Raw genomic sequence first — 57,671 nt, 5'->3', positions numbered from 1 at the left:
TGACCATCTTGATTTCACCGGCAACGGCTGTGGGGGTATTTGGGATTACGGTGGTCATGTGTGTATCTTCTGCAATTTTTGCCATTCAGAAAATCAATCGAGTCGATCCAGCGATTGTTTTTAAAGCGTAGGTTGCAATTATGGGGAAGATTGGGCATAATTACTCAGACCGATTGGGGGATGCCGATTTTAAAAGTGGCACAGACAATGAGAGTAGAGGGACGGACAACTGCCAGAATGCGATCGGGCATCCTGTTAACTTCTAAATCTGGATTGTTTTGTTCTCACAGCCTACCGTCTATAGCATATTCACTAAACATTGAGACGAATGACTGCTTCACTAAACTTTAATGAATCTATGGGAAATCTCTCCACTCAGGTGATTGCGCCCTCGGTCGTCGCATCCACAGCGGCAGCACCGACAACAATGGGTGCGATTAAAGCTAGAGGCGTCAAGATGGTCTTCGAGTCTGGTTCCGAAGAGTTTCATGCCCTCAAAGGGATTGATTTAGAAGTCCGTCCTGGAGATATTCAACTGTTGATGGGACCATCGGGCTCGGGCAAAACGACCTTGCTCTCAATTTTGGCTGGGATGCTCACCCCAACCTCGGGAACGGTGAAATTACTCGGGGAAGAAATTACCTGGATGTCCCGGGCTGAATTGTCCCGGTTTCGCCGAGATAATATTGGCTTTATTTTTCAAGGTTTTAATTTATTTCCGGCACTTACTGCAACAGAAAATGTGGAAGTTGCGCTAAATTTGAAAGGAATTCGGGGCCGAAATGCTCACCTGGAAGCGCAGCATCTTTTAGAACAAGTCGGGTTGGGAGCGAAGGTTCATCAGTTACCTCGGGATTTATCCGGGGGACAAAAACAACGGGTGGCGATCGCCCGCGCTTTAGCGGGTCATCCTCAGTTGATTATGGCGGATGAACCTACGGCAGCTTTAGATTCTCATAGTGGTCATGCCGTGATCGAACTGCTTCGCCGATTGGCAAAAGAGGGAGGCAGTACCGTCCTCATGGTTACTCACGATCCGCGTATTCTGGATGTGGCCGATCGCATTCTCTATCTGGAAGATGGAGAATTGCAAAAGCCTACGTCCGCCTAGCTTGAGGTAATATAGAGCCCATCTTAATCCGGTATCTCTATAGAAGAATTGAGAATTCAGCAAAGGGAGCAAAATGCTCCCTTTGCTTTGGCTTGATTTTAGCCCCAATTCACCAAATCTTTGAAAAATTATTAACCCCCCAATAGATGAACAAACCCAACCCAACTATCCAGACTGGAATCAAGGCTAACAAAGTCTCTGGAGAGAACCATTGATTCAAGAAGTTACCCTGAATGTGATCTGCCGAAACAGTGAGTTCGGGACCGACTTGAATCTGGGTTCCAGTTCCTGAAAATCCAATTTGAATGCCTGTTTTAGGATTTTCTTCGGGACTAGAGGGGACAAATGCAAGACTATCAAGTTTTTGAATCTCTAAGTCCGTTGCTGTTTCTCCCTTCAAAAAATCGTCTTGTGATATTTGAAGTGATTGCCTTGCCATCCGTATCTGACCAGCGATCGCAGTAGACTGGTGGATTATTGGTGTATCTGTATTTGTATCTGTATCTGTATCTGTTGGTCTTCTTCGGGTGCGGTAAAATCGCACATCTTCAACATTCAGATTACCTGGTATCCACTGAGGCGAGGGTTGTGGAACGATCGCCGCGATCGCCGCCCGATCTCTCAAGGTTAAGGTTAGTTCTTTGTTCTCGGGAATCCAAGTAAATTCTAAAGGAGTATCGGAGTTGAGGCGACTCCTCCCCGACTGAAGTTCGGTAATTTGATATCCTCGTAAACTCACTTGCAACGGCTGATTACCCCAGTCAAGTTCTAGCACATTGGGGCGAATTGCCGGTTGTAAGACAAGTTGGAGACGATCGCGATCGTAACTGAACTGTTCGACTAAGGTATGTTGTCGTACCCACAAGCGTTTGAGGGTCAGTTCACTCGGAAAGTCGCCTTCAACTGGCGTGATTTCCCATGCACTCTCGGCAGCGGTTAGATCAACTGTGAGACTGGATAAGCGATTTAAGCGCGGATCGGTGGCATTTTCAAACCGTCCGGTTAACGTGAAGCTTTGTTTCCCAGCGATCGCCATCTGATCCAATCCAGTGATTTCTTCAAATAAAACAAAACTTTGGGGTGATTCTCCATATCTAAAGCTCAGTTCTTCTACCAAAATACTGCCTTCAAAGGGATGGGGAAAGGGGATGAATGTTACCAAAGGAAGAACCGCTAGGCCAATGGCAATTACCGCGATCGCGCGATATAAATCTTGGGGTACTCTCCCTTGTTGCTTCCTCGGTGGATTCTCCGGGGGAATTGACTGTATCCTGGGTTTAGAAACGCCCGACTTACCCATAGAATTTCCCAAGGGTGGAACGGTTCGGGCTAATGTTGGCAAATGGGTCATATACCAGACCATCAATTCAATCAAATGGAGCAACACCCAGAAGCTTTGAACGGCGAATTGCCAAATCCCCAGCAGTAGCCATTTGAAGGGAGAAAGTAAAATCAGGAAATCTCTCTGGGCGATCGCTTGCTTGACTTCCCTGAGCGATCGCTGTATCCACATCTGGAGTTCTGAAAATACCCACAGCAACAATTCAATCAACTGAATCCCCAGCCAAAACAGGTTAACCAGCAGGCTCCAGATTTTCACCAGAACCCACCGCCCCAATTCCTGCACCGCCTTAAAAATTAGTCCAATGGTTGGTTTCACAGATGATTCAAGGCTTTGATTGATTTAAGACAAGAGCATCATACCATTTTAGATTTTTTAACCGGACTTGAGGCGATCGCCTAGGGTTGGCTAAGTCCAAGGGCGGTTTACGGGAACTCCAAAGCCTAAAATCTTCCATCCCGTGACCCACAAAGCACGGCCCCTGATGGTTCGGGACTAGATCCCCTCGCAAAGGTCTAAAGTCTAGTGAATTAGTGCCCTTTTTGATCCCCTATCGTATGGGTTCTCGGGATAACACGACCTAAAACTGGCTTAAGAACCGCAACCTAGTCATAATAGAGGATCCAGGAACTAGACCATCCAGTTAGTAATGCCTGTCAAAAGAAGCTAGGACAGATTTCTGCATTGGGATTGATATCTGCCTGAGAAACCCTAGGGAACTTACCCTACTACCCTCTATACCGACAGGGGAGAGAAAGGACTAGGTATCTCATCGGTCGTTTTGGGGAGTAGTGGAAAGTTAAATCTCAAGTTTACAAGGGTTGTTTTAGGAAAATCTATGCCAATAGATAGAGGTTATTTTCTGCTTTTTCCTCTTGTTTTCCTTTTTCAAGCGGGATTGATAAATTTTTCTTTTGATTCACAAGTATTTTAGATGAATTATATCATTTTAGTTGATGGCGATCGGTGTAGTTTTTTCGGGAGAACCTGGGTAAACTCATGTATAGAGAGTTTCTCACGCGATCAACTCTCTAGCAGGACGTTTTATCCAAAGGAATGCAGGTGTTTACAAGCTGATGTAAGAAGTTTAAGCCTGAAGCTCGCCAGCAGAAATCAGGGATTCTACCATTGAGACTGATCCTTCTGTTCAGAGGCTTTGGCTGTAAAAATCAATCGGCGATCGCTGTATGCGTAGGTTTCTGTCTACCCTTCTAAGTGTTTTTGCTGATTGCCAAACTTGTATTATTGTTGTAACATGAAGATAGGGGCTTGCCCCTAACGAAGGAACATCACTCTGTAGAGAGGGACAGATGCTCTTTGAGTGAACCCTACACCTTCAAACCCAGTCCAAAAGGAAAGGAGACTCATACACTCACAGCGGTATGCATTTGCGAAGAAGCTAGACTTAAAGTTTTTCTAAAATTTATACCCTTGCCTACTCCCACAGCAGGATTCAGGTCAAGAAAAGTAGATGGTAAACTCAGTCTACCAAGTAGCAAGCTCTCTCATTCAGTGGGGGAAACCCCCCGGTTACCCGGGTTTAAAAGTACGGAGATTGCCCTGCTTAACACGCTGTCAAAAGCGAGTGAAAGGGTGCACGATCTGTAAATAGAGGAGAATATCGTGGAAGTAGATTGGCACAAAAGACCTAAAACTAGAAACGCGATCCTAGAGGGTTTCAGGGTTAAAGCCTATCCCTTAGTTTCTCAGTTGAAATCTTTAATCCCTCGTCTTTCACTTCCCTTAGATTGGACCGCTCAAATCCTCGTTGACCCGGGAAACGGGAATATTAAGGAAACTTTAATGTGACCAGGACTGACTTTCATCTCAATAACCCTTTACTCAATTGTAGATCTGACATAAGATAGAAGAAGTCAAAATCATAACGACTTTGAGTTGACTAGGCATCACCCCGGTCTGGTGCAGCGAAGAAGCCCCCCCGAACAGGCATCTGTAAGGCGCTGACCCCAATCCCGAGGAGGATGTAACCCAGTCAGTGAGACCAAACCGCGAAATGCTACCCGTTGAGTGGGGCGAGTGCTTGCTACGCATAAGAATGTATTTCGTTTGGAGAACTGCAAAATGCCCACAATCAAATCTCGGCCAACGACTGTTAAGCAAACTTATATGGGCGCACGACAAAGCGATTCTACGGATACCATTCGTTCGTATTTACATGAAATTGGTCGTGTGCCACTGCTGACCCATGAGCAAGAAATTGTCTTTGGGAAGCAAGTGCAGCAAATGATGGCGTTTTTAGAAGCCAAAGAAGCGCTAGAAAAGAAGCTCAAACGCGAACCTACGGAAGAAGAATGGGCCGAGGCGGTTGGACAAAGCGTCGCAGAGCTCAAGAACTTGGTCAAAATCGGTCGGCGATCCAAGCAAAAAATGATTGAGGCGAACCTGCGCCTGGTGGTGGCGATCGCCAAGAAATACCAGAAGCGCAACCTCGAATTCTTGGACTTGATCCAAGAAGGAACCCTCGGATTAGAGCGCGGTGTAGAGAAATTCGACCCGATGCGGGGATATAAATTCTCCACTTATGCCTACTGGTGGATTCGTCAGGCGATTACTCGGGCGATCGCCCAGCAAGCGCGCACCATCCGCCTGCCCATTCACATCACCGAGAAACTCAACAAAATCAAGAAAGTGCAACGGGAACTCACCCAGAATTTAGGGCGGAGTCCTTCTCCTTCCGAGATTGGCGAAGCACTGGAGTTAGAACCGGCACAGATTCGGGAATATCTGTTAATGGCACGTCAGCCAGTTTCCCTGGATCTGCGAGTGGGAGATAACCAGGACACCGAACTGCAAGACCTCTTAGAGGATGCAGAAGCTTCTCCAGAAAATTACATCACTCAAGAATTGCTGCGGGAAGACTTAGAGAGCCTTTTGGCCGAACTCACCACTCAGCAGCGCGATGTGATTATTTTGCGATTTGGGCTGAAAGATGGCCGGGAATTGTCCTTAGCTAAAGTCGGCGAAAAGCTTAATCTCAGTCGCGAACGAGTGCGCCAACTAGAACATCAAGCTCTCGCGCACCTGCGGCGCAGACGAGCGAATGTCCAAGAGTATTTAGCCAGTTAATCTATGGCTAATAGCACTGGGCTATTGGCGTTGAAGATGCGGAAGGGGATCGATTGAAGGTCCCCTTCTGTGTTTTTTTGGGGAGAATTGGGGGATGGGGGATGGGGAAGATGGGGGAGAATTGGGAGAATTGGGGGATGGGGGAGAATTGGGAGAATTGGGGGACTTACAAGAGGAGGGTTTTTACGCTCATGGTGATTTGCCTTATTATTAAGTACACTTCCGGTCCCCTCCCCTTGGCAAGGGGAGGGTTAGGGTGGGGTTCCCTCCGCTTAAAATGTAACCCGATCGCGTAAGCGTTCTGATAGAGTGGGACCAATGCCGGAGACTCGTTGCAAATCCTCCACTGAAGTGAACGGTTGCTGCTGTCTGGTGGCAATAATCCGAGCAGCTAAAGCAGGGCCAATTCCGGGTAACTCTTCTAACTCCTGCTGAGTCGCTCGATTCACATTGATTCGCGCTGATGGAGATAATGCGGGAACCGGACTGGGGGAGCCACATTGCTGAATCTGCTGTTGGATTTTGGCCTCTTGGTGGGTGGGTAACCCTAAATAAGCGGTACTATACAGTCGTTCAAACTCTCGTTTGAAATGGGCAGCAACGAGGGGAGAATCAATGACCAAGAGGGTCTCATCATTGCGAGAATTAGCGGCGGCGGACCAGTTATGAGACCCGGTGATTACGATGCGATCGTCCAAGAGGCCAAATTTATGATGGAGGCGATCGCCTGGAGGTAACTGGGGAACCCCCACCGTATCCAGAGGAGTAGACCAAGGTTGGTTGCCCTGATCATACTGACAATTTTGATTGGGTAAAGCCACCCCCATCATGTCCAACCCTTCGCTATAACTGCGATAGGCAAAACTCGAATCAATCAGAGCACGGACCCGGACCCCAGTGCGATGACGCGCGTACAGTGTATCGCTTAACTGCTGTTTTGAGAATACAAACAGGGCGAGATCCACGGATTGAGTAGCTCGGTTCAATGTATTGGCGATCGCCCCATTGACACTCTGCGCCCAAGGAACTCGCGCCCCCGTCGGGGCAAATTGCACCCCCACGGAACTGGCCCCCAAATTTACTGACTGCTTGGGGCGAAAGGGTTTTTGCACTCCAAAGAGACTATCCGGGTTACCGCCTGGGCCATCCCCCCACATGAGGTTAAACTCTTTTTGGAATAAACCGGCTAATTCGGGACTGTCAATTTTGAGTAAATTATTAGGATTGCCCCGACTGGTATCTGAGAGAAAATCTCCGTGGATGTCACTGGTGGTAAAATTAGCCGAAGTAACAATCACCGTGCGACCATCGGCGATCGCAAATTTGTGGTGCATTAACCCGCTGCCCTTGGAACCATCTGCCGTATCATCAATTCTCGGCACTCCAGCATTTTTTAACAGGACTAACGCATCGCCTTGGGCGATTTCCTCTGGACTGAGGGAACCATCCTCGTTGCGATCAATTAGGTGACGCCACTCTTCATACCGAGCTTTGCTGCGTTCATCCAAACGGGCAACTTCCTGCGTTGTCAACTCACTCAGGGGTTGGTTATAGGTATTTTCCAAAATCACCCGGACCTTAACACCTGCCTGATGCTTAAGCGCGAGGGCCTGGGCAATGTGGGGTAACTGCAATTCCTGAACTGCCACATCCACCGTAGATGTCGCGCCCGTGATTGTATCTACAATTAACTGTTCTAAATTATCCCCCGGTCGAGTGATCCCTCGGTAAGGCTCTGGGTACTCCAGGACCTGATTCTGGTTAAAATAAACCGCTACAAAGGGATCTTGCGGCAGGGGTGGAAGTCGATGGAGGATGGGTTGAATTTCTTTGCAACCGCTTCCGCTCAGGCCCAGGGTCAGCAGAAGCAGCGCCCGAAGAAGGGCTAAGAATCTAGGGGATTGTGGGGTTTTTAGTAGGATCAGCCGTAGGAGCATAAGACCCGACAAAGGAGATGGGGGAGAATTGGGAGATGGGGGAGAATTGGGAGATGGGGGAGACTTTAGGAAAAAGTATTGGGGGAGAGTAGGGAGGGTTAACGCATGGTAGAATTGCAATCTGTTGAAAAAGATTTGTCCATCGTCTTCGCCCTCCTTGTCCGGCATCATAGCATTCAGGATTGGTTATTCAACCCTTTCGAGGGGAGGATCCATGTCAACAAATTTTTAAAGGTTCAATTCATCCGTTGAACGTGCAGGGATTTGGTTGACTTAACGGATGTCTGGTGATGGCATAGAAATATGGCCGAAATTAGGTTTCGACTCGGGGATGAGGGTAACATCCGAATCTATGGCTTACTGAAGAAGTTCGTGCAACGGGAAACAGTTGGCATGGACCAGAGGCTATGGGTGGAGGATAAGCTCTCATCGCGAGTTGAAGTTGGAGGTTTGGGCCAGACAAACCAACACCAGTGTTTTATGCCGAGAAGAAAAAAAATCTTTCCATGCGGTCACAAGGGTTATGGTCAAGTTTGTCACCGTTGCGCCCAAGATCAAGAGGCCGAGGAGCAAGCGGTACGTTCGCTGGCGGAAAAACGACAGCAAAAAATGGAATGGGAAGCGTCTTTTGACCATGACCCGATTGATTTGAGAGAGTTACCCGATTACGTGGTTCACAAAGCCCGAAATATTATTGAGGGACTCAATGAACGGCGAAATTATCGAGAGTTTGGCGGAAAGCGCCTCCGTCACAATCGCTGCATTATCAGCATCCCAGTTACCCGAAACTATCGGATGATCTGCCGAGAGGAGGGGAATGTTACGATTCCCGAATCGGTATTGTCACATGAAGATTACAATGTGTGCAAGCCAGGGAGTTAAGGGTGCTGAGGGAATGGAGCGTGAATTCTCGATCGCACCTTATGAAAAGATTGATAAACTGCTTAGGTGACGATCGCCAGTTCTACCGGGTTATGGAGTCAGGCTCTTAGACCGATGAAGAGGCGATCGCTCCCTCAGTCGCTGCTGGATCAAGGCTCACGAGAGATTAGCCCTGTAGCGGCTTATCCTCAAGCTCAGTAACTCATGCAAATCTATTTAGATTACAGCGCCACCACCCCGACGCGACCCGAGGCGATCGCCGCCATGCAAGACGCCCTCACCCAAAATTGGGGCAATCCTTCGAGCATTCATGAATGGGGACAAAGAGCGGCAACGGTGGTGGAAAAGGCTAGAATGCAGGTCGGAAGTCTCATCAATGCACCCGCAGAGGGGATCAGTTTTACGGCGGGAGGAACGGAAGCGGACAACCTGGCTATCATTGGGGTGACTCGTCACTATCAAACCCCCCAGCATTTGATTATTTCTAATGTGGAACATTCGGCGGTGAGTAAAACCGCAGAGTTGCTAGAGCAATGGGGATGGCAGGTGACGCGGTTGCCGGTCGATCGCCTGGGACGGGTGAATCCCGAGGACCTGAAATCTGCCCTACGCTCAAATACGGTGTTAGTGTCGGTGATTTATGGACAAAGTGAAGTAGGAACGGTGCAACCCATTCAAGAATTGGGGGCGATCGCTCGCGCTGCTGGGGTATTATTTCATGTGGATGGGGTGCAGGCTGTCGGGCGATTGCCGGTGAATGTGCAAGAATTGCCGGTGGATTTTCTCTCCCTCTCTAGTCATAAAATTTATGGTCCTCAAGGGGCGGGGGCGCTGTATGTCCGGGAAGGGTTAGAACTGGTTCCTTTGCTGACGGGAGGGGGACAAGAATCGAATCGGCGATCGGGGACTCAGGCAGTACCTGCGATCGCCGGATTTGGGGTGGCAGCAGAATTAGCAATGGAAGAAATGCCAACGGAGACCCCGAGATTAATTCAATTGCGCGATCGCCTGTTTGATTTATTGGCAGATACCCCGGAACTCATCCCAACGGGCGATCGGCTACACCGCTTACCGCACCATGTTAGTTTCTGCCTACGGGAGGATGCTCATAGTCGAGGGAGTCACCCCATCTCCGGCAGGGCGATCGTCCGTCAAATGAACCTCGCAGGAATCGCCATCAGTTCCGGATCCGCCTGTAGTAGCGGGAAACTCAACCCCAGTCCCGTCTTATTAGCAATGGGATACAGTCCCACGGAAGCCACCGCTGCTGTGCGCCTCACCCTAGGACGACACACCACCGCAGCCGATATTGACTGGACTGCAATAGTCCTCAAGCAAGTTTTAGCCCGACTAATGCCCGAATTAGCCTTAGCTAGACTTTAATTTCTCGGGGTGATTTTTTCTGCCTTTTTAAACGGAGAAAACTAGGATTTTGTACAACCCTAAACCTTAGAATTTTGGTAAAATTCTCGATTGATCCCCGCAAGTCCTCTTTTTAAGAAGGGCTTTTTAAAAATTGATAAAAAGTCTATAATCAAGCCAGGTAAAAATCATGTTTATAGGGTCGATTGTTCACCTTAAAACTTTGAGTTGTGATACCCAATCCGCTAAAAAAAAGTCATTGGTATAGACTAGCCCGCCTGCACAGGCTTCATCGGGAATACCCGAACCTTGAAGGGGTAGGGGTGTTCTGTATAAACGCTTTTAAAGACCTCTGGCGTTGATTGCATAGAGATTTTCCTCGAATGAGGGATAGTGAAAAATGCGGGATAGTTTTTATTTTTTAGACTTGGGATTAGTTTTAATTTTAGAGTGTTGCTCCGTCACATAAGCCAAGGTTTTTTGGGCATCAGAGGCCAGGGTTTTCTCGGGGATATCTGTAATATGCCACCAGGCATAGATGAATCCTGCGGCTACACCCCCAACCACTCCAAATAAAATACTCAAAGGAGTGGAATACCCCAAAAAACCAAACATCACCATAAAAAATATCCACATTTTAACCCCAAAAGATATTCCTTTTTCTTTGGGTGATTTGGGCGGTTTTTTGAAAGTTGCTGTTGCTTTTTTATCTTGCAAGTTTGTCATACAATTGCTCCGAATTGGGAGAGGTGGAAAGGTGTAAAATTAGGAATTGATGTGGGTGATAAGTGGGTTTAATTGAGCCTCGATATCGCCGGTAGTGTCGAGGGATGTAACGTAGGGAAGTTCGTCCTCACAAAACGGTTCGGCAGTTTGTTGCTGAGTGTCGAGGAGATCCGCAGTGGCATCGGCGATATCGTCTTGGCGGTGATTGAGCCGATCGCGCAAAACAGCGATCGGGGCGGTACAATGCAAAATCGCCAAGGGCAATTTACCGTCTCTCGCAGCAGCGATCGCCGTTCTGCGCAACCCTTGCCGGTCATATTTGGCATCCAAAATCACCGTCCATCCCTCACTTGCTACCCTTATCCCCAACTCCAACAATCTTGCATAAGTCTGGGCGGTCATTTCTGGTTTGTATATCTCACTACTCCCCGGAGATTGGAGGGGAATCCCCGCCAAATGCTTTCGGACTGCATCTGAGCGGATATGAATCGCCCCAGTTGCTCTAGCCAATTGTCGGGCGATCGTGCTTTTTCCCGAACCGGATAAACCAGACATTAAAATCAATCGCCCTTGGCGAGGTTGGGTGTACTGCCATGCTAATTGATAATAATCGGCGGCTGTTTGCCATGCTTTTTGCTTCTCATCCTCCGCAATGTTGGCATCATCTAACATCAACGAGGTCACTTTAGCGCGGACATACGCCTGACGACTTAAGTATAATGATAGCACTTGCAACCCTTCCCAGTCGCCGGTTTGTTCCAAATAAGTATTTAAAAACCCATTGGCGAGGTCCTGCCGTCCCCGGGCTTCCATATCCATGACGGCAAAGCCGATATCATACATCACATCCACAAATCGAAAGGCTTCGTTAAATTCAATGCGATCAAAGAGCAGAATCTGATCATCCCATCGGGCAATATTTTTTAAATGTAAATCCCCGTGACATTCACGAATTTTATCCGTTTGCATTCGCTGCTCAAAGTCAGAGTACCGTTCAGCAAAAAAGCGATCGCTGTAAGCTTTAGTATCTTCAAATTGCTGACGGGTTTGGGGTCCATCGATATAGGCTTGAGATTGCTGATAATTATTTTCGATCGCCTCCCGGATTTTAGCGACAGTTCCAAAACGTTTAATATAATCACTCGTCGGCGTTTGCTGATGGAACTCAGCCACAATTTTGCCTAATTGTTCCATTTGTTCTTGGGTGATTTGATCCTGTTCAAATTGATTAATTAATAAAGCTTCTTGAGGGAACTGCCGCATTTTTAATGCATATTCAATCGGTTCCCCTTTGCCATTCAGTTCTAGGTGACTGCCGTTTTGAGTTACTGCCACAACTTCCAAATAGAGCTGAGGGGCAATCTGTTGGTTTAATCGCAACTCTTCTAAGCAAAAATGATGGCGTTTTTCCAGAGTGGAGTAATCTAAAAAGCCAAAATTAACCGATTTTTTGACTTTATAAACATAGTACCCCGTCAGCAACAGAAATGAAGCGTGGGTTTGTATCAAGATGATGGGTTTTTGCACCGGATGGGGGTAAAAGTCTCCCTGCATCATTTCGGCGATCGCCTGGGGAAGTTTAACCTGACTCATGTTGTCCTCCATTGGGCTCAATTCTGCGCCGGGAAAGCGGAAGGACAAATGCTTTCAGTTCATCCTTCCTGCTTTTGCGATTATCCTTCTAGGAGCGATCGCGTTTCTTCTTTCGATAACCGAGGTCCGTAGGTGGTGACAATCCGCGCCGCTGCTTTAGCCGCTAATTGTCCCGCTTCGGCATCACTCATGCCATGAGTAATCCCATATAAAAAGGCTCCAGCATACATATCTCCCGCACCAACAGTATCGATCGCCTGGACAGAAATCGCCGGAATTTCAATGAGTTTTTCTCCATCAAAAATGATAGAGCCTTTTGCACCCAGGGTAATTGCAAAGCGTTTGGCGAGGGTTTTTAAATGGGTGACTGCCCCATCAATGGTATCCGTTTCCGCCATTGTTAAAGCTTCACTTTCATTGGCAAAGATAAAATCAAGGCCGGGTCCAATCATATCCAACAAACCCGATTTAAAGAACTTCACCATATTTATATCTGAGAGTGATAGGGCAGTTTTCACTCCCGCTTGACTGGCAATTTCTCGGGCTTGAATCGCCGCCGTTTGTCCTGTGGGGGAACTGACGAGATAACCTTCAATGTAGAGATATTCCGAGGAAGCAATCGCCTCGGGAACCAGTTCCGTGGTTCCAAAACTGCCCGTAATCCCTAAATAAGTATTCATGGTGCGATCGGCATCCGGGGTGACGAACACCAGACATTTTCCCGTTACTCCTTCCGGGCGAGTTTGATGTTGTAAGTTGGTCTCTACCCCGTTGCGCAGGAGGTCTTCCAGATAAAACGTACCCGTTTCATCATGGGCAACTTTACAGGAATAAAAGCCTTTACCCCCAAATTGACTGACCGCGATAATGGTATTAGCTGCTGAACCGCCACAGCTTTTTTTACAAGGGCGATCGCTGAATTGTTCCAGAAGGGAATGATGCCGATCTTCCTCGATTAAGGTCATCACTCCTTTTTCGATTTGCATCTGGGCCATGCGTTCGGGGGATATTTCATATTCCATATCCACCAGGGCATTCCCAATACCATAAACGTGATAATTGCTCATGAATTTGTTAGTTTTTACGACGATTAGGGAGAATAAATTTTGGCTTAAACCCTACGATACAAAGCAAAAAGGAAAAAGGCAACAGGGAGTAACCTGCCTGCCTTTTTCCTTTTATAAAATCAGAGGTTGGATTGTCGAAACCCCTAGAAAGGATGCGATCGCCCCGGATCTGCCTGCCGCCACGGATAAAACCGTTGCCTTGGGCGAAGAATATCTAGTTCCAGGGACTCGCCAAAGAGCACAGACTAAAATAGAACTACGCAGTGGCTCCTTGTTCAGCACCTTCTTCGTCGGTGGATTTATCGGTATTTCTGGTTTGGAGAATCGTCAAAACAATGCGATCGCCTTCCACATGAGCCGTTACCCCTTCCGATAAGGGAAGTTCGCTCACGTGCAACGCATCCCCTAGTTTAAGGTGGGTAATGTCAATTTCAATAGAATCAGGGATATTGTCCCGGGTGCATTGAATGGGGAGTTCGGTCATCACCACATCTAAGACGCCCCCTTCCTGGGTGACCCCATAAGGTTCTCCCACCAAATGGAGAGGCACCACCAAATCCAAGCTGGTTCCTGCCGACACGGCAAAAAAGCTGATGTGGTAAACCGAGGTTGATTTCCAAGGATGAGTCTGAACTTCTCTGAGGATGGTTTTGCCTTTCCAGGAAAGGTCAGGGATATTGAGATCCACCAAGGTATTGTTGACTGAGGCTTCTTTGAGCAATTTCTCAGCAACTTTGGCAGGAATCGTCAGGCTAATGGATTCGGTGCCTTGATGACCATACAGGGAAGCCGGAATCAATCCTTCCCGTCGCAGGGCCTTGGGTTTGCTTCCTTCGTGGCGTTTTTGGCATTCAACGATGACTGTCATGTTAGGTGTTACTCGTTAGGGGTTAGCGATCAATGATGGATCGGACGTTGTTCACAGTTTAACCCGAGGGTCCGGGAAAAACGCTGCAACCTCCTATTTTATCAACAGCGGGGACAGATATTCAAGCCCGCTGGAGATATTGGTAGGTTTCGTTTTCTACACAGCGGCGTAATTCATGCAGTTTTTTCAAGGGATAGGTCAGTTTTTGATAGTCCTCTTTAGATGGGGTCTCTCCCAGGTTTTCAATGATTTTTTCACTTTCTAGGATAATCGCATCCCGCAGAAAATACTTGAGAAGCTGGGAATTTTCTGGATCGAGTTTAATCAACAACAGTTCTTCTTTTTCTTCTATTTCAATCACCGTTGGGTCAGATTTGCCTATCCTGGAAAAGTTCGTATGAGCCAACTACTCAAAAAAGTCTTCTTTCATCTCTATCGTATGCGATTCTTGACCTTCTGGGTAAAAGCTGATATCTAACATTAGCTTTCCTCTTGAGATGTAGATTCCATAAACTCTGTTTCTGGAACATTTTCAGCCCAAGCTATCTGCACTTTATCCAATAATTGTTTGATATTGGGTGAAATAGTTAAGGAATTAGAATCGTGAGAATTGCCCTTAACAGAAAAAGGGGGCTATCCCCCTTTTTCTGTATTTTAGATAGTCAGGATTGAGGATGTCAAACTGGAATTTAGACCGGAGTGCCGTTGGCATCCAAAAGACCGCGTTTGGGTCCGTGGATGGGGTCCTCAACGATGATGGTTTGGTCGCGACTGGCCCCAATGGAGACCACAGCGATCGGGGCCGCCATCAATTCGGCTAAATATTTGAGATAGTCTAACGCTTGCTTGGGTAAGTCTTCCAAGGTCCGACAGTTAACGGTAGATTGCTGCCAACCCGGAAGAGTTTCATAAATGGGTTTACACCGCGCAAACAGACGAGAACTGCTGGGGAAATTATCGCAGCGAGTGCCATCAATTTCATAGGCAACGCAGACTTTAATTTCGTCGAGTTCGTCTAAAACATCGAGTTTGGTAATGGCGAGACAGTCGATGCCGTTAATGCGGACTGCATAGCGACCGATGACCGCATCAAACCAGCCACAGCGGCGTTTTCGGCCTGTTGTTGTTCCGAATTCTGCACCGCGATCGCACAGGACATCTCCGATTCCCTCGGTCATTTCTGTGGGGAAAGGCCCTTCACCCACCCGGGTTGTGTAAGCTTTCGCGACACCAATCACGCGATCAATCATTGTTGGGCCGACTCCGGCTCCCACACAGGCCCCACCCGCTACGGGGTTGGACGAGGTAACATAAGGGTAAGTCCCATGATCGAGATCGAGTAGGGTCCCTTGCGCTCCTTCAAATAAAATATTACGCCGTTCCTGAACCGCGTCATAAATTTTTAGGGAGGCATCGACCACATGAGGGCGCAGGCGTTGAGCGTATTGCTCATACTCGTCGATCACTTCTTCCGGGTCAAGCGGAGGCAGATCGTACAATTTTTCCAAAATCACGTTTTTATAATTAATCGTCCAATTGAGTTGCTTGCGCAGCCCCTCGGGATCGATTAAATCTAAAACCCGAATCCCAATCCGTTCGGATTTATCGGCATAAGTCGGGCCAATTCCGCGCCCGGTTGTCCCGATTTTGTGGTTTCCCCGACGCTCTTCCGATGCCTGATCGATGAGGCGATGGTACGGCATGGTGACATGAGCCGTCTGGGAAATCATTAGGTTCTGGGTAGAAATGTTGAGCGCTTCGAGGCGATCGAGTTCTTCAATTAAAGTTTTTGGATCGATTACCGTTCCCGAACCAATGATACATTCGGTTTCTGGATAAAGGATACCAGAGGGAATCAGGTGCAGTTTGAAGGTTTGGTCCTTGACTACTACCGTGTGACCGGCGTTGACCCCCCCTTGGTAACGGACTACAACATCTGCCGATTTGCTCAACAGATCGGTAACTTTGCCTTTTCCTTCATCGCCCCACTGGGCACCGATTACAACGACGTTAGCCAAGGGTCTTTTTTGCTAAAGTTTACACAATCGACAATTATCACCAGATACTGTATCTCTTGTCAAATTAATTTTTGTTAAATTTCCGTTTCCAAAAAACCACACTAAAATATAACGTAATGGGCTTGACTCGGAGTGCATCTGTTCGATAGGCTAGATCTAATTAGCTCTCCGAATTCATTGACCCCTCACCTATCCACAAGAGGAGAAGCTGCTGTGGCTTTATATGCTGAACTGCACCGACATCTAGGAGGTTCGGTGGTGCCTCGTGTTCTGTGGCGATACTTTCAGCGTCACGATCGCGAACTGGCGTTACGCTTTCCCGAATATCCTGTGTTTGAAGCGTTTTACACCAAACCCCGGGATACTCTCGATGAGTATTTAGAACTCCACACCCTCGTTGAAAGTGTCCAAAGCGTCGAAACCCTCCCCTATTTTATCTATCGGTTGATTCGGGGGGCCTATATTTTTGAAAATCTGGCCTATTTAGAACTCCGTTATACCCCGTACTTGCGGACTCCCCATGATTTGAGTCAATCTCAGCGGATCGATCGCATGGCAGAGATTGTGGAAGTTGTCGGCAAGGCGTCTCAGTTACCCGAATATCCCATCGTCACCCGCCAAATTCTCTGTATGCATTCGCGATTACCCGAGGAGGTGAATCGGGCGATCGTGGATTTAGCGAGTCAGATGCCTTGTTATGTCTGTGCGATCGATGTAGCGGGAGGGGACAATCATTATGGCGATCGCCTGGATGAATTTGTCAAACTCTACGCCTATGCCCGTAACCTGGGTATAAATACCACCGGCCACCTCTACGAAACCCCCGACGGATGCCATCCGGAACTCCTCCCCTACTTAATGAGAATCGGACATGGAATTCAAATTCCCTTAAAACATCCGGAATTATTACCGGAAGTCGCCCGTCGGGGACAATGTTTAGAAGTCTGTCCCACCACTTATTTTAAAACCGGAACTCTCAAGGAGATCCAGGACCTCAAAATCATCTTTGACCGCTGTTTTGATGCCGGGGTTGATATTGCGATTTGTACGGATAATGCTGGCTTACATGATATGCGCTTACCCTTTGAGTACGAAAGTCTATTAACTCAGGATATTATTGATTTTCACCAGATGCAAGCCTGTCAGGAAGCGGCGTTTCGTCATGCTTTTGCATGGCCTTATCAGCACCCTCCAGCCGAAATGTTAACGGATTTGTTGAAACCGGAATCTATCCCCGTCATGCCCGTAGTTTAAAGTCAAGAATTTCCTTCTAATTCAGGGTGGACTCTTCATCAATTAGGCCCCAATCGGGGCTTTTTTGTGAGTCAATGAGTAGATTGACGGGGGTGGGTGAGTTGCGTAATTGGCTAAGGTCTAAGTCTATCTTGACAAAGGAGCGATCGGCCTCTTATCATTAAAAATAGGGGAGTTAGGGAAAAATTCCGTCAAATTCTTTCTTGTTAATTACCAAACCTTATAAAATCAGCCCCTTTAAAACTCAATCAATTCACTCGAACCTAACGGGTTAAGAGATCATGGCTCGCGAAAAGAAACAACCCAGTGGATGTGGATGTGCAAGCATTCCGTTTTCGGTAATTCTCCTAATTTTAGGGGGTGGTTATTTTTTATTCACCCAGCGGGAATATTTGATTAGTCGATTGATACCTGATGATATCAGAGAACAGATTTCCGTAGAAATCAGTCGATTTATTCCCCAGGATTTACAACAAAAAATTCCTTTTCTGAATGCCTCTAAGCCATCGGATGAAGTGACTCAGAATTTGCCCGAGGCTACCCCAATTTTAGAAACCTTACCACCACAATCCCAGTTACCGACAGCCCCAATTTCTAATCCATCTCCTCCAACGTCAACTGCTGCCCTTAAACCGCCAGCCAATTTACCCGAAAATCCCATAACCCCCTCCACTCCTAAAAGTCCTTGGGAAAAAAAAGCGATTCGAGGCATTTATTTTAGTCGCTATCAAGTTACCAATAATGCGACGGAAGAAACAATTAGAGCCAGGGTGCGGTATTATCGCGATCGGGGAATTAACACCCTAATTCATGGGGTTTGGGGAAATGCCTGCACCATGTACAAAAGTGCAGTTATGCAGGCCAAATTTGGCTATGAGAGTTGTCCCAATGAGTTTGAGGATAAATGGCTGGATTGGCTAATTGACGAAGCGCATAAACATGACATGGAAGTTCATGCGTATTTTGAGAAAGGCATTAAAATAGACGAAAATAGTCCGGCCTTCAATTTAGCCGTTCAGCGGGGGTGGATTGTTCCGGGAGTGGACCGCACCCATCCCGGCGTTGACCATTATGTTTTGAATGTTGGCATTCCCGAAGTTGCGGAATTTTTTACCAATATTTTGGTCGAGTTTGTCACGAAATATCCCCAAATTGATGCGGTGCAGTTGGATGATTATTTAGGGTATCATGCTGAGTTACCCGGTCAAGTCGATCGCACCCTGGAATTAACTAACTTTGTCAAAAGTGCGATCGCCGCAACAAAAGCCGCCAATTCTTCCGTGAGTTTTGATATTTGTCATCATAATCCCTATTGGGCCAAACGCTACTTTGCAGCAGATTGGGAAAACTGGGGAGTTGATCGGGTGTTTATTCAAGTCTATGCCGATGAAAATTTCGCACAGGAACTCCCCTATGTAGAAGCTTATGATGGCATTTCCATTACCGAACGGCAATTTAATCGCTTAGAAGAATTAGTCAGAAATCCGAAAGTTGACAATATTTTGTTATTTCCCCTTTCAGGGCAACCGGAAAAAATGGCCGATGAGGTCAACCGTTTGACGGGTAAGATTAAGTAGGCAAGAACAGAAGGTAGTGTTTCCACTTCAGCGAGATTCACAGCGTACAAAAATATTCGCCCCATTTCAGTTGAACACCCGGTCCCGAATCAATGCATTCAAAGGTTTGAACGCGCCCATTAATCAAACCAAAAACATGATGCCATCCGGAGTTATTAGAGGCTAGTTTGACAGCACTTACGGTTTCACAATTTTGAATTAATTGGTCACTGATATTTTGCATGAACTCGACTGAAGACAGAATTGTACGCTGTCCGGGCCCACCCACTAACACAACCAGTTCATTCGGTCTGGTTGCGAGAGGAGATAGAGCGTTATTTTCGAGAATTATTCGCGATATAAAAGTGTTTGGGACATTGTTTAGGGTATTTTTGACTTCGGATAAACTTTGATGGCAAGCATTACTCACCGAGTCGGTGGTTTGAATGAGAAAATCCCCTCGGACCCAACCGACTGCGCCGGATTCAACAAAGCGAATTTGATGCCAGCGATACTTGTAAATATCTGAATAATTTTCGGCTTGTGAGTCTAAAAGTTCCACGCGATCGCCGACCACCCCATAGTGCAGCGCACTATATTCTATCCCCGGACCACTCCGAATATTAATTTGAGTTCCTGGGTTTGTCGTCAATAGCCCCATTTCAGGCAATTGAGCCAGGTAAGAGGGCAAATTAGATGACGAAAGAGGGGAAGAAAGGTTTTTAGCCCAACCTAAGTCAGCAACTGTGCTAAATATCAATCCGATAAAAATTGGGATTCCATATTTTAATTTTCTGGTTATCATTCGTTTCATTCCTTTTGGTTAATGAATCGGCTGTAAATTCTCAGAATTTGATACGGAATTCGGTTGTAACGGCTTCTGCCTGCCCCAATCGCCAGGGTTGGGTACAGCCTAGGGTAATCCCAACGGCGATCACCAAGGTGATGACTCGGTGGATTTGGGCAATATTTCCCTGGCGGTAGGGACTGTGGGAACTGAGTTTTTGAGACTTTAAATTCCTCTTCACTCTCTCTACTTTAAATGATTCTTATCATAATTCACCTCTTAATTCAGGGCAAGGGTAACTTGGCTCATGCTTCTCATCCCCTTGTCCGGATCTCTCAACTGGGGAGAGTCGGACCGAGAGGAAATAGGGAAAATTCATAGGATATAGAGTGCCAAATTTTATGGGTTTATTCGGGATGAATGGGGAGGGAAATCGAAAATTCTGTTCCCTTTCCGGGGATAGAAACGCATTCGAGTTTTCCCCGATGTTTTTCTACGATGATTTGATAGCTGATGGATAAGCCTAAGCCGGTTCCGGCCCCGACAGGTTTGGTCGTAAAAAATGGGTCAAATATTCTTTGTCTAATTTGCTCAGTCATGCCGGTGCCGTTGTCGCAAATTTTGATTTCAATTTGGTTTATCCCCTTGCGGGTTGTTTGAATTAGGATGTAAGGAGCAGAATAGGTGGTGGCGATGGTTGCATCGGATTCTGGCTGAGTGGCACTTGGTAAAAAGGCTGGATTTGGTTTCAGGTTATTGTTTTTTAAGGGGCGTTCTAAGGCATCGATCGCATTACTAATCAAGTTCATAAATACTTGATTGAGTTCGCCGCCATAGCATTCGATTAGAGGTAAGCTATCGTAGTCTTTAATAATTTTAATCTCCTCCCGTCCCGGTTTAGCTTTGAGGCGATTTTGGAGAATTAACAGGGTGCTGTCGATGCCTTCATGAAGGTTAACGGCTTTCATTTGCGATTCATCTAACCGGGAGAAGTTTCTTAAAGATAGGACGATTTCGCGGATGCGGTTGGCTCCGACTTTCATGGAGGATAAAAGTTTGGGAAGGTCATCAATGATAAATTCTAAATCGATTTCTTCTATGACGTCTTGAATTTCGGGGACGGGTTCTGCATAGTGGGTTTGATATAATGCTAATAAATGGAGTAGGTTGTGGATATATTCGTTGGCGGGTTCAATATTCCCATAGATGAAGCTAACGGGATTATTGATTTCGTGGGCGACTCCTGCGACCATTTGACCGAGGCTGGACATTTTTTCGGTTTGAATAAGTTGGGTTTGAGTTTTTTGCAGTTCTCGTAAGGTGTGTTGGAGTTCTTGAGCTTTTTCTCGGGCATGGCGGGCGGAGTCGGTGGCGCGGGTGTAGAGTTCGGCTTGGGAAATGGCGATCGCCACTTGATTGGCGATCGCTTTGAGGAGTAACAGTTCGCGATCGCTCCATCGCCGAGGTCCCTGACAGTGACCACAACTGACTAAGCCAATTTCCCCATTCAGGGTTTGAATGGGTAATGCCACAAATGCCTCATAACCCCAGGTTGTTTGTAATTTTTGGTAGTCGGGATTCTGGGATTGCCTCACGTCGTCTACCTGAATGGTTTCCCGGTTCAACAGTTGAGCCATTAGGGAACTGTCTCGATCGGTAGGATAGTATCCTAAGAGGCTGGTTAAGTCCGGGGTGTGAGATTCTTTGACGACTTCCCAGCAAGGGGACAGGGTAGGAGTTGCACCATTGTGAGAAGCCGGGGAGGTTCCTAACCCTTGAGGACGATACCAGATAAATAAACAGCGATCGACCTGCAATAAGGACCGGATTTCGCTCACGGCAGTTTCCAGAATGGTATCGATTTCTAGGGAGTTCCGGATTTGGTCTGTGAGTCGGTTAATTAAGGCTTCTTGTTTGGCGAGTTTCCGATAGCGTAATTCCGATTTCCGTAATTTAGCGTCTGCTTGTTTGCGATCGGTTATATCGCTGGCGATGCCATCGATCCGTAGGGGATTGCCGTCGCGATCGCGGACTACCCGGGTGCGTTGCCGTAACCAGCGGATTTCTCCTGATGGTCTCACAATGCGATATTCTAAATCGGTAGTGCCGGTTTCCAGGCTTACTTTAAAAGCTAAATCTACCACGGACCGATCCTTGGGATAAATTACTTCTTGCCAAAGATTGATGTTTTCAAAAAAGGCTGAAGAAGGTCGGTGGTATATCGTTTCTACTGCGGGACTCAAATAAAGCACTTCTGAGGTGATTCCGGAAACGGACCAGACGACATCATCGATGGACTGTAAAATGCCATTGAGTCGTTCTTGGCTTTGATGCAGCGCCTCTGCAACTAACTTACGTTCTAGGGATTCCCGTTGCAATTGTTCTAATGCTTGCCTTAACTCAAAGGTCCGATTTTGGACCCGCGTTTCTAGTTCGTCATTGGCTTGTTGTAAAGCCTCCTCCATGCGCTTGCGTTCGGTGATGTCGGTAATGGTTCCCACATAATCCCTGCCGTTGCAATCTTTATCACCTTGGCAGACCGCTTGGCCCCAAACCCATCGTTCAGTACCATTTTCATGCAAAAACCGAAACTCTGATTGGAAGGGTAATTGCTGTTTTACAGACTGATTCCATTCCTGGATCACCCGATCGCGATCGCCCGGATGAATCGCCTCAAACCAATCCCCGATTTTAGCTTGGGTTTCCGTGAGTCCAGTAATTTGAGATAACCGCTCATTTAAGTACAAAAACTGACCCGTTTCACTCATGCGGAAGATGCCCACAGGAGAAATAGAGGCTAACATATGATAGCGATATTCGCTCTCTCGTAAGGCAGCTTCGGCTCGTTTTCGCTCCCGAATATCTTGGGCTAAACAGACGATCGCCTGAATTGCCCCGCCTTCTTCTCGCATCACTGATGCAGAGAAATAGACGGGGATAATCTGTCCATCTTTACTCAATAATTCTACTTCTTTTCGACCAATTAAACTATTGGCTACTCCGGCTTGAGTCGCCAATTCATCATAGGTGATCCGGTCTTTCAAAAGAGTGCTGATAGACCGTCCTAATAGGTCACTGTCATCTTCGTAACCCAGCAAAAATAAAGTTGCAAAATTAAAATCTCGAATCGTTCCATCTGGGTTTAAAATAATTAAAGCATCAATCAGAGATTTGAAAATATTATCAACATAGTGCTTAGATACTGTTTTTTTGATGATTTCATCGGCCATGTGATTAAACGCATTGGCTAAAACACCGATTTCACTGCTACTGTTGATATGAACGCGGACATCTAATTTACCTTGTCCAATGGCAATGGCGGCATTTTTGAGCTTAATAATCGGTTTGGCAATATTTTCGGCTAATAGCAATCCCAAGCTAATCGCTAAAAGTGCAATTAAAATAATTAAAGTTAAATTAACAAAATTTGCTTGAAGAGTTTGAGTTTTTATTGATTGTTTTTCTTGTCGAAGTTGCTCAATAGATTGAGTAATTTCATAATTAATTTTTTCAGTAAAAATATCTTCTAAGTTTTCTAGTTTTTCATAGTTTTCCAAAATTAACGGGGTAGCTTGTTCTTCAGTAATTAGCTGAATAATGTCTTGAGAAATCTGGTTAATTTCATCTGTAATTTTATGAATTTCATTGAGAAACTCTTTATCCTTTCCAGTAAAGAGAGTTACTTCCTCTAATTGCCCAATCCAGGTTTTTAGATTTTGATAGGCTAGTTGATACTCCTCGGTTTCTTCCTCTAGGAAACTAGAGGCATTGTTCGGGGGTTGACCCAGGCGTGCTAATTCCGATTGGAGTAAAGCGTAGGAAGTGACTTCAGTGATCATTCGCAAAGAAGTGACTTTGATTTCCTCAAGGGCCACAATTCGGGGAATTTCATGGGTAGAAATTTCCTCGATTCTTTTACTGATCTGTTGGTTGGATCGGACATGAGTAATGCCTAAAAGAGCGACAACGGCGGTTAATCCCAAAAAACTGGAAACTAATTTGGTTTGTAACTTCATCTTTTTTTGAACGAAGAATAAAAATAAAGGGAAATATACGAAGCATTAATCTAGGAAATGGACCCAACTGGGCGAATGAATTGATCCGAATCAAGGTCGGCGATCGCTCTGGGGCCTCCCCGGGTAGAGTAACCGGCAAGGCGCTTTTATAGATACACCTGGGTATAGCAGAACCAAGAGACAGCTTGGCGATCGCGTCTCTATTTGTGGTGATGCCGAAGAACTCCTCCCTTGATTCAGGACAATTGCCTAAGAACCTGAAAAGGGGTTCATTCATCCTTCCTGACTCAGAAGGGGAGAGGTGGTTGGTGCTACCCTATTCTAAGAGTTCCCGTTTGACCTGTTGGTTTGACTAGAATGTTTTTATTTCTTTCCAAGCTGCTTCCTGTCTTCATTTACCCCCTCGGACTCAGTTGCTTATTGATGTTGGTTGCATTAGTAACCCTCTGGAAACGTCCAAAATGGGCATCGGTGGCGATCTCCTCAGCGTTGGTGATTTTGCTCTTGAGTAGTAATGGATGGGTTGCCAACGGTATTGCCCAATCCCTGGAGTGGCAGAATCTACCCTCTGGGGAACTCCCCAATGCATCGGCAATTGTTGTATTAGGCGGCGGCATCAAACCGGCAATTTACCCTCGTCCCTGGGTGGATGTCAGTGAAGCAGGCGATCGCGTCCTTTATGGGGCCCAACTCTACAAGCAGGGAAAAGCACCTCTCGTTATTCTCTCCGGGGGTCGCATTGACTGGAAAGGCGGAGGACCACCGGAAGCCGAAGACATGGCCTACATTGTAGCCGCAATGGGAGTCCCAACTTCCGCAATTCTCCTGGAATCCAACTCCCTAAATACTTATGAAAATGCGGTGGAAGTCCGGAAACTCCTAGAAGCCCGAAATATTGAAAAACGGGTGTTACTCGTCACCTCCGCCACCCATATGCCGCGATCGCTGAAGATCTTCAAACGTCAAGGGATCGAAGCCATTCCTGCACCCACGGATTTTCTCATCTCCCAACAGGAACTCGATGAACTCACCGAATCCTGGCAATCCGTCACCCTGAACATTCTCCCCGATGCCTCTCGCCTCCAACAAACCACCCAATCTCTCAAAGAATATATTGGCACCCTCATCTATCGTCTCAAAGGTTGGCTCTAAAGCCACCCCTTGTCAGGAATTGCCGAAATTTGCCCCCCTGCCGGTCCTTTCAGCCAGATGTTAGAATACAAAAACAGTTGTCCTAGAGCATCGGTACTATTTTAGATTCCAGGGACAAACAACCAGGTTTCTAGCCCCAAGTTCAGTTACGAATTCCCCAAAATTTTGTACAGAAACCCGGTTGCAAACCCTTGAACTACCGACAACGCCCTAGGATATCGGAATTGTGCTTAGAAAGCCGGGTTTTTTATAAAATTCAGGCATTTTTTGTAAGCCATTAAAACAGAAACTTGGTTTCTAGTTCCCTGAATTGAATACTAATCCGAAAGGCTTGGGGTGATAAAAAAGATTTAGGTAAAAATAATTATGATGCTTCCCAACGAGTTTCCCCAGGGTGCGCCCATTCCCCAAGATGTGGCTGAAAATTTAGAATCGGCGCAAGTCACTCGGCAATTTTATCATGAACTAGAATATCGTCAAGCCTTTGAGGGATATTGCCAGTGGTACTACCAAACCGCCGAACGTCATCGCCAAGAGGTGCAAAAAATGCGGGGCGATCTTAATATTCTCGGCTGGTTTAACCGAAAAAAATAAGCTTCGTTGTTTTCAATTCCCCCTTAGCAAGACCGCTAAATGCTAAGGGATTTTCCTAAAAAAAGTTCTGGATTAGAGGTCTTAACGAATTGCCAAAGCCCCCCTTGTCAAGGGGGGGTTGGGGGGATCTCTGATAGAAGATGTTATGTTTTGGAGTTCCCTAATTCAGTCAGCGGAGTTCACACCGAGTCAGTTGAGCTTTTATTCAAGGGCTTCTATCTCATCTTCGCGGAAATGGGCTTTAAACTTTTTGTCAAACTGAACATAGACGGGCAGGTTAGCACTAACGGGTCTCCCCTGCCATTCCGTAACAATGCCGATAACTTCGCCTTCTTGACCCTTGACATCATAGGGTTCATTGCGATGTTCTGGACTGTGGTAAACGATAACCGACTTTGTGATGCGGACGCGATCGCCAACTTTCATAGATCTCTCAAATTCTAATGTGCTTCTCTTCTCTTTCCGACTGCACGGACCAAAAGTGCAGGGTTTCAGTATCTTATCAAACAGCCTTTCCCTTTGGGAGATGGGGGATGGGGGATGGGGGAGAATTGGGGGATCGGGGAGATGGGGGAGAATTGGGGGATCGGGGAGATGGGGGAGAATTGGGGGATCGGGCAGATGGGGGATGGGGGAGAATTGGGGGATGGGGGTTTTATTCTTGTTGTTGTGGGAAGATTCTTTCGCGGAGTTGGGTGAGTCCTCCTGAGTCGATTTGCCACCAGGCGGCGAAACCGATCGCTGCGCTGATGAGGGTGACGGAGGCTAGGAGGGCGATGGTTTGGGCTAACGTTAATCCGGTGCGATCGCCCTTGGACTGGCGACGAGGGCGGCCCGGGGATGGGTCTTCCTCTTCATAAAGGAGGGCTTTAGAGGCATCGGAGAGTTCATCCTCAGATAATCCCGCCGCAGGGAGTTGATTGGGGTCGAACAAGACCAGTTTTTCTGGGGAGATGCGGCAATAGGAGAGGACGACGGAAACGTTATCGTGTCCGTTCTTTTCATTGGCGAGGTCTACCCACCATTGGGCCGCTGTTTCGACGGAAATTGCCCCGCTAAACAGATCATGGGCACAATCAGACCAAAATTGTTCAACGCGATCGTTATCGCTTAATCCATCGGAACAGAGTAGCAGCAAGCCATCTTCTTCTACGACAAACCGCTGAATTTGGGGGCGCAATAGGTCTCCTTCCCGGGTTCCGAGGGCTTGGGTAAGCGCCCCTCCGTCCCGTCTACGCACGGATTGGGAATAAGGGGCGCGACCGAGGCGGACCTCCCGGGAGGCGACATCATCATCGACCGTGAGTTGTTGACAAGAGTGGGGCGTAATCCAGTAGGCGCGACTATCGCCAATATGAACAACATAGAGTTCATGGGCGTTGGCAAATTCTTGACCCGTGGGGGTGGTGACTTTTTGGGGAAGTTGCAGGGTCATGACTAGGGTGGTCCCCATGCGCTGTCGTGACGCCCGTCCTTGTTTGTCATTTTGGGCGGCGATCGTGTTGTTGACGACGCGCAGAATGGCTTCTAGTTGTTCGCTGACGACTTCGGGCATGGCGAGGCCCGGTTCTTCGGCGATTTCCCGCATGAGGGCTTGAATGGGCAGTTTGAGGGCTTGAACGGCCAATTGACTGGCGACTTCCCCGCCTTCATGTCCTCCGACGCCATCACAGACAACGGCTAAGTGATGGAGGAGGGGATGGGTATGGGGTTTATCAATTTGGGCGATGTCGTGGAGGGTGGGATAGCAGGAATCTTCGTTATGGTGGCGATTGGGTCCTGAGTCGCTGACTCCGGCGACGCGCACACGGAGGGGGAGTTGGGCGGTGAGTTCGAGGAGGAGTTGGTTGACTTGGGGGGCGATCGCCTGGAATTCGGCATTAGGACGGCGCATTTGTTTCCCAATTTCTTGGAGGCGATCGCCCACTGGGGCGGCCACTTTTCCCGCCCAAGTTAACCAGTGATAGCCTAAATCTTGTAAATCCGGTTGGGTAATTAAACTGGCATCACCATAGAGTTCACGCAACCAGACGCGCGACCCTTGGACCCGGATATTATCGGCTTTGAGTAAGCTAGAGGCGACGCCTAATTCGAGTAAGGGTGTCCAGAGTTGCAGAATTTGCCATAACCAATAGACTTGGCGAACTGGGGCAGTCTGGGGCCAGAGTTCCAACATTCCCGGATAGAGGGTGGCGGTTTTTCCATCAACAGGGACATTATCGAGTAATAACAAATTGGCGGCGTTGGGTCCTTCCCCGAGGGGACAAAACCCATAGACCTCGGGAATATGAAGGCGATGGGGATATAATTTAAGATAGGCCACAATCGCCTCGGGTAATGTCTCTGGAACGAAGGGGGCCAAGGCGGGTTGAGTATCGAGCCAAATTTGGGGACTCACCACACGGTAGCGATCGCCGATGAGTTCGCCAATGGGATACCCGGCTGCTGCGGAACCCACCGCCCACAAGTAGCGATACAGCAAGGGAGTTTGACAAGCATCACAGAACCGATTTCCTACTGGGTTTTCGGGCTGGGTACAGGTTGGATTTAAACAATAGAGTGGCTCAGAACTGCTCATAATCTCTGCGTGCAATGACAGTATGAAAAGAAGTCGATCGTTCCTGGCGATCGGTCCAAAGCCAGCCTACACTGGTTGTAGCTACTCCAAACAGCCTCGACCGCTACAATACCGCCAGTCGTAGAACGCCTATGGCGAGATTTTTAGGACTGGATGGACTAGGGGTCGGTGGATTGGCAAGGAAGACCCCATTAATTTTATCCCGAACCCCGTCCAATCGGCGATCGCGACCGGAAGACAATCTCGTAATCTATCTTAACCTTGGAAGAAGACGCTATGGCACTTGACCCCATCTCTGCCATTCTCCTGTTTTTCAGCCAGCTTAATCCGGCGGTTTTATGGTTAGCCGTTGGCATCATTCTCTGTGCAATGGAACTGGTTCTCCCCACTGCCTTTGTGGAATTTCTGCCCGGAGTCAGCGCCTTAATTGTGGCGGGACTTTCTCTATTTATCCCCAATTTTTTCATTCAGGTGGTGTTATGGGTGATCCTTTCGGCTGTCTTTATTTTCCTTTCTAGCCGGTTTTTGTCCAAACAAAAAGTACCCCACTCTCTAGCAGAGGCACAGGAGGCGCAAACTTTAACGGCAATCCCTCCGGGAGAGGCAGGACGGGTGATCTATGATGGGAACTCTTGGCGGGCTAAATGTTCGGATCCCGAACAGGCGATCGCCCCCCATCAACCTGTGTTCGTTGTCGGACGCCAAGGGAATACTTTGATTGTCATTCCAGAGCATCTTTTACAGTCCTAAATTCAGCCGAAATAGACGGGTAGGGATTTTCAATTCCCCAGTAGCAATCAGTCAGCATCACTCAGAGGCGATCGGGTTAACTTGACCGTTCCCTTTCTCCCTGACGGGATGGTTTCAATTTCATCCAGCTTCAACTTTAACTTGGAGGTTTACGGTGGAACAATTTATCTTTATTATATTTTTGGCCCTCGGCGGTTCTGCCCTAGCCGGTAGTGTCAAAATTATCAATCAAGGAAATGAAGCCTTGGTTGAAACCTTGGGAAAATATAATGGCCGAAAATTAGAACCCGGACTGCGATTACTCACCCCCTTTTTAGACAAAATCGTTTACAAAGGCACGATTCGGGAAAAAGTATTAGACATCCCCCCTCAACAATGTATTACTCGGGATAATGTTTCCATTAGTGTAGATGCGGTGGTCTACTGGCGGATTATGGACATGGAAAAAGCCTACTACAAAGTAGAAAATCTCCAGTCGGCAATGGTCAACCTAGTTTTGACTCAAATTCGGTCAGAAATGGGTAAACTAGAACTCGATGAAACCTTTACTGCTCGGTCGGAAATTAATGAGATTTTATTGCGAGAATTGGATATTTCGACTGACCCTTGGGGGGTGAAAGTCACTCGGGTAGAATTGCGGGATATCGTCCCCTCCAAAGCGGTGCAAGATTCAATGGAATTGCAGATGGCAGCGGAACGGCGCAAACGGGCTGCAATTTTAACCTCGGAAGGGGAAAAGGAAGCATCAGTTAATAATGCCCGAGGCAAAGCAGAAGCGCAGGTTTTAGATGCAGAAGCTCGTCAAAAAGCAGTTATTTTGGATGCAGAAGCGCAACAAAAGACAATTGTTTTGAAAGCGCAAGCAGTCCGCCAAGAGCAAGTTTTGAAAGCGCAAGCAACCGCAGAAGCCCTGCAAATTATCGCCAAAACGCTCAAAACTGACCCAGATGCTCGGGAAGCTTTACAATTTTTAGTCGCTCAACAATACATGGAAATGGGGTTAAAAATTGGAGCCAGTGATAGCAGTAAAGTGATGTTTATGGACCCGCGCACCATTCCCGCTACCTTGGAAGGAATGCGATCGATTGTGAGCGAACAAGAACGGTAAGTCTAGAGGGAATAGGATTGGTGGATAACGACTGAAGTCGTTACTCCAAAGACAAAGAAGAATGACTGAAGTCGTTCCTACGAACAAAAAAGTGAAATTTTCTAGGTTTGTCGGGGGAAAAACTTCAGTCTTTATTTCTATGAGTCAGACTTAAACTCCGCCATTTTGTTGCAATACATGACATTGAGTGCAGAGTCCAAAAAACTCTAAAGTATGGTAAAATATCTTAAATTGATGAGCCTTTTGGAGTTCCACTTCTAACTGATGAACTGGACATTCATCGAGGGGAATTGATATCCCACATTGTAAACAAGTTAAGTGGTGTCGGTCCTGTTTTTGGCAACTATAAAGGGACTCTCCATTTGCCAAGGTCCGCACCTGGACCACTCCTTCCAACTTCAACCCTTCCAAGGCGCGATAGACGGTGGCAAGACTGACGCTTTGGTTCCGATGGCGCAACTCGACATAAATATCTTGTGCGGAAATGGAATCGTTGAGGGTTTTGAGGAAATTGAGAATACGTTCTTGGGACCGGGTGCGTTTGACTGTCATGATTAGATTAACATCGGTATGGGTTCGTCTGGCTTACGTTGGAGTTAGACGAGGGTGAGGATTTATCCAAGCTTAGGATGCCGGTTCACGATGACACACAGAGGACCGGAAACCAAGTTTCTGGACTAGATTTGTTACTCAGCAGCAAAGCGTTTCTAAAGAAACCGGGTTGCTAATTTCTACTATACCGACGTCCTCCGGTGTCAGTTTGGGGATTAAAATAAAAGATGCTGTGGCATCTAATGGCATTATCACCAGAAGTTAGGGCGGATTGTTGTGACTTTAAAGAAATATCAGGCTCATATCTATGTTACTCTGCGGCCTTCGGTTTTAGATCCCGCAGGAACTGCCGTCGAGTCGGGACTACAGAAAATGGGCGATCGCAATGTGGAGGGGGTCCGCATTGGCAAGTATGTGGAATTGACGATTACTTCCGAATCCCCAGAAGCGGCAACCCAGCAACTCGATCGCATCTGTGACCAACTTTTAGCTAATCCGGTGATTGAAAACTATCGGTTTGAGTTGGTGGAAGTGGCAACTGTCATGAAGGCGGGGGCATAATACGGTGAAATTTGGAGTTGTAGTGTTTCCCGGTTCCAATTGCGATCGCGATGTGGCGTATGTCACCCAAGGATTGTTGGATCGTCCCACCCGGTTAGTCTGGCATCAGGAAACGGATATCTCAGATTTGGATGTGGTGGTGTTACCCGGTGGGTTCAGTTACGGGGATTATTTGCGCTGTGGGGCGATCGCGCAATTTTCCCCTGTCATGCCGGAAATCATCAAACACGCCGAACAGGGTAAATTAGTCCTGGGAATTTGTAATGGGTTCCAAGTCTTAACCGAAGCGGGACTCCTCCCAGGGGCCTTAATTAGAAATCGTGACTTGCACTTTATCTGCGATCGCGTCCCGATGAAGGTGGAAAATACCCGTCTGCCTTGGACTTCTGAATACCAATCCGGAGAAATCATCACCCTCCCGATCGCCCACGGGGAGGGCCGCTATTATGCCGATGCGGATACCCTCGCCCAACTGGAAGACAATGGACAGGTGGTATTTCGCTATTGCAGTCCCCAAGGGGAAAGTAACCCCGAAAGTAATCCCAATGGGTCCTTAAACCAGATTGCCGGGATCTGCAATTCCCAAGGGAATGTTCTCGGCATGATGCCCCATCCTGAACGGGCATCCGATCCCATGTTAGGGGATACCGATGGCATGAAATTGTTTGAAAGTCTCTTAAAAGCTGCGATCGCCGGAGTCCGATAACGCTTTAGAGTCAGGAATCCTGCCCGGGGATGTTCCAGAGGACCTCTCCCCCCCCTTACAAGAGTGGGTTCTCATAGCCCTCCCCTTGCCAAGGGGAGGGGTCTACCCATTCCGCAAAAAAAGGATTAAACCTTTTGTAGTCCCGGGGATTGGACCCCACCCTAACCCTCCCCTTGCTAAGGGGAGGGAACCGGAAGTGCGCTTAAAGCGGTTGTCCTCTTTAGAAACCGGATTTCTTGGGAAAATTGGGACTAATTCGTGCTAAATCTGGGGCAGAAACCCGGTTTTTTATCCCTTGGAGATCAAGACTCTCCGGATATAGCAATCCTAAATCAGTTGTGGAAGACCCTCACCCCCAACCACTCTCCCAGAACGGGAGAACGGAGAAGAATATGTTATAAATCATTTAGGACTGCTATATGCTGAATTCAAAAAACAATTCCCACAATACTACCCTTAGAAAGGGGATCTCAGTTGCGATAAGCTAGGATTGTTTTTCCCGAAGACAGGAACGGGAAAAGGAGTACATTTGGACCGGGCGAACAAATAGGATTATAAACGTCATGGTTACGGGGAAACGAATTCACAACTGATTCAATCGTGAAACGAACCCAGGAAAACCCAGTTGTTCAGACTAAAGAAGGGAGGGAGATCGTGAGGTCACCTAAATTAATGGGATGGGTGTTAGCGTTGTCTGTGATGATAACACCTCAGTTAGCCGTTGGACAATCTATTGAAGAACTCTCGCAACAGGGTAATACTGCTTTTACGGCGGGAAATTATGCCCAAGCGGAACAGATTTGGCGTCAGGTTGTGACGATGGATGCCAATAATTCAGGGGCTCATATTTGGTTAGGGTTATCCTTATTTTATCAGGATAAGGTAGATGAGGCGATCGCCGCCTATCGACAAGCCTTGGCATTGGACCCGAATAATGCCAGTGCGTATAATAATTTGGGAAATGCCCTCACCGATCGCCAAAAACCCGAAGAGGCGATCGCTGCCTATCAGCAAGCATTACGCCTCAATCCGGATCAAGCGCAGACCTATTTTAATCTAGGGGTTGCCTTAACTGCAATGAAGCGAGGGGATGAGGCAGTTGCAGCGTATCGTCGGGCAGTCGCACTTAATCCGAATGATGCGGAAGCGCACATCAAAATTGCGAATTTGCTGGTTCGGCAGAATAAGTTAGACGAGGCAATCGCTGCGTATCAGACGGCGATCGGACTCAATGGGAATGATGCCGAGGCACATCTGAATTTAGGGTTAGCTTTCGCCCGTCAGGATAAAGTGGATGAGGCGATCGCCGCCTATCGGCAAGCATTAGATCTCAATCCCAATCTCGCCGAAGTGCATAATAATTTAGGCGTGATGTTGCGACGGCAGAATAAGTTAGACGAAGCGATTACTGCTTATGAACGGGCGATCGCTATCTCACCGAATCTGGCTACCGCGTATAATGGGTTAGCTGGAGTATATCGCGAACAGGGCAACCTAGATGAAGCGATTGCTACTTATCGCCGTGCGTTAGCCCTCCCCGATCGGCCCGCAAATCCAGCCAGTGCGCATACTTTAGCCTATAATGGATTGGGGCTAACCCTGCAACAACAAGGCAACATTGCAGAGGCGATCGCGCAATTCCAACGGGCGATCGAGATCTCCCCCAATTACGCCCCAGCCCAATATAATCTCACTCAAGCCCAACAGCGATCCAATTAATTCACCCAAGGGACGCGGCAATACCGCGTCCTTTTGAACGGGTAAGATTTTCCTACTTTAACTTAAAAGCGGGAATATAGGATTTAGACAGCCAGCCCACTTGTTCTAGTAAAGAAGCGCGATCCCAATACAATCTTTCATAGGCTATTTTGCCCTCCCGAAATCCTACCACAATGACAATGAGCATTTCAACTTTTTTGTGAGTAATGGGAATATTAGGCAGAACAAAGATATCCTGGGAATGAGTAAAAGAAAAGCTTTGTTCATCTACAATTTGGTTTTCTCCCACGGTTCGAGAAATTAATTGTGCCTGAGTATCTGGGGGTAGTTTACCAATGAAGTAGTTGGCATAAAAGTTTTCAATTTCTGCTTTTCCCGAGGCGATCGCAGAAAGGGGAACCAGATTAACATAAGCATCTTCAGTCATGGTTTCTAGGGCGGCTTTCACATCATGATGGAAAAATTCAGCCGCTTGATGAGCTTCCCAAATTTCTACTAAATTTGGGTTGGAGGGTAGGGAAGATAAAGATTTTGTTTCCATCAGTTTATTGTTTAACGGTTGGGATTGCGAGCGCTATAGTTTTCCGTGCAGGATTCCTCAGATAGCACAAGAAACCGGAGTTTTTGCCTAGATTTGCGGGTAAATGCTACCCATTTTGTGAAATCCCCCGGTTTCTAACCTCTCTTGTGCTTGATTCCTAGTTTGTTGAGTCAAGGCTCTGTTCTGCTGAATGAAACCCGTCTCTAGCTGACGTCTGAGGCCCTGTAATAATTGCCAATCTTTATAAATCGATAACAGCTTATGCCCAACTCAGGCTAATTTAAATCTATCTTTTGGTAGAGATTATAGGCGGTGATTAACATTTCAAGGTATTGAGAAATGTTAATAAAAGTTACAAAAACAAAGCCTGATGCTTCTCAAACTGCCTGAGAGAGGATAGAAATAAAAAGAGGAATCCGATCTATCTTCGGGAGGAGAAGGATAGAAGGCGATCGCCAGGAAACGTTTGCGTTAAAATTACGGCTAGAAGGCGATACATCCGCAGGGTTAGATACCGTTCTGCCTCTGATGTTTGAGCCGCTTCCAACCACCATAAAAAATCAACCTTTAAAATTCATGGAGTAGTTAATAAATGCAAACTGACAATGAAACCCCGACGATTTATGAGGCGCGCACTTCTTATGTGTTGATGTTGGCACTCGTTGCGGCTTTAGGCGGATTTTTATTCGGGTTTGATACGGCAGTGATTAATGGTGCCGTTAGTGCATTAGGAATTTCATTTGAAGCGAATAGTTTTCAAGTAGGACTAGCCGTTTCTTCGGCCTTACTGGGGTCGGCTGTAGGCGCTTTTTTTGCAGGGCAAATTGCCGATCGCTACGGTCGAGTTAAAACCATGATTGTAGCAGCAGGTTTCTTTTTAATTAGTGCGATCGGGTCAGGGATTGCCGTCTCGATCGCCGATTTTATGATGTGGCGATTAATCGGCGGTGTAGCAGTGGGGACAGCGAGTGTAATTGCTCCCGCTTATATAGCCGAAGTCTCACCGGCACATTTGCGGGGACGCCTGGGTTCTCTCCAGCAACTGGCGATCGTTACGGGCATTTTTGTCGCTTTACTCTGTAACTATTTTATTGCCGTAGGAGCAGGTTCTGCCATGTCACCGTTCTGGTTTGGAATACCCGCTTGGCGGTGGATGTTTTGGACTGAAATTCCCCCAGCTATCCTCTACGGAATTGGAGCATTAAGAATTCCTGAATCTCCTCGATATTTAGTCGCACAAGGGCGAGAAGCCGAAGCAACTCCGATTTTGGCAAAGGCGATCGGAGGGGATGTGGCGGCGAAAATTTTGGAGATTCGAGACACTATATTTCAGGACCACAAACCTCGGTTATCGGATCTATGGGGTAGGGGTGGATTACTTCCCATTGTTTGGATCGGAATTGGGGTTTCGGTTCTGCAACAATTGGTGGGAATTAATGTTATTTTCTATTACAGTAGTGTGTTATGGCAAGCCGTGGGCTTTTCCGAGGCGGATTCCCTGTGGATTACAGTGATTACCAGTGTCACGAATATCGTAACGACTTTGGTGGCGATCGCTTTTGTGGATAAATTTGGCCGAAAACCCTTGCTGATTGTCGGTTCAATTGGCATGATGCTCACCCTTGGAACCCTCGCCGCCGTCTTCGGAAACGCCTCTCTGGATGCTGCCGGTAATCCCGCTTTAACAGACAGTGCCGGAATCATCGCACTTTTAGCCGCTAACTTATACGTCTTTTGCTTCGGCTTTTCTTGGGGTCCCGTCACCTGGGTATTACTGGGAGAAATGTTTAACAATCGCATTCGTGGATCAGCCCTATCCGTCGCTGCTACGGCACAATGGATTGCTAACTTTGGGGTATCTACAACCTTTCCCGTCCTTAAAGATATTGGATTGGGCTTTGCTTACGGTTTATATACCACCGCAGCGGCAATTTCTCTGTTCTTTGTGCTACTGTTGGTCAAGGAAACCAAGGGTCGAGAATTGGAAGAAATGTAGTAATCCAGGACGGGAAACCTGTCTGAATCAAGTCCGGTTATTTCATCAGAATTCATCCCTCTGCTGTTTTCCGGACTTGAAATTTTAAGCGATCGCATCCTGAATCGGCACCACTTTCCGAGTTCCCGCTGCCTTCACCAACGCCTGAAAAATCCGTTGATGAGCGATATCTTCGGGGGACAATTCGGGATGCCACTGGACGGCGATCGCAAAGGAACAATGTTGATGTTCTACTGCCTCAATCACATAATCCCCCACCGACTCTGCCACCACCCGCCAACCCGGGGCTAAATTTCTCACCGCTTGATGATGCCAGGATACCACCTCAATCTCAGTTTTCCCAATAATCCCACCTAACCGACTGCTGGACAGAATTCTCACCGAATGCTTTGCCGGATACAGATGACCCGGTGCCGGGACTAACCGATGTTGCACCGCCATCCCATACTCATCAGGAACATGAGTCACCAAAGTTCCCCCACAGGCAACGATCGCCACCTCCATGCCACGACAAATCCCCAAAAACGGCAGATCTTTTTCCAAGCACAACCGGGCTAATGTGAGTTCAAATTCATCCCGTTCTGAGTCAATATTATAAATACTCGGATGAGACGAACCCTGATAGGCACTCGGGTCAATATCCCCACCCCCAGATAAAATCAACCCATCGATCCGTTCCAAAACTTCAGCGGGATTGGGTTCTCCCGGTGGCAGGAGTACCGGCATTCCACCGGCGGCGCGAACTGCATCCACATAAGTCGCCGCGAGGGAAAAAGCGCTGACCCCGTTTCTGCCATAAGTGCTAATGCCAATCAGAGGTGCTTTCAGAGATTTAGTCATAACAGGAGAGTAGGAACGTAGGAGGGTATGAAAGAGTCTCCTTTTATCTTCAACGTTTCAAGTAAAAAAGCAGTATAAAAAATTGCAGTTTAATCCCATTGGATAAACCGTCCATTCTCCTCTTTATGATCGGCTTCCCACTGCCAAAAACCCTCGCCGTCTACTATTTTCAACCCAAAGGTTCTGGATTGACATCAAGAGGAGGGTCGGGGGTGGAGAATATCAACCGAGGAGAGTTGAGCGCTCTACTGTTGTAGTTTACCCAAAAAAAAGCAAGCGATCGCCATCGTTGAAAAAAAAATTAAATCGTCTTGACGGGCTTCTTGCAATCAGCCTTAAAGGGGCAATTTTAACATTAAAATTGTGATGATATCGCGTTGTCCACTCCGTTGAGGGAGAGAGTGTCTGGAGTGCAAACATCTTACTGGCGGTGGAGTTTTTCCCTGGGTACAGCCAGTTTTGCAGCAGGTTTGGTAAACTCAATCATAGGCGATCGCCTTGCTCATCTGGTCCAGTCCACCTCTAGGGATAACAACACTGAAAACATTGGAAAGCGTAACTGATTCAGCACTGAGTCCAAGTCTGCAACCCAAGGACCTATCATGGCCCTTTTGGTTAGCAATGCCTCTGTACCCCTATGGCAGAAGGCGCACCCTCTGTCAAGAAGTGGTCAAAGATACCCTCTGGACTTTTGAGCAGATTCAAGGCATTCTGTATGTAGTGGTTCCCATTCGCATGACAGTGGTCCGATTGGAACGGGGAGGATTATTGGTTTATGCCCCGATCGCCCCAACGCCAGAATGTGTGAGGCAAGTTCAGGCATTAGAGTCTCAACATGGTCCCGTTAAATATATTATCCTCCCCACGGTTTCCGGGCTAGAACATAAGGTATTTGTCGGTCCGTTTGCGCGGCGGTTTCCCTTGGCGCAAGTGTTTGTAGCGCCGTCTCAGTGGAGTTTTCCCCTGAATTTGCCCTTGAGTTGGCTAGGGTTGCCGCAACGACGCACCCAAGTCTTACCCCGGGATAGTAGCAAAGTTCCCTTTGCCGATGAGTTTGATTATGAAATTTTGGGTCCGATTGATTTAGGATTGGGACGATTTGGGGAAGTGGCGTTTTTCCATCGATCATCGCGATCGCTGTTAGTCACGGATACTGTGCTATCTATCCCCGAAGACCCCCCGGCAGTCGTGCAACTTGACCCTTATCCCCTGCTGTTTCATGCGCGGGATAATGCGGCGGATGTCCGAGAAGACACGCCCGCTAATCGTCGCCAAGGATGGCAGCGTATCTGTTTGTTTGCCTTTTATTTTAGCCCTAGCACATTAAATACTCTGAAACTCCGACAAGCGTTTCAACTGGCACGAAAGGTCAGCGATCGCTCTAAAAAAGCCTATTTTGGCATCTTCCCGTTCGACTGGCAACCGGACTGGAAACCATCCTTTGACCTCCTGCGCGGCGATGGCAGACTGTTTGTCGCACCGATCCTCCAAACCTTGATTCTCAACCGCGCCCCCAAAGAAACTCTCACTTGGGCTGATACCGTTGCGCGGTGGCAGTTTGAACGAATTGTTCCCTGTCACTTAGACTCGCCTCTGAATATCGGTCCGCACGCGTTTCGGCAAGCATTTAATTTTTTGGAATCGCCGCCAGATACAAGTACCGATACAGTTAGGGGAGAGAATTCATCGTTAAGCGATCGCGATTTTGCCACCTTGCGAACCATCGACGAACTCCTTGATCGCTGGGGAATTACACCCCCTCGTCAGGGGAACTTACAAAAGTAGGTTTTTTATGTTCAGGGGAATTTTTCTCACATTTAACTGTACCTCCGGTCCCCTCCCCTTGCCAAGGGGAGGGTTAGGGTGGGGTTCCCGTGAGGTGACGATCGCCACCTCACACACTCTTTCGGGCTTAATCCCCTGTCTGGAGACTGGGAAACCTCTTCTTCGTGAGGTGCGATCGCCACCTCACGAGGATTCTCCACCCACCCATTGACCGCGCAAGTGCGCTTGCACTTGCGCGTGGACCCCACCCTAACCCTCCCCTTGGCAAGGGGAGGGGACCGGAGGTGTAGGTAATAGAAAGGCAAATAAACGGCGATCAGTCTCTGTCATCTATCTCAAGAGAGAGTTCCCTTAAAACGCCCGAATTGTTAAGGTTCGATCGCCACCCCATCTCCTTTTGTAGCCCTCCCTCAAAAAACTTCATGAAGTATTGTAAAATTTTTAATACACTTGAGAGGGACAACAAAACAGCCAGAGGACCGTCTCATGCTAGAGTTATATCAATTTGAACTGTCGCAATACAGCGAAAAAGTCAGACTCATCCTGGATTACAAAGGATTAGAGTACCGCAAAGTGGAAGTCACTCCCGGAGTTGGACAGATCGAAGTGTACCAACTTTCCGGGCAATCCCAAGTCCCCATTCTCAAAGATGGGAGTACGGTAATTGCCGATTCAACTAAAATCGCCAAATATTTAGACCAAAAATACCCCGATCGCCCCATTCTTCCCACCGATCCCACTCAACGCGGATTGTGCCTGATGATGGAAGAATGGGCAGATGAATCTATCGGGACCAAAAGCCGAGTCGTCCTATTTCAGGGAATCAGTCAGGATCAAAGTTTCCGCAGTGCATTGCTGCCACCGAGTACCCCAGATTTCCTCAAAAATCTGATTGAAGCGGTCCCGTCGGACCTTCTTAGAACCCTCGGGTCCGGTCTCGGGGCCTCCCCTGATGCGGTAAAATCCGCTGAAGACGCGATCAAGCAAGATTTAGAAGCCCTCTGCCTGATTTTGCAAGATCGTCCCTATTTAACCGGAAATCAGCCCACCCTGGCCGATTTAGCCGTAGCTGGATTATCCATCCTGCTCAAATTCCCTGCCGGACCCTATCTGAATATTCCCGAAAAATTGCGGGGTAAAGGCGTGATTGGAATTGCGGACAATCCCCTGTATGAACCCTTTTTCACCTGGCGCGATCGCCTTTACACCGAATTCCGCAAACCCTTACCCTACACCGCGACTACTCCTATTGGTACAGGTCAAAAACCCACCTCCATTGAAATAGAATAAGCGATCACTCCCGTCAAAAAAGTATGTATGCGCTCAAAGCATACATACTTTTTTTGTGGCTTTTTAACGGAGGCTGCATGAATTCTGTGCTATTTTTTCTAAAGGATGAACCGGAAAATAACCTTGACGAGACTAAATCATGTAGAATTTTTCATCAAGGTGTTGAAATAGCAGCATTTCCTTTTCCTTTCCCTTTATAAAAATTGCCTTATGAATTCCGATCGCCCATTAGGTTCTGTTATCCAAGGTTCTCTGAGTAAAGGTTTAGAAGTCAAATTACATCCCGATGTCTCCGTCGAAGAGATGCGGGTCGGAAAATTTTTAGTGGTTCGAGGTGCGCGATCGCATTTCTTCTGTTTACTCACCGATGTCTGTTTAGGAACCACCAACGACCGCATTTCCATGAATCCTCCCCACCCGGAAGATACTTTCATGCAAGAAGTGCTCGCAGGCAGCAGCACTTATGGAAAAATCGAACTCTCCCCCATGTTAATGCTCACTCCGGATACCGATGAAGGGGGATGGAGTCCGAATTCTCTATTGAAAACCTCAGCAAATAACGGACTCAAAACCAACGGATTGGCCTCTTACCAAGCTAATACCACGGGAGAAATGCAATTAAGGCCGGTTAAAACCATTCCTAGTCACTTCTCCCAAGTTCATGACGCCAGCGAGAGGGATTTTCGCCTCGTCTTTGGTTGGGAAGACGACCCCCATCGCCGCAACTTTGCGATCGGTCAACCCCTGGATATGGAGGTTCCCGTTTGTATCGACCTCGATCGCTTCGTCGAACGCAGTAACGGCGTGTTTGGGAAATCTGGAACCGGCAAATCCTTCCTCACTCGCCTCCTCCTCTCCGGCATCATCCGCAAACAAGCCGCCGTGAATCTTATCTTTGATATGCACTCCGAATATGGTTGGGAAGCTGCAACAGAAGGTAAAAAATTTAGTACCGTCAAAGGCTTACGGCAACTCTTCCCCAACGAAGTTGAAGTTTATACCCTTGACCCCGAATCCACCCGTAGACGCGGCGTTCGTGATGCTCAAGAATTGTATCTCGCTTATGACCAAATCGAAGTCGAAGATATCCGCTTAGTCTCACGGGAGTTAAACCTCTCCGAAGCCAGTATCGAAAATGCGATTATTCTGCGCAATGAATTTGGCACGACTTGGATTACTCAACTGTTAGCTATGAGTAATGAAGACATCCAAATGTTTTGCGATGAAAAGCGCGGGAATAAAGCCTCCATCATGGCATTACAGCGCAAACTCGGACTGTTGGATGAACTCAAATATATCCGGAATAGCTGTCCCCAAAATTACGTCAAGCAGATTTTGGACAAACTGAATGCCGGTAAACATTTAGTCATTGAGTTTGGGTCACAATCCAATATGCTCTCTTATATGTTGGTAACCAATGTTCTGAGTCGGCGGATTCATCGGGCTTATGTAGAAAAATCCGAGATATTTTTACAAACCAAAAACCCCAGCGATCGCCCGAGACAATTGGTAATTACCATCGAAGAAGCGCACCGTTTCCTAGATAGCGCCACCGTTCGCCAAACCATCTTTGGCACGATCGCCCGAGAAATGCGGAAATACTTTGTCACCCTCCTCGTAGTCGATCAACGGCCCTCGGGAATTGATAACGAAGTCATGTCCCAAATCGGCACCCGCATCACCGCCTTACTCAATGATGAAAAAGACATTGATGCCATTTTCACCGGCGTTTCTGGGGGACAAAATCTCAAATCCGTTCTCTCCAAGCTAGATTCTAAGCAACAAGCCCTCGTTTTAGGTCATGCCGTTCCCATGCCCGTCGTCGTCCAAACTCGTGCGTATGATGCCAAATTCTATCAAGAAGTCGGCGATATGGATTGGGAAGGCATGGAAACCGATTTACTATTAACCGCTGCCGAATCAGCTAAATTGGATTTAGGGTTTTAAAAAAGGGCGCGTGAGAGAATTTCCAAGCCTAATCTCTTTAGGATCCTTCTTATTCCGATGCCAGACTAAGCGCCTTTATGAGAGCGTCGGTACTCCCTTGGGAAGACCAACCGGGTTTCTTGTGCCTGTAATTTTAATACAGTACCCAGCCTTAGTCTGAGAGTAATTCATGGGTTAGAAACCGAGTTTCTTCACCAAAAGGCTGATCATTAGCAAGCAATCGGGTGGAGAAATTCGGTTTTTTGTCCGATCGCTTGAATCTCATCCCGCTACACTAGGGGCCATTTCCCCCATAAAGGTTGCCAACTGAATCGCCGAGGGGATAACACTCCTGAGCAAACGCCCGATCGCCAGCATCTGTTAAGTTTTGCGATCGCTTTGCTGTAAATTCTGGACTCGTGACTCGATCCGGTCTACACTGATTCTTATAACTTTGCTTCTCACTCCTCAATTTCACCGCTGTATTTAGAACGGTCAAACCCGGCATTTTTGTCGTGATTTGGCAATCCTAACTCAATTAGAACTGTGGAATCAATCGGTTACGACGATTTCACCCAGTTTAGAATGACTCTTCTTCCTACAGAGGGATAGTCACTCGCCAGATGCCTGTTTAGTATGGGAATTAAGGCACTTCCGAAGATTGTAAACAATTATAAACAAATTCGGTAATCCAGGAATGTGGTGCTGGATCTACTCAGTAAGAAATATCAATTCTTTCTCTTTTCTCAAAAAAAATCACTGATTTAAAATTTAAGTATTTAGGGGGAAATGTAGGGTGCTTAATAAATTTTTTTGCTCCACTCTTTCAGAAACTCAGCAGAATGCAGCGACCCAAACCCTAGGGTCTCAATGCCTATCCGCATTGAATAAGTGGGCTGCTGGCAGCGTCTGTACGTTAGTGGCTACAGCTTACTCTATCTTAGGCGGGGGAAACCTAGCTGCCCTCGCCAATCCGGTAGCGGTGACCGCGCAATCCGGTCCTTCTGCTGCTTGGGTTGCAGATGCGGCAACGGTGACGAGAACCCACAATTTACCCGATGGGGTTTATCTCTATGGAGAATCCTCTGAACCGAACCAACTGGGACGAGCCTATCTCGTTTTTGAAGTCCGTTCTACTCAACTGATTGGTGCATTTTATATGCCCAGTTCGTCGTTTGATTGCTTATATGGTACGGTGGAACCGCAACAGTTAGCCCTGACGATTGTGGATACCTACGAGAATGCTGAGTATTCTTACGCAGTGGGAATTGAACATTCTCCGATCGCCTCGGCCCAAAATCCTGCCCGAGATAATATCGTTCGCTTAGAAGGATTACAATCCATCTCTACAGTTAGCGAGAATGATCAGCGGATTTTGAATGTTTGTAAAGAAAATTATCAAGAAAAAGTTTGGCCCCAATAATCCTGGGGAAGCAAAAAAACTGACACCCGATGGGGTGTCATTACGGGAACTCAACTGTACCTACAGGCGCTCACGTTCAAAGAGCGGTGTCAAAATCAGCTTAGTTCGATGATCCTGGGATTAATATTCAATCCCGGGCTGGGCTTTAACACCTTGTTCCCGAAACGGATGCTTGATCAAAGTCATTTCCGTTACTAAGTCAGCACGTTCGATCAGGGGTGCGGGTGCGCCTCTGCCGGTGAGGATGACATGAGACGCCTCGGGCTTTTGCTCTAAACCCGCCAGGACTTCCTCAACAGGCAGATAACCCAGCTTAAGTGCGACATTAATTTCATCAAGCAGGACCAGTTTATAGTCGGGGTTAGTGATAAAACTTAAAGCTTTTTCCCAAGCTTGACGGGCTTTTTGAATGTCCCGATCGCGGTCCTGGGTTTCCCAGGTGAATCCTTCTCCCATTGCGTGGAATTCCAGGCGATCGCTAAAGTGGCTTAAAATTTCCTTTTCTGCGGGTTCCCAAGCGCCTTTGATAAACTGGACGATCGCCACCCGAAATCCATGTCCGAGCGATCGCAACACCATCCCTAACGCCGCCGTAGTTTTTCCCTTGCCATTTCCGGTATTCACCACGATTAATCCCTTCTCAACCGAAGCAAGGGCCACCCGTTGTTCTTGGACCTCTTTGCGCCGCTGCATCTTTTGTTGATACTGACTGTCGCTGAGTGAGGATGAGAGGCGATCGCCCCCAGTCTCTCCTCCCGATAAATTTTCCCCTGACACTAAATCAGCATTGCTTTCCATACCTGGTTCCTCCCTTGACTACCCCTCTTGCAGAATTCAGGAAACTCCCTCACGGGGTCACTCACCCCGACAAACGCTCCTCATTCATTAAAATGATGCAAGAAGTTTCCTCTCTAGGGTAGATCCCTATGGGGAGATTTCATCGGAAGATTTCTGGTTGAAGCCCCTGAGAGGAGGGTGCTACCGTAGCATTCTCTAATTTCTGAGAGAGCAGGATGGAGAAATGACGTTGAGTTTTTCTAAGATTAAGAATAGGTTAAAGGATGTAACTTAAAAAATAAGCAGGTTAAATGGGGGTCAGAGGTTTAGACCTCCCTCCCCAGATAACCCCTCACCAACGGCCCAGAAAAACACCCACCTGGATCCGCTTGGGTCAAAGCTGCTAATTGTTGATTCCGGAGGAAGCTATGACAGACAAATCGGATTTTCTCTATCCGCGCAGTCGATACTATGGTAAGTTTTCACCTGAAAACTTAGCCTTTGATGCAAATTTACAGGAATTTGCTCAAAAAGTGAACTACATCTGTGGTTTGGAAACCGGCGGCAAAATCTCCCCGGATCAAGCCTACGAAGACATTAAGGGACTCTGGAAACAGCTTAAAAAATCTAAAAAAGAGCTAGGGATCGGAGAACCGCCGATCCAACCAGAGTAAGACGGCCTGAGTGAAACAGCGGAATTGAGAATTAAAACGTTAAAGAATTAAAGATGATTAATGATTAACTATTAATTCTTAATTCAGGTTTCCCTGACCCTGACTTGGGCAGGCATGGAGTACCCAAACCCGATAAACTGACTTCATCCGTTTGAAGGGGTGATTGATTGTCCATGTTGCCGGTTAAACAAGCAGAAGAAGTCATCTTAGGGTTAGTGCAACCAATGGATCCGCTTGAGGATCACGAACAGGTCGAGTTGTTATCCGCCCGGGGGCGAGTTTTGGCAGAATCCGTGGAGGGAAGCTTAGATTTTCCCCATTGGGATAACTCTGCGATGGATGGATATGCAGTGCGTTATGAAGATGTCGCCGAAGTTCGTAGCGATCGCCCCGTCCAATTGGAAATCATCGAAGAAATTCCTGCCGGGAAACCCCCTCAAAAAACGATTGATAAGGGACAAGCGGCCCGAATTTTCACCGGGTCCATGATGCCACCGGGTGCGGATACGGTGACAATTCAGGAAGAAACCCAACGCCAAGGCGATCGCGTGGCAATCTTATCCGCCCCCTCGCAACGGGGAGAATGGGTGCGTTATCAAGGTTCCTTTTACCAATCTGGAACTCCCCTGTTATCCCCCGGAATCGTCCTGAGTGCGCCAGATATTGCCATTCTTGCCACAGCACAAATTACCCAAGTGCCAGTGTACCGCCGTTGTAAAGTCGCTATCTTATCCACGGGGGATGAGTTAGTTGCTCCGGGCCAACCTTTACAACCCGGACAACTGGTAGACTCTAATCAATATGCTTTAGCCGCTGCCGTCACTGCCGCCGGGGGGGAACCCTTGCTGATGGGAATTGTGGGCGATCAACCCGAGGCCCTGCAACAGGCGATCGCCAAAGCGTTAGCAACTGCCGATATGGTCCTCTCTACAGGCGGCGTCTCCGTGGGCGACTATGATTATGTTGAACAAATTCTGAGCCAATTAAGCGGCAAAATCCACATCAAAGCAGTAGCGATTAAACCCGGGAAACCCTTAACCGTTGCCAGTTTTCCTCGGAAAGATTCCACCTCTTCTGTCCTCTATTTTGGTTTGCCAGGAAATCCAGTTTCCGCCTTAGTCACCTTCTGGCGCTTCGTACAACCGGCGATGCGGAAGTTCTCGGGGTGGAAGCAGGGATGGGAACCCCAGTTTTTAACGGCGCGATCGCAGCAAGAATTACGCGGAGGAGGACCCCGAGAAATCTATTTATGGGGGAAAATCCACTGCATTGATGGCACTTACCAATTTGAATTAGCCGGTGGCAGTCACAGTTCAGGAAATTTGATTAATCTCGCCCAAACCACTGCCTTAGCGGTGATTCCTGTCGGAATTGCCACCCTTGCACCCGGTGACCCTATCCAAGTGCTGGCGATCGACCATTAATGCGGTTTGGAATAGCGACAACCGGCGGGGGTTCAAATTCCCGCCTCATCGCTTTAGTTTGTCGTAACGACTTGAGTCGTTCCCCCCAGCCAGAAAAACCCCGATCGCCCTATTCCTCATATTCATAAACCCGAGGGCGTACTTTAACCGGCGTGCGCTTTTTCAAGGGAGGAACTGCTAGAGGTTCCATTCCTACCCCAAGCTGTTTACCCGGTTCGATCGCTTGGAGTCCATCGAGAACTGCATCGCGAACCAGAGATTCAGTTTCCCGAGACAACATCAGGCGAAAATAGTCAGCGATCGCCCGTCGTTCCGCAAGGGGGGTCATGGGTAGAGATTTAGTAATTTGGCGAACCGCAATCAGACGCTTGAGGGGGTCTGAATCGGTCAAATTCATCACCCTGGCATTCAGATGAGTTGCCTCAGAACTCACTTGATGATTTAGCCCTTGCCAGAGGAGTAAAATTAAAGTTGCGAAAGTCATGATTCCCTGGGCGATCGCTGCGGTTGCTAACCAGGGACTGGGGGATTCCAGCCAAATCGAGACTGCCATGTAACTTCCCAGGGTAGCAAGTCCTCCGGTCCCCACGGCGATCGCCACCTGACGGTTTGCACCGCCAAGAGACTGATTCAAGCGCGATCGCACCTGATGCCAATTCCATCCCTGGATCATGTAAGTCGCCAACATGACCAGGACCCCGGCCCCTGTTGCGACTAAGAGTTTCCAGTTCCAAATCAGCAAGGCGATCGTCACTGTCCCCCCGAACAGCCAAGTGCCGCTTAAGCGGATTCGCATCGGTGAGCCAGTTTTGTCAACAAAGCCCTGCTTCAGTAGAGGGGACGCCCTCCATAACTCGTTGACCCATTGTTGCCACTGCGATAACCCCTTTGCCACGTTATTTTACCTATTTCGTCTGAGTCACAGAAACAAGATGGATATAGTTTACGCTCATACGGCGTTTCTGGGAATATCTTTGGATAGAGATTCGCCAGATTGATGACATTGGGGGGATGGGGGAATCGGTTGCCTATTTAATCGGATGGAGGAAAAGAAGGGGGTAGAGCCTCTGATTGGAGGATGATGAGGCAGAGCCTGGGAACGCGTAAAAAGTTGATTAAGATATTGAATTGTCGGATTTGTACACTTTTTTAGGGACAAATATCTCATTTTTCCCCTTTTTGCAACCGGGTTTTGTATTATAGGATAATCTAAATCTACAAGATACAATATGAATTAATTAAAGTTTTAAAAAATAGTTAGAACCAAATAAATTCAGGAATTAAAATATCCAGCACTGCCCGCTAAGTTTTTGGTTTTGGTTGCTGCAAGTTTTTCTGTTATATTAGCGCCTTTCATTCAGGTTGAGAACCTTACTATATATGAGAATAAAAGGCGCTAAAGAACTGAAGTTTATAGAATTTTCCTGACTAAATAGCAAAGGAAAACTCCGCTAAGGTAAGATGACCATCAAAGGCATAAAACGTGACTCGATGAATGTTTGGAACATTGAGAATGAGTTCAGTATTGGGAGGGATTAAAGAGGGGGAACCAGCTAAATTGGGTCCTAGGGTTTCAACTTCGGCTATTTGTTCGCCTTGTTCATTGTATGCACAAAGAACAGTGCGCCGGGAACTGGTTACGAGGCTATTGACAAGGTGAACGGGTTGGAGAAAGGTGACTTCGATCGCCCCGCTTTTGGGTGCACCCATGATGACAATGCGCCCTGATTTGCTGGGAAAAGCTGGATTAGAAGGGGCCAGCGCGATCGCATTGCTGAAAATGACACCTTGATTCTCAAATTGACGTTCTACGACTTCAAAACAGTTTAAGGTTTCTAAATCTAAAATGATCGGCCCGAGTTCCGGTTCAACTAGACTTAACTCGACAGTTTCAGCGGCTAAATTATCGGCAAAGGAGGCTAAGGTGGGAACTTGATTAAACTTGATCACCGAGTCCAGATTCCGCTTTTTGGGGAAATCACGGCTATCGGAATTAAATTGCTCTACCATTACTGCACGTTGACGCATCATCATGATCGGTCCCTATTAAAGTTACTTCTGGCTAATTCAGATGAACCCACCCTTAAGTGTTTGAACTCAACGGGGGCGATCGTCGCACCCCATTCGGTCATATCCCGGCAATAACGCCCTTGCATCACTCCACAAGGGACTCCATCACCTGTTGAGTTGCCACCGGGGGTTTTCCCCGGTTGGTAAAGATGTTCACCCCAGAAATATTCTTTCGGGAAAAATTAACCCCTATTTCCCAAACCGATCGCATGAGCCAAAACCACACCCTATATCCGGCTTGACTGGATAGCCCCATCCAGTCATCGGTCATCAGATTGGGTTACCGACAGTCCCGAGCAAGCATGAGGGGTGACACCCCACACTGTAAATTATGTCTGATCGCGGCGATTTTAACAGTACCCTGGGAAAATTATATCGAGACCTAAAACGCCTCCCAAATCCTTTCAGCAGAGGCGTTTTAACCGGCTATAGCCGGATTTAAGCGGATCCGGAACTTTATGGAAACTTTATAAAATTAGATTAGGCTTGATAAATCCTTTGCATTGGCAACCCGTTTTCCGAAAGATGGCTCAGGAGAGAGGGCCTGAGAGTGTAAAGCTCGATCGCCTCGGAACGGTGGAGATTGTAGAGTCCCAATGAAAGAATCATCATTTTGATATCAGGAGGTAAATTGATGTTTATACCCCCCGGTTTTGACCAGGGTTCAATTGTGACCTCCCTGGGTCGCATGGTTTACTATACGAATCGCCCAGAGTTTTGGCAGGGTGGACCCTCGGAAAGGGGCGATCGCCCCACCCAACCGACCTTACTCTTCCTGCACGGATTTGGTGGGGGGTCTTCTGCTTATGAGTGGTCGAAAGTCTATCCCGCATTTGCCCGAGACTACCGGATTCTCGCCCCAGATTTAATCGGATGGGGACGTTCGGAACATCCTGAACGCAATTATCAAATTGAAGACTATCTGAGTACCCTCACCCAGTTTATCGAAGAGACTTGTCCTGAACCTGTGGTAGCGATCGCCTCTTCCCTGACGGCTGCCTTCACCATTCGAGTGGCGATCGCCCATCCCGAATTCTTCAAAAGCTTAATTTTAACCACCCCCTCGGGACTCTCCGACTTTGGGGAAAATTACAGTAGCAGCTTTTTCGCCCAACTGGTGAAAACTCCCATCCTAGACCAACTGTTGTATCGGACGGGAATTGCCACAGAACCTGGAATTCGCGGTTTCCTGCAAAGCCGACAATTTGCCAATCCGGACTTAATTTATCCAGAAATCGTTCAAGCGTACCTACAGTCGGCCCTAGAACCCAATGGGGAATATGCGGCCCTGTCCTTCGTACGCGGGGACCTCTGCTTTGATTTATCCCGGGATATCCCCCAACTGACCACTCCCACCGCCTTTATTTGGGGACGCGAGTCCCAATTTACTGGACCCGAACTCGGCAAGCGTCTCGCCAGTCTCAACCCGTCGGCGATTCGGCAGTTCATCCAGCTTGAAACCGTGGGATTAACGCCCCAATTGGAAGTTCCTGCGGTCACTATTGGTCTAATCCGTAGATTTTTGCTGGAACTCACTGAGCGATCGCCAGAATTTGCCCGGACTTAAGACATCAGTTTGAGATCCCCAAATTAAGAAACCGGGTTTCTTGCCCAGATTTTTGACAGATTGCCAAAAATGGGATGAAGAAACCCGGTTTTCTTTTCTTGACTCTCAGGACAAGGCATTACATTTGGAAACGCTTCTAAAATTGAGGCGATCGCAGCTTAGGGAATCCGCACGTCAATTACACTGGCATTAAAGTTATAAGTAGTGCCTTCCAGTTCCATCGGCGTGCCGATTTTGACTTTGCTATTGCCGAGAACTGGACCATCCTCAGTAATTTTGGCATTTCCCTTCAAGGTCATCAGCAAATTAGCGCTAAATGATTCTTCTTGCCTAGGGTCGGGTAATGCCTTAACAGAACCATCGGGTTGGGGAACGGCTAGGGTTCGGGTGAGAAGTTCTACGGATTTGACGTCAACTTGACCATAAGGCTGATTGCGGATAATCACATTCGTTTTGCCCTTTTCTTGAAATTCCCGAAGTAGGGCTTCCGGGTCCCGCACACTCAGTCCCCGAACGATCAAGTCAACCTCAACAGGTTTCGTGGTTACCCCACCAATTTGGGCAACAGAACCGGAAGTACCGGGAAAGAAAAAGATGCCGATGATTACCAGGAGAATGACCAAGGCAGCACCCAGGTCAAGAATGCTGATTTTGCCAAATAAGCGGCCTTGGCGATCCAAAATCTTCATAAAATCAAGTCGTCCTACTTTAGCGAGACAGAACTGAGGGGTGAACTATTTTCCCTTTTCAAGGGTTTGAGCTATCTGTGATCCATCCACCGAACAGAAAGATGGGGATAGGTGGATATCTGCTGTCAGATTATCATAAGAGTTAGAAGTCTAGAGCAGTCCTCCAGAGCTTGGGGAAGGGGTGCAAGGTTGAAACCCTTATCGTGTGAGCATCTTGCTCACTTAAGTTGTTACTACTAATTTGAGACGGCTGGCTTAGTGGGGATAAGAATGCGATCGCCGCCGTTACCGGAAAATTTGCAGTATCAAGGGCGCAAAACCTGCGCCCTTGGAGATTACGGGCGACAAGTAGCCTTATGGAAGTGGGGAATGGAGATCACACTTAAATCCGTGGCATCCCGGCGATCGCCCTGGAGTTGGTGTGGGAGTACAAACAGGGCCGCTTGGGTAGTTTTGGAACTATTTTTAGCGGCATTCAGGATAGATTCAGCGAGTTTGTCCCGGGCCGAATAGGGAATGGATTGATTCGGACTCGCGTTGGAACAACCGGCTGGATCTAATGGTTGCATGAGGGCCGGTAGCGAAAAAAAGAATAAAAATAGGCTAACCCTGCCTAAAAACTGGAGGTGCATCCCTGTTCTCCTAACTCATTGGGTAGGCATGGACGCTATACGGATCCTCATGTACAAAGTCGGGATGAATCAATCGAAAATTTTTAGGCAGGGCGATCGCCACTTCGGCGATCTTGATGGCAATGAATCAGTGTTGAAGTTGGCGTAGACTTAGGGTTTAAATCGCTTGGACTAACACCTGATCTCCTTCTATTTTGACTAAATAGGGCGGGAGATTTTCTTCAGCAGGACCTTTGAGAAGCGTGCCATCAGGAGAATATTCGGTCCCATGACAAGGACAGATGTACTTACGTTCTCCACCGTTCCAATCTACCAGACAGCCTTGATGAGTACAAGTCGGATTTACGGCATAAAGGAGTTCAGAATCTTCTGGATTGCGCGTTACAGAAATGGCTCCATTTTTAAAATTTTCATTCAGAATTTGACCCTCAGCCTCTAATTGAGCGACTGTTCCGACTGCCTCAAATTTCCCTGGCGTAGTCGATACTTCTGCTCTGGATTCGCCCGAGGTGGTACAGGCAGCGATCGCCAGGGGTAAAAAACTGGCAACCCCACCGACACCAACCCAGCTTAAAAACTCTCGACGCTTCATAGGCTTAACTCGTGAAGAGATAAAGAATATTTCTATAATAGACCGCTTGACAAAATCTACCCAGGGCCTTTTTTTCTAAAGGAGGGTTGTGGGGATCACGATTTCTGGCGATCGCTTTTGTCCAACGGACTTGATATGATTTGACTATTCTGGCGCTTTGGGGGGAAAGCTCATGGAACGCTTAATTTCTCTGTTGGGATTAATTACATTTGTCGGGATATCTTATGCGTTTTCGGTCAACCGACAAGCCATCCGGTGGCGAACGGTCCTCTGGGGAATTGGGTTGCAACTGTTCTTTGCGCTGTTTATTCTCAGGACAACACCGGGTTTCGCCCTCTTTAAGTTTTTAGGCGATCGCGTCAATGATTTTCTGAATTTTGCCGATGTCGGAGCGGTTTTTGTCTTTGGCGAAAACTTCAAAGAACATTTTTTTGCCTTTAAAATTTTACCTACTATCATCTTTTTTTCCGCCTGCATTACCCTCCTTTATCACTACGGAATTTTACAGCGGGTTGTCCAGGGTATTGCTTGGGTGATGATGCGAACCATGAAAACTTCTGGTGCCGAATCCCTCTCTTCTGCGGCGAATATTTTTGTAGGACAAGTGGAAGCCCCGCTGCTGATTAAACCCTATCTTGCTGACATGACAAATTCCGAACTTCATGCGGTGATGACCGGAGGATTTGCCACCATTGCTGGAGGGGTATTAGCCGCCTATATTTCTTTCGGAATTCCGGTGGAACATTTGTTATCCGCTTCGGTGATGTCTGCACCGGCCTCTTTGGCCGTTTCTAAGTTATTGTATCCGGAAACTGAAAAATCTTCCACCGCCGGTCACATCGAAATCAACCGCGAAAGTCCTTATGTCAATGCCATTGATGCCATAACGTCCGGAGCCATTGAAGGGTTAAAATTAGCCTTAAATGTAGCAGCGATGTTGATTGCTTTTTTAGGATTGGTCGCCTTGTTAAATGCGGGATTGGGCTGGATGGGCAGTTGGGTGGGATTTCCTTCCCTGTCTTTTGAGTTGATTTTATCCTATTTAATGGCCCCCATTGCTTGGTTGATGGGAGTTCCTTGGGCTGATTTGGAAGCGGTAGCAATGCTGTTGGGGAAAAAGACAATTTTGAATGAGTTTATTGCCTATTTGGATTTAAAACAATTGATTGAAAATCAGGCAATTTCTCCCCGTGCGGTGGTGATTGCAACTTATGCCTTATGTGGCTTTTCTAACTTGGGTTCGATCGCCATTCAAATTGGTGGCATCAGCGCGATCGCCCCCAATCGCCAAGGGGATTTAGCCCGCTTAGGAGTTAGGGCAATGTTCGCCGGTTCCATCGCCTGTTTTATGACCGCTTGTATCGCTGGACTGTTGTTATAAGTCCGGCTGTTCAATTGATGAGGATACGAGCATCTTATTCACTTCAATCCTAGCGAGCAAGCGGCTTGCATTCCAAAACAAGCCTCCTGCGATCGCCCGTGGTAAAACCAGGGGTGGAATGGGAAGGACGGAAAGGAAGGCACAGGATTAGACCGAGAATCCAACCCCATTCGATTTACAATGAGAGAGACTAGGGCATCGGTACAGGATGAGATTCCCGGGACAAGAACCCGGGGTTTTGGCCTAATTTGAGGGCAAATCCCGCAGAAACGGAGTGAACAAATCCGGTTTGTCTTCCCGTTACTGTACCGACTTGCCGAGACAGAAGAACCGATGATTCTGTCGAACCTTCAAGCGTAAAAATAAACCCGTTGATAATTGAGAGATTAATGCCTGAACTACCCAAAGATTTAGATGAGGCGATCGCCCAAGCAAAAATAGCCACCAAAGCTGCCCTAGAGGATGGATACCGGCTGGTACAAGTCGAAATCGGGATCCCGGAACTGAAAGTTCAACCGATCGCCGAAGAATTTCTCCCCATATTTGAGGACTTGTTTGGCGATCGCTTTAAAGTGTACTTTCCCGATGCGGGGGCCGCTGCCTTAGCCCGTCGAGATTGGGGAGAAAGGCCCTATATCATTCGCGGATTGAGTGAACCCAAGGGACAAATCCAACCGGAAGACGAAGGATTTCTCTTTGTGGAACCTTCTGCGGTGGAAGTCAATACCCTAGAGAAAATGTGCGAACAAGCGGGCGATCGCCCCACGGTGATCCTCCTGCCGAAGTTGGAAAATGTCGCCATTATTGGCATTGGTTTAGCCGGAAGACAACTTAGGGAACGATTTCTCTCCACCATTGAAACCTGCTACCACATCCAACCGAAAGAAGGATATGCTGTCTTTCGCTGCTATCCCAGTCCCTGGCAAGTCTGGCTAGAAAAGGGCGACACCTACGAACTTATTTCAGAAACTGCCGCCAAACCCGTCGGGGATGACTTAGAACGATTAATTACCCAAGCGACAGGAACTGCTGAAGAATCCACAGAGGAAGGCAGCAATACGCCCTTAACTGCCCCCAAAAAACCCGGCTTAATGACCAATATGAAGCGCTTTTTACGGGCATTAAGTCAATAAGCTGGGAATCAGGGAATAATAGGAACATGACTCCAGTGCGTCCGAGTCTTCAGTTGGCATAGGGACGGACTGGCGTCGTTTTCTTTAACCCCTAGCAGGAATAGCCCAGCTTGTTTACCCAGGCAACTCATGAGCAAAATTAACTACCGACGCATTGCGATCGGGGATGTCCACGGTCATTATGAGGCACTCGTCAAACTCCTAGAGGCGATCGGTCCCACCGCAGACGATCGCCTCTACTTCCTTGGGGACTTAATCGATCGCGGTCCCGATAGTGCCTCCGTGGTTAAATTAGTCCGGGATAACAAATTTACTTGCCTCCTTGGTAACCATGAACATCTTCTCATCAACGCCTGCGGCAATGGTAAAGTGAACCAAGCTGCACTCCAAGCTTGGCGCTACAGTGGGGGACAAAATACCTTAACCAGCTATCCCAAACTCTACTCCCATCCCAGCGAAGCCCTGTTAGAAGATGTCGCCTGGATGCAAACCCTTCCCCTCTACCTCGATTTGGGCGACGCCTGGTTAGTTCATGCCGGGGTTCATCCCGATCTTCCCATTCACGATCAAGGGGCGGAAGACTTTTGCTGGATCCGCGCACCCTTCCACAATATCCGTAAGCCTTATTTTCCCAATAAACTCATCGTCGTCGGCCATACTATCACCTTTACCTTTAAAGGGATCAAACCCGGACAACTCGCCAAAGGGAACGGCTGGCTGGATATTGACACGGGGGCTTATCATCCCATGAGTGGCTGGTTATCCGCCTTCGACCTCACCCATCGCCAAGTTTACCAAATCAACCTCTTCAAAGGCAAAGTGCGAAAATTGTCTCTACAAGAGGCAGTAGTTTCCATTCACTCCAAGCAAGGGGCTGTTTGTCCCTAGCCCTCACCCTTTGACCCCTTCCCGTTTTAAAATAAAGCAACCCATGAATGGATGCCACAACAAGCAGGACAAGAAACCGGGTTTCTAACCTTACTGTATCAACACCCTGCCGGGACTGCTATATCTAGTCTTCCCATCCCTTCATTGCTGCTGTAATAGACTCTCAATTGTTTGAAAAAATGACGCAACCCAATATCTATTTTGTCTGCTATCCAGACACTAACGTACCGATTGGCGGGGTGAAAATGCTCTATCGGCACGTTGATGTTTTAAATAAACATGGATTTTCTGCGTTTATTGTCCATGATGATGAAGGCTTTCGATGCGATTGGTTTGAAAATCAAACCCAAATTGCTTATCTTCCTAAAATTAAACTCAAAGCTGATGACTTTTTCGTAATGCCGGAAACAGCAACCCCCAAAAGTGGTAATCTATTACCGGGCCTCCGCAAAGTCATTTACAATCAAGGTTGCTATAATACTTTTAATGAATATTCTTTCGACAAATATAACTTAGAAACCCCTTATCAATCTCCCGATGTGGTCGCGGTCCTCGTTGCCTCCGAAAATAGTTTAAATTATTTACAGTATGTCTTTCCTCAAACCCGACTCTTTCGGATTCATCATTCTATTGATACCGACCTGTTTTACTATCATCCCATTAAGAAAAAACAAATCTGCTGGATGGACCGAAAAATGCAACGAGATGCTAAACAGGTGATTAATATTTTAAAATTTAGAAATGCTTTAAATGGATTTGACCTCATTCCTATTGAAAAAAAACCTCAAAAAGAAGTTGCCCAAATTTTTCGAGAGTCTTTAATCTTTTTGAGCTTTTGTTATTCAGAGGGGTTCTCCTTACCCCCCGCTGAAGCAATGGCTTCGGGCTGTTTAGCTGTCGGGTATCATGGATGGGGCGGGAAGGAATATTTTTTACCCGATTTTTCGTTTCCCGTAGAAAGTGGGGATATTATTGAATTTGCTCATACCGTGGAAAAGCTAATTGGAATTTATAATACCCAACCCCAGCTTTTAATGGAAAAGCATAAAAAAGCAGCAGATTTTATCCATAAAAATTATTCTTCAGAACAAGAAGAACGGGATATTTTTACCGCTTGGCGAGAGATTATTAAGCTCAAAAAGGGATAAGCTGTTGAGTCTTGAAAGGGGAGACTATTATGGAGTATTCCTCATTGGGAAAAGGGGAGGTTTTTGCTACCAGAAATCATCCTAAATGCGGGGGGTACAGACTGGATTGATTAGATCTCTTGCCAAACATGGCGATCGCCTATGACTGGGGTCTCTGGCATCACAACAGGTTAGGGAATCTAATTTTCAGGCATTAGCGATCGCCTCTCATCAACCTAACGGGGAGTTCATGAAACTCACAGATTCTCTCCCATTCCATCCCTCTATACACATGGTTTTTGTTCTATTCCATTCTCTCCCTTAAAATTATACCCTAAAACAATGAGCAAACGGTCTAGGCCCAATATGTGGTCGCAATTAAATAATTATAAACTCTTACGCTACTTGCTCTTATTAACTTTAGCTTGGGCAATTATTCAAGTATTCGGATACTTTCAAACCGTTATTGTGATTTTTATTTTTGCGGCTATTTTAGCATTTTTGCTGCATTACCCCGTGAAATGGATTCAACGATGGTTTCCCCATAATATTGCCGTAATTTTAGTCTTTTTAGCCAGTCTCCTCCTGTTCGGGGGACTTACCATTACCCTAGGGGTTGCCGTCTTATCCCAAGCTCAAGAATTGCTGGAACAATCTCCTGAACTCTTACAGGGTCTTTTGGATGTATTAGACTACATTCAAGAAGTCTTAGCTCGTCGAAATTTAGAGTTGGATTTAACAGCCATTGAAGACCGTCTGAGAGAGGAAGCTTTGGCAGGAATAGGGGTGGGATTAATGACAATTCAAAAGATATTAATTAACTTTGTAGATTTAATTTTAATCACAGTGGTAGCATTTTTTATGCTTTTAGATGGCCCACAAGTATGGAATTTGTTTCTCAAGGTTTTTCCCTCTCATTGGCGAAGTGATATTACTCTGGCTATTCAAAAAAATTTTCTAGGATTCTTTTGGGGCCGGTTAATTTTATCCATATTTTTTGCCGTGTCTTGTTTTGTGTTGTTTGTCATTTTTGATATTCCTTATGCTTTAATTTTGGCAGCAGTCGGAGGGTTTTTTGATTTAATTCCCGGAATTGGGGCAACATTAGGAATTAGTTTAATTTGCCTGGTTTTATTACCTCAAGGAATTTGGCTCTGTCTTAAGGTTTTGGTAACTTGTATTCTGCTTCAGCAGGTTGAAGAAAATTTACTGATGCCCCGAATTATGAAGAATTCTATCAATATTAATCCGGTTATTATGTTTTTGGCTTTATTAATTGGGGCGAGGGTTGCAGGAATAATGGGAATATTTTTAGCGATTCCCCTGAGTGGAGTGTTAATTAGCTTGGGGGGAATTGATGAAATGAAAGGAGATAAATAAGGTTAAAATTAAGTAAAATCCCGGCTTTTAGTAGAAAAAACCGGGTTATAATACCCGGTTAATCTGAATTACAAGATAAGTGTTCTAGTTTGGAGAATAACCGTCCATCGCTTCAGGAAGTACAGATATTTAGACTTACGGTTCGCTCATTTTTGACCCTACTCCCTGAGATGGGAAACCATAACAGAAGGCTCACTGGAAGTGGAAGGG

53 protein-coding genes (1 of these 53 running past the window's edge) are annotated in these 57,671 nt (G+C 47.1%); 28 read left to right on the top strand and 25 right to left on the bottom strand.

Annotated elements, in window-relative coordinates; all coding sequences use genetic code 11:
- Positions 1-131 carry the end of an FtsX-like permease family protein gene (locus NG796_RS00265; RefSeq protein ID WP_261203911.1) on the top strand. The gene continues 1,051 nt to the left of window position 1, outside the view, so only the last 131 of its 1,182 coding nucleotides appear in the window; the start codon falls outside the window, past its left edge; it ends in the stop codon at positions 129-131.
- 296 nt (positions 132-427) lie between these two features.
- Entirely contained in the window at positions 428-1,111 is a 684-nt protein-coding gene (locus NG796_RS00260) for an ABC transporter ATP-binding protein (RefSeq protein WP_261204147.1), read from the top strand.
- A gap of 109 nt (positions 1,112-1,220) precedes the next feature.
- On the opposite strand, the gene NG796_RS00255 is transcribed toward NG796_RS00260, so the two are convergent.
- A complete protein-coding gene (locus tag NG796_RS00255) occupies positions 1,221-2,771 on the bottom strand; it encodes a hypothetical protein (protein WP_261203910.1) in 1,551 nt (516 codons plus the stop codon).
- Between the two features lie 1,764 nt (positions 2,772-4,535).
- Here NG796_RS00255 and NG796_RS00250 point away from each other — a divergent pair.
- The gene (locus NG796_RS00250; RefSeq protein ID WP_261203909.1) at positions 4,536-5,540 is read left to right on the top strand and encodes an RNA polymerase sigma factor, RpoD/SigA family; all 1,005 of its coding nucleotides are present in this window, start codon (positions 4,536-4,538) and stop codon (positions 5,538-5,540) included.
- A 272-nt stretch (positions 5,541-5,812) separates the two neighbouring features.
- On the opposite strand, the gene NG796_RS00245 is transcribed toward NG796_RS00250, so the two are convergent.
- Positions 5,813-7,477: a phospholipase D-like domain-containing protein gene (locus NG796_RS00245; RefSeq protein ID WP_261203908.1), complete on the bottom strand. Its 1,665-nt coding sequence runs from the start codon at positions 7,475-7,477 to the stop codon at positions 5,813-5,815.
- A gap of 480 nt (positions 7,478-7,957) precedes the next feature.
- Here NG796_RS00245 and NG796_RS00240 point away from each other — a divergent pair, with 480 nt between their 5' ends.
- Both NG796_RS00240 and NG796_RS00235 read left to right on the top strand, forming a co-directional pair.
- On the top strand, positions 7,958-8,359 hold the full coding sequence (locus NG796_RS00240; protein WP_261203907.1) for a hypothetical protein: 402 nt from the start codon (positions 7,958-7,960) through the stop codon (positions 8,357-8,359).
- 204 nt (positions 8,360-8,563) lie between these two features.
- Positions 8,564-9,742 carry a cysteine desulfurase family protein gene (locus NG796_RS00235; protein WP_261203906.1) on the top strand — a complete coding sequence of 393 codons (1,179 nt, stop codon included), beginning with the start codon at positions 8,564-8,566 and terminating at the stop codon, positions 9,740-9,742.
- Between the two features lie 393 nt (positions 9,743-10,135).
- On the opposite strand, the gene NG796_RS00230 is transcribed toward NG796_RS00235, so the two are convergent.
- The 6 genes from NG796_RS00230 to NG796_RS00205 all read right to left on the bottom strand — a co-directional run bounded on the left by NG796_RS00230 (position 10,136) and on the right by NG796_RS00205 (position 15,993).
- Positions 10,136-10,447, bottom strand: coding sequence for a hypothetical protein (locus tag NG796_RS00230; RefSeq protein WP_261203905.1), 312 nt, complete (start codon positions 10,445-10,447; stop codon positions 10,136-10,138).
- A 39-nt stretch (positions 10,448-10,486) separates the two neighbouring features.
- Positions 10,487-12,040 (bottom strand): AAA family ATPase, encoded by a 1,554-nt coding sequence (locus NG796_RS00225; protein WP_261203904.1) that lies wholly within the window; start codon positions 12,038-12,040, stop codon positions 10,487-10,489.
- 80 nt (positions 12,041-12,120) lie between these two features.
- Positions 12,121-13,107, bottom strand: coding sequence for an adenosine kinase (locus NG796_RS00220; RefSeq protein ID WP_261203903.1), 987 nt, complete (start codon positions 13,105-13,107; stop codon positions 12,121-12,123).
- Positions 13,108-13,363: 256 nt separating this feature from the next.
- A complete protein-coding gene (locus NG796_RS00215) occupies positions 13,364-13,975 on the bottom strand; it encodes a 50S ribosomal protein L25/general stress protein Ctc (protein ID WP_261203902.1) in 612 nt (203 codons plus the stop codon).
- 121 nt (positions 13,976-14,096) lie between these two features.
- Positions 14,097-14,381 carry a hypothetical protein gene (locus NG796_RS00210; protein WP_261203901.1) on the bottom strand — a complete coding sequence of 95 codons (285 nt, stop codon included), beginning with the start codon at positions 14,379-14,381 and terminating at the stop codon, positions 14,097-14,099.
- A 283-nt stretch (positions 14,382-14,664) separates the two neighbouring features.
- Positions 14,665-15,993 (bottom strand): adenylosuccinate synthase, encoded by a 1,329-nt coding sequence (locus NG796_RS00205; RefSeq protein WP_261203900.1) that lies wholly within the window; start codon positions 15,991-15,993, stop codon positions 14,665-14,667.
- 213 nt (positions 15,994-16,206) lie between these two features.
- On the opposite strand from NG796_RS00205, the gene NG796_RS00200 reads away from it, so the two are divergent.
- Positions 16,207-17,247, top strand: coding sequence for an adenosine deaminase (locus tag NG796_RS00200; protein WP_261203899.1), 1,041 nt, complete (start codon positions 16,207-16,209; stop codon positions 17,245-17,247).
- 281 nt (positions 17,248-17,528) lie between these two features.
- The gene (locus NG796_RS00195) at positions 17,529-18,824 is read left to right on the top strand and encodes a family 10 glycosylhydrolase (protein WP_261203898.1); all 1,296 of its coding nucleotides are present in this window, start codon (positions 17,529-17,531) and stop codon (positions 18,822-18,824) included.
- Between the two features lie 37 nt (positions 18,825-18,861).
- Here NG796_RS00195 and NG796_RS00190 read toward each other — a convergent pair whose 3' ends face one another.
- From NG796_RS00190 to NG796_RS00180, 3 genes are all read right to left on the bottom strand, one after another.
- Positions 18,862-19,608, bottom strand: coding sequence for an SH3 domain-containing protein (locus NG796_RS00190; RefSeq protein ID WP_261203897.1), 747 nt, complete (start codon positions 19,606-19,608; stop codon positions 18,862-18,864).
- Positions 19,609-19,648: 40 nt separating this feature from the next.
- Positions 19,649-19,831 (bottom strand): hypothetical protein, encoded by a 183-nt coding sequence (locus tag NG796_RS00185; RefSeq protein WP_261203896.1) that lies wholly within the window; start codon positions 19,829-19,831, stop codon positions 19,649-19,651.
- A 166-nt stretch (positions 19,832-19,997) separates the two neighbouring features.
- Positions 19,998-23,606 (bottom strand): PAS domain S-box protein, encoded by a 3,609-nt coding sequence (locus tag NG796_RS00180; protein ID WP_261203895.1) that lies wholly within the window; start codon positions 23,604-23,606, stop codon positions 19,998-20,000.
- A 357-nt stretch (positions 23,607-23,963) separates the two neighbouring features.
- Between NG796_RS00180 and NG796_RS00175 the strand changes: the two genes are divergently transcribed.
- On the top strand, positions 23,964-24,758 hold the full coding sequence (locus tag NG796_RS00175; protein WP_261203894.1) for a YdcF family protein: 795 nt from the start codon (positions 23,964-23,966) through the stop codon (positions 24,756-24,758).
- A 366-nt stretch (positions 24,759-25,124) separates the two neighbouring features.
- Positions 25,125-25,352, top strand: a complete 228-nt coding sequence (locus tag NG796_RS00170) for a hypothetical protein (protein WP_261203893.1) — start codon at positions 25,125-25,127, stop codon at positions 25,350-25,352.
- 201 nt (positions 25,353-25,553) lie between these two features.
- On the opposite strand, the gene NG796_RS00165 is transcribed toward NG796_RS00170, so the two are convergent.
- Both NG796_RS00165 and NG796_RS00160 read right to left on the bottom strand, forming a co-directional pair.
- Positions 25,554-25,778: a ferredoxin-thioredoxin reductase variable chain gene (locus tag NG796_RS00165; RefSeq protein ID WP_261203892.1), complete on the bottom strand. Its 225-nt coding sequence runs from the start codon at positions 25,776-25,778 to the stop codon at positions 25,554-25,556.
- 229 nt (positions 25,779-26,007) lie between these two features.
- Positions 26,008-27,930, bottom strand: a complete 1,923-nt coding sequence (locus tag NG796_RS00160) for a protein phosphatase 2C domain-containing protein (protein WP_261203891.1) — start codon at positions 27,928-27,930, stop codon at positions 26,008-26,010.
- A 131-nt stretch (positions 27,931-28,061) separates the two neighbouring features.
- Between NG796_RS00160 and NG796_RS00155 the strand changes: the two genes are divergently transcribed.
- The 3 genes from NG796_RS00155 to NG796_RS00145 all read left to right on the top strand — a co-directional run bounded on the left by NG796_RS00155 (position 28,062) and on the right by NG796_RS00145 (position 29,788).
- Entirely contained in the window at positions 28,062-28,217 is a 156-nt protein-coding gene (locus tag NG796_RS00155) for a hypothetical protein (RefSeq protein ID WP_261203890.1), read from the top strand.
- Complete coding sequence (locus tag NG796_RS00150) at positions 28,207-28,680, top strand: NfeD family protein (protein WP_261203889.1); 474 nt, start codon at positions 28,207-28,209, stop codon at positions 28,678-28,680. The genes NG796_RS00155 and NG796_RS00150 overlap by 11 nt, the downstream gene beginning before the upstream one ends.
- A gap of 154 nt (positions 28,681-28,834) precedes the next feature.
- Positions 28,835-29,788, top strand: coding sequence for an SPFH domain-containing protein (locus NG796_RS00145; RefSeq protein ID WP_261203888.1), 954 nt, complete (start codon positions 28,835-28,837; stop codon positions 29,786-29,788).
- A 150-nt stretch (positions 29,789-29,938) separates the two neighbouring features.
- Here the strand turns inward: NG796_RS00145 and NG796_RS00140 are convergent, their stop codons facing one another.
- A complete protein-coding gene (locus NG796_RS00140) occupies positions 29,939-30,340 on the bottom strand; it encodes a Fur family transcriptional regulator (protein WP_261203887.1) in 402 nt (133 codons plus the stop codon).
- A 276-nt stretch (positions 30,341-30,616) separates the two neighbouring features.
- Between NG796_RS00140 and purS the strand changes: the two genes are divergently transcribed.
- From purS to NG796_RS00125, 3 genes are all read left to right on the top strand, one after another.
- Positions 30,617-30,901 (top strand): phosphoribosylformylglycinamidine synthase subunit PurS, encoded by a 285-nt coding sequence (gene purS / locus NG796_RS00135; RefSeq protein ID WP_261203886.1) that lies wholly within the window; start codon positions 30,617-30,619, stop codon positions 30,899-30,901.
- 4 nt (positions 30,902-30,905) lie between these two features.
- Positions 30,906-31,607, top strand: coding sequence for a phosphoribosylformylglycinamidine synthase subunit PurQ (gene purQ / locus NG796_RS00130; protein WP_261203885.1), 702 nt, complete (start codon positions 30,906-30,908; stop codon positions 31,605-31,607).
- A gap of 654 nt (positions 31,608-32,261) precedes the next feature.
- Positions 32,262-33,326 carry a tetratricopeptide repeat protein gene (locus NG796_RS00125; RefSeq protein WP_261203884.1) on the top strand — a complete coding sequence of 355 codons (1,065 nt, stop codon included), beginning with the start codon at positions 32,262-32,264 and terminating at the stop codon, positions 33,324-33,326.
- A gap of 52 nt (positions 33,327-33,378) precedes the next feature.
- Here NG796_RS00125 and NG796_RS00120 read toward each other — a convergent pair whose 3' ends face one another.
- On the bottom strand, positions 33,379-33,867 hold the full coding sequence (locus tag NG796_RS00120; protein ID WP_261203883.1) for a nuclear transport factor 2 family protein: 489 nt from the start codon (positions 33,865-33,867) through the stop codon (positions 33,379-33,381).
- A 592-nt stretch (positions 33,868-34,459) separates the two neighbouring features.
- On the opposite strand from NG796_RS00120, the gene NG796_RS00115 reads away from it, so the two are divergent.
- Complete coding sequence (locus tag NG796_RS00115; protein WP_261203882.1) at positions 34,460-35,863, top strand: sugar porter family MFS transporter; 1,404 nt, start codon at positions 34,460-34,462, stop codon at positions 35,861-35,863.
- Positions 35,864-35,947: 84 nt separating this feature from the next.
- On the opposite strand, the gene NG796_RS00110 is transcribed toward NG796_RS00115, so the two are convergent.
- Positions 35,948-36,703 (bottom strand): gamma-glutamyl-gamma-aminobutyrate hydrolase family protein, encoded by a 756-nt coding sequence (locus NG796_RS00110; RefSeq protein WP_261203881.1) that lies wholly within the window; start codon positions 36,701-36,703, stop codon positions 35,948-35,950.
- A 621-nt stretch (positions 36,704-37,324) separates the two neighbouring features.
- Here NG796_RS00110 and NG796_RS00105 point away from each other — a divergent pair.
- A complete protein-coding gene (locus tag NG796_RS00105; RefSeq protein WP_261203880.1) occupies positions 37,325-38,488 on the top strand; it encodes a DUF4336 domain-containing protein in 1,164 nt (387 codons plus the stop codon).
- A gap of 32 nt (positions 38,489-38,520) precedes the next feature.
- Here NG796_RS00105 and NG796_RS00100 read toward each other — a convergent pair whose 3' ends face one another.
- The gene (locus NG796_RS00100) at positions 38,521-38,736 is read right to left on the bottom strand and encodes a hypothetical protein (protein ID WP_261203879.1); all 216 of its coding nucleotides are present in this window, start codon (positions 38,734-38,736) and stop codon (positions 38,521-38,523) included.
- Positions 38,737-38,974: 238 nt separating this feature from the next.
- Here NG796_RS00100 and NG796_RS00095 point away from each other — a divergent pair, with 238 nt between their 5' ends.
- The gene (locus tag NG796_RS00095) at positions 38,975-39,778 is read left to right on the top strand and encodes a glutathione S-transferase family protein (RefSeq protein ID WP_261203878.1); all 804 of its coding nucleotides are present in this window, start codon (positions 38,975-38,977) and stop codon (positions 39,776-39,778) included.
- Positions 39,779-39,988: 210 nt separating this feature from the next.
- Positions 39,989-41,725 (top strand): helicase HerA domain-containing protein, encoded by a 1,737-nt coding sequence (locus tag NG796_RS00090; protein ID WP_261203877.1) that lies wholly within the window; start codon positions 39,989-39,991, stop codon positions 41,723-41,725.
- Between the two features lie 274 nt (positions 41,726-41,999).
- Here the strand turns inward: NG796_RS00090 and NG796_RS00085 are convergent, their stop codons facing one another.
- A complete protein-coding gene (locus NG796_RS00085) occupies positions 42,000-42,203 on the bottom strand; it encodes a hypothetical protein (protein ID WP_261203876.1) in 204 nt (67 codons plus the stop codon).
- 297 nt (positions 42,204-42,500) lie between these two features.
- Between NG796_RS00085 and NG796_RS00080 the strand changes: the two genes are divergently transcribed.
- Entirely contained in the window at positions 42,501-43,127 is a 627-nt protein-coding gene (locus tag NG796_RS00080; protein ID WP_261203875.1) for a hypothetical protein, read from the top strand.
- Positions 43,128-43,247: 120 nt separating this feature from the next.
- Here NG796_RS00080 and cobO read toward each other — a convergent pair whose 3' ends face one another.
- Positions 43,248-43,925, bottom strand: coding sequence for a cob(I)yrinic acid a,c-diamide adenosyltransferase (gene cobO / locus NG796_RS00075; RefSeq protein WP_261203874.1), 678 nt, complete (start codon positions 43,923-43,925; stop codon positions 43,248-43,250).
- A gap of 407 nt (positions 43,926-44,332) precedes the next feature.
- On the opposite strand from cobO, the gene NG796_RS00070 reads away from it, so the two are divergent.
- Together NG796_RS00070 and glp are read left to right on the top strand one after the other, a co-directional pair.
- Positions 44,333-44,578: a hypothetical protein gene (locus NG796_RS00070; RefSeq protein WP_261197026.1), complete on the top strand. Its 246-nt coding sequence runs from the start codon at positions 44,333-44,335 to the stop codon at positions 44,576-44,578.
- 173 nt (positions 44,579-44,751) lie between these two features.
- Positions 44,752-46,002, top strand: coding sequence for a gephyrin-like molybdotransferase Glp (gene glp / locus NG796_RS00065; RefSeq protein WP_261203873.1), 1,251 nt, complete (start codon positions 44,752-44,754; stop codon positions 46,000-46,002).
- Positions 46,003-46,111: 109 nt separating this feature from the next.
- Here glp and NG796_RS00060 read toward each other — a convergent pair whose 3' ends face one another.
- The 3 genes from NG796_RS00060 to NG796_RS00050 all read right to left on the bottom strand — a co-directional run bounded on the left by NG796_RS00060 (position 46,112) and on the right by NG796_RS00050 (position 48,343).
- Positions 46,112-46,897 carry a hypothetical protein gene (locus NG796_RS00060; RefSeq protein WP_261203872.1) on the bottom strand — a complete coding sequence of 262 codons (786 nt, stop codon included), beginning with the start codon at positions 46,895-46,897 and terminating at the stop codon, positions 46,112-46,114.
- A 533-nt stretch (positions 46,898-47,430) separates the two neighbouring features.
- Positions 47,431-48,036 (bottom strand): hypothetical protein, encoded by a 606-nt coding sequence (locus tag NG796_RS00055; RefSeq protein ID WP_261203871.1) that lies wholly within the window; start codon positions 48,034-48,036, stop codon positions 47,431-47,433.
- 121 nt (positions 48,037-48,157) lie between these two features.
- Positions 48,158-48,343, bottom strand: a complete 186-nt coding sequence (locus NG796_RS00050; RefSeq protein WP_261203870.1) for a hypothetical protein — start codon at positions 48,341-48,343, stop codon at positions 48,158-48,160.
- A 363-nt stretch (positions 48,344-48,706) separates the two neighbouring features.
- Between NG796_RS00050 and NG796_RS00045 the strand changes: the two genes are divergently transcribed.
- On the top strand, positions 48,707-49,639 hold the full coding sequence (locus tag NG796_RS00045) for an alpha/beta fold hydrolase (protein WP_261203869.1): 933 nt from the start codon (positions 48,707-48,709) through the stop codon (positions 49,637-49,639).
- Between the two features lie 158 nt (positions 49,640-49,797).
- Here NG796_RS00045 and NG796_RS00040 read toward each other — a convergent pair whose 3' ends face one another.
- From NG796_RS00040 to NG796_RS00030, 3 genes are all read right to left on the bottom strand, one after another.
- Positions 49,798-50,328 carry a DUF4330 domain-containing protein gene (locus NG796_RS00040; protein ID WP_261203868.1) on the bottom strand — a complete coding sequence of 177 codons (531 nt, stop codon included), beginning with the start codon at positions 50,326-50,328 and terminating at the stop codon, positions 49,798-49,800.
- 335 nt (positions 50,329-50,663) lie between these two features.
- Positions 50,664-50,897: a hypothetical protein gene (locus NG796_RS00035; RefSeq protein ID WP_261203867.1), complete on the bottom strand. Its 234-nt coding sequence runs from the start codon at positions 50,895-50,897 to the stop codon at positions 50,664-50,666.
- A gap of 220 nt (positions 50,898-51,117) precedes the next feature.
- Complete coding sequence (locus NG796_RS00030; protein ID WP_261203866.1) at positions 51,118-51,552, bottom strand: ubiquinol-cytochrome c reductase iron-sulfur subunit; 435 nt, start codon at positions 51,550-51,552, stop codon at positions 51,118-51,120.
- A gap of 172 nt (positions 51,553-51,724) precedes the next feature.
- Between NG796_RS00030 and NG796_RS00025 the strand changes: the two genes are divergently transcribed.
- The 5 genes from NG796_RS00025 to NG796_RS00005 all read left to right on the top strand — a co-directional run bounded on the left by NG796_RS00025 (position 51,725) and on the right by NG796_RS00005 (position 57,461).
- Complete coding sequence (locus NG796_RS00025; RefSeq protein ID WP_261203865.1) at positions 51,725-52,933, top strand: NupC/NupG family nucleoside CNT transporter; 1,209 nt, start codon at positions 51,725-51,727, stop codon at positions 52,931-52,933.
- Between the two features lie 389 nt (positions 52,934-53,322).
- A complete protein-coding gene (locus tag NG796_RS00020) occupies positions 53,323-54,066 on the top strand; it encodes a DUF1995 family protein (RefSeq protein WP_261203864.1) in 744 nt (247 codons plus the stop codon).
- Between the two features lie 129 nt (positions 54,067-54,195).
- Positions 54,196-54,954 (top strand): metallophosphoesterase family protein, encoded by a 759-nt coding sequence (locus NG796_RS00015; RefSeq protein ID WP_261203863.1) that lies wholly within the window; start codon positions 54,196-54,198, stop codon positions 54,952-54,954.
- Between the two features lie 179 nt (positions 54,955-55,133).
- Positions 55,134-56,102, top strand: a complete 969-nt coding sequence (locus NG796_RS00010) for a glycosyltransferase (protein ID WP_261203862.1) — start codon at positions 55,134-55,136, stop codon at positions 56,100-56,102.
- A 345-nt stretch (positions 56,103-56,447) separates the two neighbouring features.
- Positions 56,448-57,461, top strand: coding sequence for an AI-2E family transporter (locus NG796_RS00005; RefSeq protein ID WP_261203861.1), 1,014 nt, complete (start codon positions 56,448-56,450; stop codon positions 57,459-57,461).
- Positions 57,462-57,671: the final 210 nt, after the last annotated feature.

Source organism: Laspinema sp. D2d (assembly GCF_025370755.1).
Classification (GTDB): Bacteria; Cyanobacteriota; Cyanobacteriia; order Cyanobacteriales; family Laspinemataceae; genus Laspinema.
This window is presented reverse-complemented; position numbering and strand designations above follow the sequence as displayed.

Excerpts from the sequence above, each read along its gene's own strand:
- NG796_RS00170 (WP_261203893.1), top strand. The coding sequence starts at position 25,125 with ATGATGCTTCCCAACGAGTTTCCCCAGGGTGCGCCCATTCCCCAAGAT.
- NG796_RS00030 (WP_261203866.1), bottom strand. The coding sequence starts at position 51,552 with ATGAAGCGTCGAGAGTTTTTAAGCTGGGTTGGTGTCGGTGGGGTTGCC.
- NG796_RS00095 (WP_261203878.1), top strand. The coding sequence starts at position 38,975 with ATGCTAGAGTTATATCAATTTGAACTGTCGCAATACAGCGAAAAAGTC.
- NG796_RS00010 (WP_261203862.1), top strand. The coding sequence starts at position 55,134 with ATGACGCAACCCAATATCTATTTTGTCTGCTATCCAGACACTAACGTA.
- NG796_RS00165 (WP_261203892.1), bottom strand. The coding sequence starts at position 25,778 with ATGAAAGTTGGCGATCGCGTCCGCATCACAAAGTCGGTTATCGTTTAC.
- cobO (WP_261203874.1), bottom strand. The coding sequence starts at position 43,925 with ATGGAAAGCAATGCTGATTTAGTGTCAGGGGAAAATTTATCGGGAGGA.
- glp (WP_261203873.1), top strand. The coding sequence starts at position 44,752 with ATGTTGCCGGTTAAACAAGCAGAAGAAGTCATCTTAGGGTTAGTGCAA.
- NG796_RS00020 (WP_261203864.1), top strand. The coding sequence starts at position 53,323 with ATGCCTGAACTACCCAAAGATTTAGATGAGGCGATCGCCCAAGCAAAA.
- NG796_RS00215 (WP_261203902.1), bottom strand. The coding sequence starts at position 13,975 with ATGACAGTCATCGTTGAATGCCAAAAACGCCACGAAGGAAGCAAACCC.
- NG796_RS00245 (WP_261203908.1), bottom strand. The coding sequence starts at position 7,477 with ATGCTCCTACGGCTGATCCTACTAAAAACCCCACAATCCCCTAGATTC.
- NG796_RS00190 (WP_261203897.1), bottom strand. The coding sequence starts at position 19,608 with ATGATAACCAGAAAATTAAAATATGGAATCCCAATTTTTATCGGATTG.
- NG796_RS00015 (WP_261203863.1), top strand. The coding sequence starts at position 54,196 with ATGAGCAAAATTAACTACCGACGCATTGCGATCGGGGATGTCCACGGT.
- NG796_RS00180 (WP_261203895.1), bottom strand. The coding sequence starts at position 23,606 with ATGAAGTTACAAACCAAATTAGTTTCCAGTTTTTTGGGATTAACCGCC.
- NG796_RS00195 (WP_261203898.1), top strand. The coding sequence starts at position 17,529 with ATGGCTCGCGAAAAGAAACAACCCAGTGGATGTGGATGTGCAAGCATT.
- NG796_RS00105 (WP_261203880.1), top strand. The coding sequence starts at position 37,325 with ATGCCTCTGTACCCCTATGGCAGAAGGCGCACCCTCTGTCAAGAAGTG.
- NG796_RS00160 (WP_261203891.1), bottom strand. The coding sequence starts at position 27,930 with ATGAGCAGTTCTGAGCCACTCTATTGTTTAAATCCAACCTGTACCCAG.
- NG796_RS00045 (WP_261203869.1), top strand. The coding sequence starts at position 48,707 with ATGTTTATACCCCCCGGTTTTGACCAGGGTTCAATTGTGACCTCCCTG.
- NG796_RS00220 (WP_261203903.1), bottom strand. The coding sequence starts at position 13,107 with ATGAGCAATTATCACGTTTATGGTATTGGGAATGCCCTGGTGGATATG.
- NG796_RS00175 (WP_261203894.1), top strand. The coding sequence starts at position 23,964 with ATGTTTTTATTTCTTTCCAAGCTGCTTCCTGTCTTCATTTACCCCCTC.
- NG796_RS00240 (WP_261203907.1), top strand. The coding sequence starts at position 7,958 with ATGCCGAGAAGAAAAAAAATCTTTCCATGCGGTCACAAGGGTTATGGT.
- NG796_RS00250 (WP_261203909.1), top strand. The coding sequence starts at position 4,536 with ATGCCCACAATCAAATCTCGGCCAACGACTGTTAAGCAAACTTATATG.
- NG796_RS00035 (WP_261203867.1), bottom strand. The coding sequence starts at position 50,897 with ATGCAACCATTAGATCCAGCCGGTTGTTCCAACGCGAGTCCGAATCAA.
- NG796_RS00005 (WP_261203861.1), top strand. The coding sequence starts at position 56,448 with ATGTGGTCGCAATTAAATAATTATAAACTCTTACGCTACTTGCTCTTA.
- NG796_RS00115 (WP_261203882.1), top strand. The coding sequence starts at position 34,460 with ATGCAAACTGACAATGAAACCCCGACGATTTATGAGGCGCGCACTTCT.
- NG796_RS00235 (WP_261203906.1), top strand. The coding sequence starts at position 8,564 with ATGCAAATCTATTTAGATTACAGCGCCACCACCCCGACGCGACCCGAG.
- NG796_RS00110 (WP_261203881.1), bottom strand. The coding sequence starts at position 36,703 with ATGACTAAATCTCTGAAAGCACCTCTGATTGGCATTAGCACTTATGGC.
- NG796_RS00090 (WP_261203877.1), top strand. The coding sequence starts at position 39,989 with ATGAATTCCGATCGCCCATTAGGTTCTGTTATCCAAGGTTCTCTGAGT.
- NG796_RS00155 (WP_261203890.1), top strand. The coding sequence starts at position 28,062 with ATGGCGAGATTTTTAGGACTGGATGGACTAGGGGTCGGTGGATTGGCA.
- NG796_RS00150 (WP_261203889.1), top strand. The coding sequence starts at position 28,207 with ATGGCACTTGACCCCATCTCTGCCATTCTCCTGTTTTTCAGCCAGCTT.
- NG796_RS00055 (WP_261203871.1), bottom strand. The coding sequence starts at position 48,036 with ATGATGATGCGTCAACGTGCAGTAATGGTAGAGCAATTTAATTCCGAT.
- NG796_RS00120 (WP_261203883.1), bottom strand. The coding sequence starts at position 33,867 with ATGGAAACAAAATCTTTATCTTCCCTACCCTCCAACCCAAATTTAGTA.
- NG796_RS00225 (WP_261203904.1), bottom strand. The coding sequence starts at position 12,040 with ATGAGTCAGGTTAAACTTCCCCAGGCGATCGCCGAAATGATGCAGGGA.
- NG796_RS00070 (WP_261197026.1), top strand. The coding sequence starts at position 44,333 with ATGACAGACAAATCGGATTTTCTCTATCCGCGCAGTCGATACTATGGT.
- NG796_RS00140 (WP_261203887.1), bottom strand. The coding sequence starts at position 30,340 with ATGACAGTCAAACGCACCCGGTCCCAAGAACGTATTCTCAATTTCCTC.
- NG796_RS00040 (WP_261203868.1), bottom strand. The coding sequence starts at position 50,328 with ATGAAGATTTTGGATCGCCAAGGCCGCTTATTTGGCAAAATCAGCATT.
- NG796_RS00025 (WP_261203865.1), top strand. The coding sequence starts at position 51,725 with ATGGAACGCTTAATTTCTCTGTTGGGATTAATTACATTTGTCGGGATA.
- NG796_RS00260 (WP_261204147.1), top strand. The coding sequence starts at position 428 with ATGGGTGCGATTAAAGCTAGAGGCGTCAAGATGGTCTTCGAGTCTGGT.
- NG796_RS00050 (WP_261203870.1), bottom strand. The coding sequence starts at position 48,343 with ATGACCGATGACTGGATGGGGCTATCCAGTCAAGCCGGATATAGGGTG.
- NG796_RS00230 (WP_261203905.1), bottom strand. The coding sequence starts at position 10,447 with ATGACAAACTTGCAAGATAAAAAAGCAACAGCAACTTTCAAAAAACCG.